Annotated in this window: 44 protein-coding genes; 22 read left to right on the forward strand and 22 right to left on the reverse strand. The window is 66.7% G+C overall.

Features of this window, described 5'->3' with window-relative positions; translation table 11 throughout:
• Nucleotides 1-190: 190 nt before the first annotated feature.
• Nucleotides 191-1,312 carry an alpha/beta fold hydrolase gene (locus Q0Q02_RS15745; protein ID WP_293810732.1) on the forward strand — a complete coding sequence of 374 codons (1,122 nt, stop codon included), beginning with the start codon at nt 191-193 and terminating at the stop codon, nt 1,310-1,312.
• 378 nt (nt 1,313-1,690) lie between these two features.
• Here Q0Q02_RS15745 and Q0Q02_RS15750 read toward each other — a convergent pair whose 3' ends face one another.
• Both Q0Q02_RS15750 and Q0Q02_RS15755 read right to left on the reverse strand, forming a co-directional pair.
• A complete protein-coding gene (locus Q0Q02_RS15750) occupies nt 1,691-4,825 on the reverse strand; it encodes an efflux RND transporter permease subunit (protein WP_293810694.1) in 3,135 nt (1,044 codons plus the stop codon).
• Nucleotides 4,826-4,829: 4 nt separating this feature from the next.
• The gene (locus Q0Q02_RS15755) at nt 4,830-5,912 is read right to left on the reverse strand and encodes an efflux RND transporter periplasmic adaptor subunit (RefSeq protein WP_293810733.1); all 1,083 of its coding nucleotides are present in this window, start codon (nt 5,910-5,912) and stop codon (nt 4,830-4,832) included.
• A 704-nt stretch (nt 5,913-6,616) separates the two neighbouring features.
• Here Q0Q02_RS15755 and Q0Q02_RS15760 point away from each other — a divergent pair.
• Both Q0Q02_RS15760 and Q0Q02_RS15765 read left to right on the forward strand, forming a co-directional pair.
• Nucleotides 6,617-6,859 (forward strand): hypothetical protein, encoded by a 243-nt coding sequence (locus Q0Q02_RS15760; RefSeq protein ID WP_293810695.1) that lies wholly within the window; start codon nt 6,617-6,619, stop codon nt 6,857-6,859.
• A 115-nt stretch (nt 6,860-6,974) separates the two neighbouring features.
• Nucleotides 6,975-7,493: a hypothetical protein gene (locus Q0Q02_RS15765; protein WP_293810696.1), complete on the forward strand. Its 519-nt coding sequence runs from the start codon at nt 6,975-6,977 to the stop codon at nt 7,491-7,493.
• A 30-nt stretch (nt 7,494-7,523) separates the two neighbouring features.
• On the opposite strand, the gene minE is transcribed toward Q0Q02_RS15765, so the two are convergent.
• From minE to Q0Q02_RS15810, 9 genes are all read right to left on the reverse strand, one after another.
• Complete coding sequence (gene minE, locus Q0Q02_RS15770) at nt 7,524-7,790, reverse strand: cell division topological specificity factor MinE (protein ID WP_293810734.1); 267 nt, start codon at nt 7,788-7,790, stop codon at nt 7,524-7,526.
• A gap of 2 nt (nt 7,791-7,792) precedes the next feature.
• Complete coding sequence (gene minD / locus Q0Q02_RS15775; protein ID WP_257734216.1) at nt 7,793-8,608, reverse strand: septum site-determining protein MinD; 816 nt, start codon at nt 8,606-8,608, stop codon at nt 7,793-7,795.
• A gap of 95 nt (nt 8,609-8,703) precedes the next feature.
• Complete coding sequence (gene minC / locus Q0Q02_RS15780; protein WP_293810735.1) at nt 8,704-9,438, reverse strand: septum site-determining protein MinC; 735 nt, start codon at nt 9,436-9,438, stop codon at nt 8,704-8,706.
• 274 nt (nt 9,439-9,712) lie between these two features.
• A complete protein-coding gene (locus Q0Q02_RS15785) occupies nt 9,713-10,723 on the reverse strand; it encodes a D-cysteine desulfhydrase family protein (RefSeq protein WP_293810697.1) in 1,011 nt (336 codons plus the stop codon).
• A gap of 111 nt (nt 10,724-10,834) precedes the next feature.
• Complete coding sequence (locus Q0Q02_RS15790) at nt 10,835-11,716, reverse strand: ABC transporter permease (protein WP_293810698.1); 882 nt, start codon at nt 11,714-11,716, stop codon at nt 10,835-10,837.
• Nucleotides 11,717-11,729: 13 nt separating this feature from the next.
• The gene (locus Q0Q02_RS15795; protein ID WP_293810699.1) at nt 11,730-12,671 is read right to left on the reverse strand and encodes an ABC transporter permease; all 942 of its coding nucleotides are present in this window, start codon (nt 12,669-12,671) and stop codon (nt 11,730-11,732) included.
• Nucleotides 12,672-12,847: 176 nt separating this feature from the next.
• Nucleotides 12,848-14,449 (reverse strand): ABC transporter substrate-binding protein, encoded by a 1,602-nt coding sequence (locus Q0Q02_RS15800; protein ID WP_293810700.1) that lies wholly within the window; start codon nt 14,447-14,449, stop codon nt 12,848-12,850.
• A 103-nt stretch (nt 14,450-14,552) separates the two neighbouring features.
• Nucleotides 14,553-16,022, reverse strand: coding sequence for a M81 family metallopeptidase (locus tag Q0Q02_RS15805; protein WP_293810701.1), 1,470 nt, complete (start codon nt 16,020-16,022; stop codon nt 14,553-14,555).
• A 185-nt stretch (nt 16,023-16,207) separates the two neighbouring features.
• Nucleotides 16,208-16,990, reverse strand: a complete 783-nt coding sequence (locus tag Q0Q02_RS15810) for a helix-turn-helix domain-containing protein (RefSeq protein ID WP_293810702.1) — start codon at nt 16,988-16,990, stop codon at nt 16,208-16,210.
• Between the two features lie 141 nt (nt 16,991-17,131).
• Here Q0Q02_RS15810 and Q0Q02_RS15815 point away from each other — a divergent pair, with 141 nt between their 5' ends.
• The 6 genes from Q0Q02_RS15815 (at nt 17,132) to Q0Q02_RS15840 (ending at nt 22,201) form a co-directional block, all read left to right on the forward strand.
• Nucleotides 17,132-17,794 (forward strand): amino acid ABC transporter permease, encoded by a 663-nt coding sequence (locus Q0Q02_RS15815; protein ID WP_293810703.1) that lies wholly within the window; start codon nt 17,132-17,134, stop codon nt 17,792-17,794.
• A complete protein-coding gene (locus Q0Q02_RS15820) occupies nt 17,791-18,441 on the forward strand; it encodes an amino acid ABC transporter permease (protein ID WP_293810704.1) in 651 nt (216 codons plus the stop codon). Before Q0Q02_RS15815 ends, Q0Q02_RS15820 begins: the two co-directional genes overlap by 4 nt.
• The gene (locus Q0Q02_RS15825; protein ID WP_293810705.1) at nt 18,428-19,159 is read left to right on the forward strand and encodes an amino acid ABC transporter ATP-binding protein; all 732 of its coding nucleotides are present in this window, start codon (nt 18,428-18,430) and stop codon (nt 19,157-19,159) included. The genes Q0Q02_RS15820 and Q0Q02_RS15825 overlap by 14 nt, the downstream gene beginning before the upstream one ends.
• A gap of 39 nt (nt 19,160-19,198) precedes the next feature.
• On the forward strand, nt 19,199-19,981 hold the full coding sequence (locus Q0Q02_RS15830) for a transporter substrate-binding domain-containing protein (protein WP_293810706.1): 783 nt from the start codon (nt 19,199-19,201) through the stop codon (nt 19,979-19,981).
• A 235-nt stretch (nt 19,982-20,216) separates the two neighbouring features.
• Nucleotides 20,217-21,257: a succinylglutamate desuccinylase/aspartoacylase family protein gene (locus tag Q0Q02_RS15835; RefSeq protein WP_293810707.1), complete on the forward strand. Its 1,041-nt coding sequence runs from the start codon at nt 20,217-20,219 to the stop codon at nt 21,255-21,257.
• Nucleotides 21,257-22,201 carry a threonine/serine dehydratase gene (locus Q0Q02_RS15840; protein ID WP_293810708.1) on the forward strand — a complete coding sequence of 315 codons (945 nt, stop codon included), beginning with the start codon at nt 21,257-21,259 and terminating at the stop codon, nt 22,199-22,201. The genes Q0Q02_RS15835 and Q0Q02_RS15840 overlap by 1 nt, the downstream gene beginning before the upstream one ends.
• Here the strand turns inward: Q0Q02_RS15840 and Q0Q02_RS15845 are convergent.
• The 5 genes from Q0Q02_RS15845 to Q0Q02_RS15865 all read right to left on the reverse strand — a co-directional run bounded on the left by Q0Q02_RS15845 (nt 22,198) and on the right by Q0Q02_RS15865 (nt 28,443).
• Nucleotides 22,198-23,475 (reverse strand): four-carbon acid sugar kinase family protein, encoded by a 1,278-nt coding sequence (locus Q0Q02_RS15845; protein ID WP_293810709.1) that lies wholly within the window; start codon nt 23,473-23,475, stop codon nt 22,198-22,200. The two genes, Q0Q02_RS15840 and Q0Q02_RS15845, sit on opposite strands and share 4 nt — an antisense overlap.
• A 6-nt stretch (nt 23,476-23,481) precedes the next feature.
• Nucleotides 23,482-24,756, reverse strand: a complete 1,275-nt coding sequence (locus tag Q0Q02_RS15850; RefSeq protein ID WP_293810710.1) for a ribulose-bisphosphate carboxylase large subunit family protein — start codon at nt 24,754-24,756, stop codon at nt 23,482-23,484.
• A gap of 158 nt (nt 24,757-24,914) precedes the next feature.
• Nucleotides 24,915-25,469, reverse strand: coding sequence for a VOC family protein (locus Q0Q02_RS15855; RefSeq protein WP_293810711.1), 555 nt, complete (start codon nt 25,467-25,469; stop codon nt 24,915-24,917).
• Nucleotides 25,470-25,488: 19 nt separating this feature from the next.
• Entirely contained in the window at nt 25,489-27,336 is a 1,848-nt protein-coding gene (locus tag Q0Q02_RS15860) for a TRAP transporter large permease subunit (RefSeq protein WP_293810736.1), read from the reverse strand.
• 90 nt (nt 27,337-27,426) lie between these two features.
• The gene (locus tag Q0Q02_RS15865) at nt 27,427-28,443 is read right to left on the reverse strand and encodes a TRAP transporter substrate-binding protein (RefSeq protein ID WP_293810712.1); all 1,017 of its coding nucleotides are present in this window, start codon (nt 28,441-28,443) and stop codon (nt 27,427-27,429) included.
• Between the two features lie 172 nt (nt 28,444-28,615).
• Between Q0Q02_RS15865 and Q0Q02_RS15870 the strand changes: the two genes are divergently transcribed.
• Both Q0Q02_RS15870 and Q0Q02_RS15875 read left to right on the forward strand, forming a co-directional pair.
• A complete protein-coding gene (locus tag Q0Q02_RS15870) occupies nt 28,616-29,632 on the forward strand; it encodes a LacI family DNA-binding transcriptional regulator (protein WP_293810713.1) in 1,017 nt (338 codons plus the stop codon).
• Between the two features lie 199 nt (nt 29,633-29,831).
• Entirely contained in the window at nt 29,832-30,299 is a 468-nt protein-coding gene (locus tag Q0Q02_RS15875; protein WP_293810714.1) for an MmcB family DNA repair protein, read from the forward strand.
• 10 nt (nt 30,300-30,309) lie between these two features.
• Here Q0Q02_RS15875 and Q0Q02_RS15880 read toward each other — a convergent pair whose 3' ends face one another.
• Together Q0Q02_RS15880 and Q0Q02_RS15885 are read right to left on the reverse strand one after the other, a co-directional pair.
• Nucleotides 30,310-30,876 (reverse strand): ActR/PrrA/RegA family redox response regulator transcription factor, encoded by a 567-nt coding sequence (locus Q0Q02_RS15880; RefSeq protein ID WP_293810715.1) that lies wholly within the window; start codon nt 30,874-30,876, stop codon nt 30,310-30,312.
• A gap of 84 nt (nt 30,877-30,960) precedes the next feature.
• Complete coding sequence (locus Q0Q02_RS15885) at nt 30,961-32,313, reverse strand: ActS/PrrB/RegB family redox-sensitive histidine kinase (protein ID WP_293810716.1); 1,353 nt, start codon at nt 32,311-32,313, stop codon at nt 30,961-30,963.
• Between the two features lie 181 nt (nt 32,314-32,494).
• On the opposite strand from Q0Q02_RS15885, the gene Q0Q02_RS15890 reads away from it, so the two are divergent.
• Both Q0Q02_RS15890 and Q0Q02_RS15895 read left to right on the forward strand, forming a co-directional pair.
• Nucleotides 32,495-33,799 carry a polyhydroxyalkanoate depolymerase gene (locus Q0Q02_RS15890; RefSeq protein ID WP_293810717.1) on the forward strand — a complete coding sequence of 435 codons (1,305 nt, stop codon included), beginning with the start codon at nt 32,495-32,497 and terminating at the stop codon, nt 33,797-33,799.
• A gap of 45 nt (nt 33,800-33,844) precedes the next feature.
• Nucleotides 33,845-34,585 carry a M48 family metallopeptidase gene (locus Q0Q02_RS15895; protein WP_293810718.1) on the forward strand — a complete coding sequence of 247 codons (741 nt, stop codon included), beginning with the start codon at nt 33,845-33,847 and terminating at the stop codon, nt 34,583-34,585.
• Between the two features lie 164 nt (nt 34,586-34,749).
• Here Q0Q02_RS15895 and Q0Q02_RS15900 read toward each other — a convergent pair whose 3' ends face one another.
• Nucleotides 34,750-35,148, reverse strand: coding sequence for a hypothetical protein (locus tag Q0Q02_RS15900; RefSeq protein ID WP_293810719.1), 399 nt, complete (start codon nt 35,146-35,148; stop codon nt 34,750-34,752).
• A gap of 102 nt (nt 35,149-35,250) precedes the next feature.
• On the opposite strand from Q0Q02_RS15900, the gene Q0Q02_RS15905 reads away from it, so the two are divergent.
• The 3 genes from Q0Q02_RS15905 to Q0Q02_RS15915 are packed head-to-tail and all read left to right on the forward strand — an operon-like array spanning nt 35,251 to nt 39,578.
• Nucleotides 35,251-36,411, forward strand: a complete 1,161-nt coding sequence (locus tag Q0Q02_RS15905; RefSeq protein WP_293810720.1) for an amidohydrolase — start codon at nt 35,251-35,253, stop codon at nt 36,409-36,411.
• Nucleotides 36,412-36,422: 11 nt separating this feature from the next.
• On the forward strand, nt 36,423-37,931 hold the full coding sequence (locus Q0Q02_RS15910) for a serine hydrolase (protein ID WP_293810721.1): 1,509 nt from the start codon (nt 36,423-36,425) through the stop codon (nt 37,929-37,931).
• A gap of 57 nt (nt 37,932-37,988) precedes the next feature.
• Nucleotides 37,989-39,578 carry an ABC transporter substrate-binding protein gene (locus Q0Q02_RS15915; RefSeq protein ID WP_293810722.1) on the forward strand — a complete coding sequence of 530 codons (1,590 nt, stop codon included), beginning with the start codon at nt 37,989-37,991 and terminating at the stop codon, nt 39,576-39,578.
• 274 nt (nt 39,579-39,852) lie between these two features.
• On the opposite strand, the gene Q0Q02_RS15920 is transcribed toward Q0Q02_RS15915, so the two are convergent.
• Nucleotides 39,853-40,773, reverse strand: a complete 921-nt coding sequence (locus tag Q0Q02_RS15920; RefSeq protein WP_293810723.1) for an aldose 1-epimerase family protein — start codon at nt 40,771-40,773, stop codon at nt 39,853-39,855.
• Nucleotides 40,774-40,869: 96 nt separating this feature from the next.
• Between Q0Q02_RS15920 and Q0Q02_RS15925 the strand changes: the two genes are divergently transcribed.
• The 6 genes from Q0Q02_RS15925 (at nt 40,870) to dapD (ending at nt 45,260) form a co-directional block, all read left to right on the forward strand.
• Nucleotides 40,870-41,856 (forward strand): TRAP transporter substrate-binding protein, encoded by a 987-nt coding sequence (locus tag Q0Q02_RS15925; RefSeq protein WP_293810724.1) that lies wholly within the window; start codon nt 40,870-40,872, stop codon nt 41,854-41,856.
• A gap of 23 nt (nt 41,857-41,879) precedes the next feature.
• Nucleotides 41,880-42,659, forward strand: a complete 780-nt coding sequence (locus tag Q0Q02_RS15930) for a VOC family protein (protein WP_293810725.1) — start codon at nt 41,880-41,882, stop codon at nt 42,657-42,659.
• Between the two features lie 294 nt (nt 42,660-42,953).
• Nucleotides 42,954-43,238: a hypothetical protein gene (locus Q0Q02_RS15935; protein ID WP_293810726.1), complete on the forward strand. Its 285-nt coding sequence runs from the start codon at nt 42,954-42,956 to the stop codon at nt 43,236-43,238.
• A gap of 54 nt (nt 43,239-43,292) precedes the next feature.
• Nucleotides 43,293-43,544 (forward strand): hypothetical protein, encoded by a 252-nt coding sequence (locus tag Q0Q02_RS15940; RefSeq protein WP_293810727.1) that lies wholly within the window; start codon nt 43,293-43,295, stop codon nt 43,542-43,544.
• Between the two features lie 53 nt (nt 43,545-43,597).
• A complete protein-coding gene (cobF, locus tag Q0Q02_RS15945; protein ID WP_293810728.1) occupies nt 43,598-44,356 on the forward strand; it encodes a precorrin-6A synthase (deacetylating) in 759 nt (252 codons plus the stop codon).
• A gap of 61 nt (nt 44,357-44,417) precedes the next feature.
• On the forward strand, nt 44,418-45,260 hold the full coding sequence (gene dapD / locus Q0Q02_RS15950; RefSeq protein WP_293810729.1) for a 2,3,4,5-tetrahydropyridine-2,6-dicarboxylate N-succinyltransferase: 843 nt from the start codon (nt 44,418-44,420) through the stop codon (nt 45,258-45,260).
• A gap of 114 nt (nt 45,261-45,374) precedes the next feature.
• Here the strand turns inward: dapD and Q0Q02_RS15955 are convergent, their stop codons facing one another.
• Together Q0Q02_RS15955 and Q0Q02_RS15960 are read right to left on the reverse strand one after the other, a co-directional pair.
• A complete protein-coding gene (locus Q0Q02_RS15955; RefSeq protein ID WP_293810730.1) occupies nt 45,375-46,883 on the reverse strand; it encodes an MDR family MFS transporter in 1,509 nt (502 codons plus the stop codon).
• Between the two features lie 105 nt (nt 46,884-46,988).
• Nucleotides 46,989-47,377, reverse strand: a 389-nt coding sequence (locus tag Q0Q02_RS15960; protein WP_293810731.1) for a MarR family winged helix-turn-helix transcriptional regulator, incomplete at its 5' end; no start/stop codon positions are given.

Consider the following 47,377-nt stretch of genomic DNA (forward strand, 5'->3'; position numbering starts at 1 on the left):
CTTCGCCGCAACCTTTATCTTCTGGCTCAATCAATGAGTCCTGAGCCTAGGTCAAATAACGAAATACGCGTATGCAGATGGCGACGATGTTTCCTGTGCCGAGAAGCATTCCATGCGATTTCTGTTGACTGCGTCGAGAGGTTGGTGGCGCGGAGTTGCGAGGCGTTTGCCTGGCAGGGGCGCCTGTTTGGTGGCGGCGTTCACGGCTTCGATGCAGGTGGCGGGTTGTGGATCGCGACCCGAAGCGGGCTTTCTGGCCCCGGTCGTCGAGATCGATTCTGGTTCGACGCCGCACACTCTGCTCGTGGCCACCACGCGCAAGCGAGACGACCGGCCGGGCACCTTGTTCAACGGAGAGCGCAGCACGCCGCTCGACTTCGCCAAGATCGTCGTTTCTGTGCCGGACAAGCACACCCCAGGCGAAGTCGAGTGGGCATCGCGCCCGCCGGGCGATCCGAAGACCGATTTCGTCGTCCGCCAGGCCGGCTACCTTGAGAGCGAGAAGGCTTTCATCAGCACGCTGAACGCGCAGCTCGCCGCGAAGCCGAAGGGGAAGCGCAGCATCTTCCTCTTCATCCATGGCTACAACACGATGTTCGCCGAGGGGCTCTATCGTTTCGCCCAGCTCGTGCACGATTCGCGTGCAGACGGTGTGTCCGTCCTGTTTACCTGGGCGTCGCGCGGACAACTCACCCAGTATGTCTATGATACCAACAGCGCCACGGCGGCGCGCGACGATCTCGAACGCACTCTTCGCCTCCTCTTCGCCAGCAACGCGGATCAGATCAACATCCTGGCGCATTCCATGGGCAACTGGGTGACGGTCGAGGCTCTGCGGCAGCTTCGTCTCTCCGGAGACCTGCCACCGGCGTCGAAATTCGGGCATGTGGTGCTGGCCGCGCCCGATATCGACATCGATGTTTTCAAATCGCAGATGCGCCGCTTCGGCAAGCCGGCAAAGCCGTTCTTCATCGTGCTCTCAAAGGATGACAAGGCGCTGGGGGCCTCTAATTTCCTGGCGGGAGGTCAGGGCAGGCTCGGAGCCGATTCCAATCCAGAGGAACTGGCCGCGCTAGGCGCCATCGTGATCGACATGACCGAGGTCAAGGGGCTCGATTCCAGCAATCACGGTAAATTCGCGCAACTGGCTGCCGTCGCGCCGAAGCTCGGTGCGGTACTGGAGAGCGGTGTCGCCAGGCAACACCCCTCCGCGAGCGCCCAGGAGATCGCAAGCGGATCGCTCGAAGCCATCGTCAAGCTGCCGATCACCATTATCGGCGCTCCGTTCAGGCTTCTCGCGGGTGGCGGCTGAGCCCGGCTCGTCGTTTGCAGGTGCCGGCGACGCCGCTCCACGCTTGCACGTTGTTTCTGCTGGAAGCGGGGCGCCCGATCCGCGCGGCTTCGGCAATAGGGCACTTTTGATGATGCCCGGTGACCTGAGCCCCTGATCTCCCTCCAGATTTGAGTAGAGTCTGTCATTGCGAGGAACGAAGCGAAGCAATCCAGAGGGACTGGGCTGGAGGGTTCAACCCAGTCTCCCCTGGATTGCTTCGCTGCGCTCGCAATGACGGACTGACGGTTCAATCAGCTCGAAAATTGCTGCTGCCAGGGGTTGTCGTCTCGGGTCGCGCGCTGCGACCCGGTAGACAAGGTTCCCTCAGGCTCCGTGCGCGCCGCGCGAAACGCGATTCTACGCCTGTTCCTGCTCAGGCCGGGTCGATGGCCGCAGGCGCTCGCGCAGCGCCTGGAAGACGACGTAGAGCGCCGGGATCACGAAGATGCCGATGAGGGACGCCGCCAGCATGCCGCCGAAGACCGGCGTGCCGACATGGCGCCTGGCGAGCATCGAGGGGCCTTCCGCGATCACCAGCGGCAAGAGGCCGAGGATGAAGGCGAAGGACGTCATCATCACCGGGCGGAAGCGCAGGCGGGCACCCTCGGTCGCCGCATGCAGGAGCGGGTGGCCCTTTTCCCGCAGCTCCTTGGCGAACTCGACGATCAGGATGCCGTTCTTGGCGGCGAGGCCGATCAGCACGACGATGCCGATCTGGCCATAGAGATCGAGCGTCAGCCCGGCCACGACGATCGCGACGAAGGCGCCGAGCACGCCGACCGCGACCGAGAGCAGCACGGGCACGGGGATTGTCCAGCTCTCGTAGAGCGCGACGAGGAAGAGGTAGGCGAACAGCAACGCGAAGGCGAGGATGATCGTCGTCTGTCCCTCGGCCCGCTTCTCCTGGAAGGAGACGTCGGTCCAGGCGCCGCGATAGCCTGACGACAGGGTCCTCGCCGCGACGTCCTCCATCGCCTTCAGGGCCTGGCCGGAGGAGACGCCCGGGGCGGGCGAGCCCTGGAGCGTCACCGCGAGGCGGTTGTTGTAGCGGATCAGCGCCTGCGGGCCGACCACGACCTTGGCCTCGACGAAGGAGCGCAGCGGGATCATGTCGCCGGCGCGGCTGCGGACATTGATGCGGTAGATGTCGTCGACCGAGGCGCGGTCGGCGCCATCGGCCTGGACCTGGACCTGCCAGGTGCGGCCGAACAGGTTCATGTCGTTGACGTAGTAGCCGCCGAGCGAGGCCTGTAGCGCCTGGAAGACGTCACTCAAGGCGACGCCGAGGATCTGGACCTTGTCGCGGTCGATGTCGAGATAGATCGAGGGCGCCGAATCCGAGAAGGTCGAGAACACCCGCCGCAATTGCGGCTCCTGGTTGGCCGCGACGGTGAGGCCGCGCAGCGCCTGGCCGAGCGCCTTGGGATCGGCGGAGCCCATGTCCATCAGCACATAGCTGAAGCCGCCGCCGGTGCCGAGGCCGATGATCGGCGGAGGCGCGATCGGGACGACGTTGCCGGCGCGCACGGCGCGGAATTTCTGGGCGAGGCGGGCAATGACCGCCGAAGCCGAGTCCTCCCGGCTGGTGCGTTCGGCGAAGGGCTTCAGCGTCACCACGAAGAAACCGGCATTGGGCTGGGAGTAATTGTCGATGAAGTTGAGGCCGATGACCGTGGAATAGTCCGCGATCGCACTTTCCGTCTTCAGGATGCCTTCGACCTCTGCGGCGAGCGCCGATGTCCGGGCGACCGAGGCGCCGTCGGGCAATTGCGCGACGACGAAGAAGGCGCCCTGGTCGTCCTCCGGCAGGAAGCCGGTCGGCGTGATCCGCCCCATGGCGTAGATGCCGGCGCCGAAGGCTGCGGTCACAGCGAGGCTGATGAAGGAGATGCGCACGAGACGCGCCACGCCCTCGCCATAGCGGTCGCGCGTCCAGTCGATGCCGCGCATGACATAGCCGATCGGGCCGCGCCGTGGCCCGTGATGCGGCCGGAGCAGAATGGCGCAGAGCGCCGGCGACAGGGTCAGCGCGTTGATCGCCGAGAGCACCATCGCGACCGCGACAGTGACGGCGAACTGCCGGAAGAGCTCGCCGGAAATGCCGGGGATGAAGGCGACAGGCACGAAGACCGAGAGCAGCACCAGCGTGATCGCGATGATCGGGGCGACGATCTCGCCCATGGCGCGCTTGGTCGCTTCCGCCGGCGTCAGCTCGGGATGCTCCTCCATCACGCGCTCGACGTTCTCGATCACGACGATCGCGTCGTCGACGACGATGCCGATGGCGAGCACCACCGCCAGCAGCGAGACGGTATTGGCGGAATAGCCGATGGCGTTGAGCACGATGAAGGCGCCGACCAGGCTCACCGGCACGGCGACGGTCGGGATCAGCGTCGCCCTGAAATTGCCGAGGAACAGGTAGACGACGAGGACGACGAGGACGAAGGCTTCGATCAGCGTCTTCTGGACCTCGTGGATCGTGGCGGTGACGAAGGCGGTCGGATCGTAGGTCACCTTCCAGGCGAGGCCTTCGGGGAAGGACTTCTCGAGGTCGCCGATCGTCTTCTTGACGGCCTCGAGCGCGGTGAGGGCATTGGCGCCGGGCGCCTGGTAGACGCCGATCAGAACGGCCGGGCCGCCGTTCAGGCGGGTGTCGCGGTCGAGATTGGCGGCGCCGAGCTCGAGCCGCGCCACGTCCGAGAGCCGCAGCACCGAGCCGTCGGCATTGGTGCGCAGCACGATCTTGCCGAATTCCTCGGGCGAGGTCAGGCGGCCCTTGGTCTGGATGTTGAGCTGTAGCTGCTGATCGTCGGAGATCGGACGGGCGCCGATGCGGCCGACCGCGGCCTGCGCGTTCTGACCCTGGATCGCGGCGATGATGTCGCCGGTGGTCAGGTTGAGGCCGGTCAAGGCGTCAGTGCGGACCCAGGCGCGGATGGCGTAGTCCTGCGCGCCGAAGAGCGAGGCGTCGCCGACGCCCGCCGTGGATTTGATCGCGTCGAGCAGGTTGATGGTGACGTAGTTCGAGACGAAGAGCTGGTCGTAATTGCCCTTCGGCGCATAGACGGCGATGACGCCGAGCAGGGCCGAGGACTGCTTCTTGACGGTGACGCCGCTGCGCTGGACCTCCTGCGGCAGCTTGGACAAGGCGAGCTGGACGCGGTTGTTGACGTTGACGTTGTTGATGTCGGGGTTGGTGCCGAGCTCGAAGGAGACCTGCAGCGAATAGCTGCCGTCATTGCCGCTGACGCTCTTCATGTAGAGCATCTTGTCGGTGCCGACGATCTGGGCCTCGATCGGCTGGGCGACGGTCTGCTCGACCACGGCGGCCGAAGCGCCGGGATAGGAGGCGCGCACCGAGATCTGCGGCGGCACGATGTCGGGGTACTGCGCGACCGGGATCGCGAACAGCGACAACAGACCGGCGATCGTGGTGACGAGCGCGATGACGATCGCCAGCCGCGGCCGGTCGACGAAGACGGAGCTCAGCATGGGCTCAGCTCCGGCCGGTGGTCAGGGTCACGGGCGAGGCGAGCACCGGCATGCCGGGCCTGAGGCTCTGCAGGCCCTGGATGACGATCTGCTCGTTGCCGGCGAGCCCCTGCTCGATGACGATGTAGGAACCGGCCTCGGCCCCGATCTTGACGCGCTTCACCACCGCCTTGCCGTCCTCGACGGCGAAGACATAGGCGCCCTGCTGGTCGGCGATCAGCGCCGACTGTGGAATGAGCACCTTCTCCTCGCTCTTGTCGGCCTGGACCGCGACGCGCACGAGCGTGCCGTCCAGCAACCTGCCGGCCGGGTTGGGCAGCGTGGCGCGCACCAGAACGGTATCGGTGGAACGCTCGACCGAGACGTCGACGAAGTCGACGCGGCCCTTCTGGTCATAGGTCGAGCCATCCGAGAACTTCAGGCTGACGAGCGGGGCGGCCCCATCGGCCGGGAGCCGATTGGTCTTCAGCGCCAGGAATTCGCGCTGGCTGACCGGGAAGGTGACATACATCGGATCGTCGCTGACGATCTGGGCCAGCACACCGCTGTCGGGCCCGACGACATTGCCCTTGGTCACCTTGGTGCGGCCGATCCGGCCGGCGATCGGCGCCTTGATCTCGGTGTAGCCGAGATTGATCTGTGCCGTCTTCAGATTGGCCTCGGCGGTGGTCTGGTCGCCCTGCGCGCCCTTCTCCTCGGCGACGCGCTGGTCGCGGACGGCGACCGAGCCGGCATTGGTGCGCAAGAGATCCTCGGCGCGCTGGCGCTGCACGGTGGCGTTCTGAAGAGCGCCCTGGGCCTTCTCAAGTGCGCCTTGCGCCTGCTCGACCGCCGCTTCGAACGGGCTGCGCTCGATGCGGAAGAGCGGAGCCCCCTCGGTGACGGTTGCACCGTCCTTGAACAGCACGTCCTCGAGATAGCCGGTGACGCGGGCGCGGATCTCGACGCGATTGACGGCCTCGATGCGCCCGACGAAATCGGCGGTCTGCGTGATCGCGCGCTTCTCGGCCAGGACGGTGCCGACCGGGATCGCGGTCGGTGCGGCTTGCTGGGCGATGGCGCTCGTGCCCAGCACGAGCCCCCCCATCAACGCAAGAGCGAGGAAACGTGACGTCCCGAAGTAGAAATTCACGTTTGCAGGCCGAAAAGACACAGGCATCGGACCCCCTTCGCTGTTTCAGCGTTGCCGCACGCGCCCGATGCGAAGCAGGCAGCGATCACGTCGCACGATACTGCTCGTTTTCAACCGCGAGTGCTACGGTATTGTTGCGCTTCCCCGAGGACGTCTTCTCTTTCACCTGTGGGCTGCCGGAGCGGAGTTCGGGCGCTCCCGACGAATGAGCGCGCGCCCGGGGTTTCCCCTACATGCGGGATCTACAATCCATCGCGCCGTCTCCCGGCGCTGGGCTGCCGCTCGCCCATCGGTTTCGAAAGGTTGCGCCATGAACTGGCCCGTCCCCCGATCGTCGTGAACAGTCGGCGGAAGCGGGGGGCGAATCCGAACTCGGTTCAGGGGCGGTCGCTCAGCGCGAAGGCGGCAGCCAGAAGCTGGTAGGTGCGCAGGCGCAGTCCCGGATCGTCCAGGAAATCCCGGATCATGAATTCATGGAGCCCGGTCGCTTCCGCCATGCACGACAAGGCCACCTTCATGCGCTCGGGCGCGCCGACGACATAGGCAGGCCAGTCCGCGTCTCGGCGGAAACCATTCCGCCCATCACGGGGATCGCCGCAGCTTGAACGCCGCGCGCGGGCATCGCGAGCTGCTCGGCCTCCGCCTGCGTCTCTCCAACGATGACGCGCAACGCGATGAAGGCCAGAGGCGCACCTTGCCTCCGATCTGTTGACAGGCAGAGGGCGATCCAGCTCGAAGCGCGGTTCGCGGATGTGTTTGGCGGCGCCGACAAGGTGCCGGCGGAGCTGTTGACGCCAGCTGCGCATTTTCGGCGCATTCCACGCACGGGGCAGGTGTCCACGCTGGTCATCGTGGAAAGCGACGATGGCATGGCGGATTTGATCAAGGCGCGACCGAGCTAGGCCACGCCTGCCAAGATGACGGACATGTTCGTGTCGGCGGAGGCGGTCCCTCGGGGGGAGGCTCTGCGTTCGATCGCTGTTGCGCGGCGATTGCTGTCGGTGGCACTGGGGCGGAATGCCGTTTCTCGATGACATCCCCCCGGATATCCGGCGCGCTGCCTGCGCCTTTCACGAGGCCGGCCATATCGTCGTCGGCTGGGAGCATCGGAGGTACATCACCCATGCCTGGCTGCGGCCGCCCTACGGCTTCTCGGGCGAGACCTGCTTCGAGCCCTACACGCGGGGATTCCAACCCGGCAGCCCGGTCGACCGGCAGCGCGCGGAGGTCGAGATCGCTATCCTGTCCGCCGGCTATTGCGGCGAGATGATCTACTGGAACGCGGAAGGTTTGAGATGGTATCCTGGCGCGATCGCCTCGCATGAGGACGATCTCCGGCAGATGGAGCCCTATCTCGGGCTTCTGCGGCCGATCGACGAGGCCGCGCTACGTGCGCGCTGCGCGACGGCGGCCACGGCCATCCTCTATCGTCCGTCGATGCTCGCCGCCCATGCGGCGATCGCCCGGAGGCTCTCCGATCGCCGCCGCATCGATCGCGACGAGGTCGATGAAATCATCGGGCGCGCGACGGGCTGACAGCCATCGCACGCCATCGGGTGTCCGGCGCTACGCCGCCTTCTTGCCGGCGTCGAAGGGAATTTCGATGTCGACCGCGAGCGTCGAGACCTGGGGGCCGCGCTCCATCCGGACGCTGACCTTGTCGTCGTCGATCTGCATGTGCTTGGAGATCGCGCGCAGGATTTCGTCGCGCAGCTTGCCGAGCAGGTCGGCGTCGCCGCCGGCCGCGGCACGCTCATGGGCGAGCAGGACTTGCAGCCTTTCCCGGGCCGCGGGGGCCGAGCGGGGGCGGGAGAAGAGGCGGAACAGATTCATGCTCATGCCGCCTTCCTTCCGAAGAACTTGCCGAAGAAGCCGCGCTTCTCGCCAGGCACCGTGACGGGGAGTTGCTCGCCCTTGAGCCGGCGGATGGCATCGAAATAGGCGATGGCCGGCGCGCTGCCCTGGTCAGCCAGCGTGACCGGCGAGCCGATATTGGAAGCGCGCAGCACATCCATGCTCTCGGGGATGATGCCGAGCAGCGGGATCGACAGGATCTCCAGCACGTCGTCGACCTTCAGCATGTCGCCGCGCTCGGCCCTGAGAGGATCGTAGCGGGTGAGCAGCAGGTGCTTCTCCATGCGCTCGCCGTTCTCGGCCTTGAGCGTCTTGGAGTCGAGCAGGCCAATGATCCGGTCGGAATCGCGGACCGAGGAGACTTCCGGATTGGTCACGACGATCGCGATATCGGCATGGCGCATCGCCAGCGTCGCGCCACGCTCGATGCCGGCCGGGCTGTCGCAGATCACCCAGTCGAAATTCGCCTTCAGCGCGCCGATGACGGCCGCGACGCCTTCTGCCGTCAGGTTGTCCTTGTCGCGGGTCTGCGAGGCCGGCAGCAGGTAGAGCGTCTCGACGCGCTTGTCGCGGATCAGCGCCTGGGTGAGCTTCGCCTCGCCCTGGATGACGTTGACGAGATCGTAGACCACGCGCCGCTCGGCGCCCATGACGAGGTCGAGATTGCGCAGGCCGACGTCGAAATCGACGACCACGACCTTGTCTCCACCCTGGGCGAGCGCGGCGCCGAGCGCGGCCGACGATGTCGTCTTGCCGACGCCGCCCTTGCCCGATGTGACGACGATGACCTTACCCATTGACCGCTCCTTCTGATTGTTGACGTCGCTAGCTCGTTGTTGTCGCAGCGGAATTTTCCGAGAAGTGGGGCCACTTTTCGGTCCGATGCCTTGCCTCAGGCGAGCGCTTCGACCTTGAATGTTTCGCCGTCGAGCCAGATCTGCACGGGCTTGCCGCGGAATTCCGGGCCCATGTCCTCGGCCGTCTTGTAGTAGCCGTCGATCGCGATCAGCTCGGCCTCGAGCTTGCGGCAGAAGATGCGTGCCGCCGGATTGCCCATCGCGCCGGCCAGAGCCCGCCCGCGCAGCGTGCCGTAGACATGGATCGAGCCGCCCGCGACGATCTCGGCGCCGGACGCGACCGACCCGACGATGGTGACGTCGCCTTCTAGGAAGACCAGAGACTGGCCCGAGCGAACCGGCTGCGTCACGATGATCGACGGCACGGCCTTGGGCAGGTCCGGCATCACCGGCTCGGCGACGGCAACCTCGGTCGTAGCCGCCTCTGCCGCAGCGACCGGAGGCTCGAAATCGGACGTCGGGCGCCCGTCGGCCATCGCTGGCGGCAGGTCCGAGCCGAGCAGGGAAGGCGAGGCGCCTTCGATACCCATGATCCGCACTTGGCGCGCGCCGAGCTGGCTGACGAAGGTGCGAAGCTGCGCCCGGTCGACGTCCAGCCCGGTGATGTCGAGCACCACGGGGCGCCGCAGGAAGAAGCCGGCGGAGCGCGAGGCGAGGTCGTCGAGCCGCGCCAGCCAGTCCTCGAAGGGCAGCTCCGGGGTCAGCGTCAGCGCAAGATAGGACCGCCCCTTGAGGCGGATAGGCCGGGGTTGAGTTAACACGTCGGTTATCTTGGTAAATTTTCGGTTGCTTCGGTGTATCGAGAGAATGGTTAACAGAGGGTAAACCGCGCCCCTGGACGGGCCTGCTCGATGCGGTCTGAGGGAGGCTTTCCACAGCCTCGTTGCGAGGTGTTGAACCGATAAAAAACGGCGTAGAAACCCCGCCATCATGCTCGCCCTTGTGGCGAGCATCCACGTCTTGAACACGGCTTTCGACCAGCGAAGGCGTGGATGGTCGGGACAAGCCCGACCATGACGCAAGTGGGATGCCGGGGTGATTCCGTCAGTCCGTTCTACCCTGAAACACTTCCGGATAGGCGTAGAGCCCCGGCGCCCCGCCGGTATGCCAGAACACAACGGTCTCCTCGGGGCCGATAGCGCCGCTCCTGACCAGCGCGACGAGCCCGGCCATCGCCTTTCCGGTATAGACGGGGTCTAGAAGGATGCCTTCCGTCCGCGCGACAAGCTCGACCGCTTCGATCATCGCAGGCGTGGGCTGGCCATAGCCGGGGCCGACCTGCGAATCATCGATCTCAAGCGCGGCCTGCTTGCCTCGCTGCCGGCCTTCCAGCGCGTAGATGTCATTGACCAGCCCGGAAACGATGGCGCCCGCCTGCTCGGCCGAGCGCGAGACGCTGACGCCCTGGACGCGGCAGGCGAGCCCGGCATCCTCGACGCCGGCGAGAATGCCGGCATGGGTGCCGCCGCTGCCTGTCGGCACGACGATATGGTCGATGCCGACACCTTCGGCTTTCGCCTGCTCGGCCATTTCCAACAGGGCGTCGCGATAGGCGAGGCTGCCCAGCGCGTTGGAGCCGCCGACGGGGATGAAATAGGGACGTTTCCCTTGCGCCTTCAGCCCGGCTACAGCTTCATCAGCGATGGCGGTCGCGTCCCCGCCGGGCGGGAACAGGCGAATCTCCGCCCCAAAAATCCGGTCGAGGAGCCAGTTGCCGTTGGTCCGATAGGAGTCGCTGCGATTCGCCACCGAATCGGTCAGCAACAGCACGCAGGCCAGGCCGTTGCGCGCGGCCGCGGCCGCCGTCTGGCGGGCATGGTTCGACTGGATCGCGCCCATCGTCACCAGCGTGTCAGCACCCTGTTTCAGCGCCTCCGCGACCAGGTATTCCAGTTTGCGCACCTTGTTGCCGCCCCCGGCAAAGCCGGTGCAGTCGTCGCGCTTCATCCAGATCGACGGGCCCTTGCCGTTGCGGCTGAGAGCCTGCGACAGGCGAGGCAGGGGCTCGAAAGGGGTCGGCAGCAGCGCCAGTTTGATCGTATCGCGTCGGTTCATTCCGGCAGGCTCCCAGCTTCGTGTCGCCATCGATGGCGACGGCAGCATAGCGCGGTGACGGAGATTCGCCGGGCGTGCGAACGCATGCCCGGCGTGCAGTCCAGACGCAGGCTACAGCCGCCGCGAGAGGCGCGGATCGAGCCGGTCCCGCAATCCGTCGCCGAGCAGATTCACCGCCAGCACGACCAGGGCGAGCGCGATCGCCGGGCAGAAGATCGTCCAGGGCGCGCGGGCGAGATAGAGCCGGCTCGATGCGATCATGTTGCCCCAGCTCGGCACCTCCGGCGGCACGCCCGCACCGAGGAAGGAGAGCGAGGCTTCGACCAGGATCGCCGAGGCGCAGATATAGGTCGCCTGAACGATGAGCGGTGCGATCGTGCTCGGCATGATGTGCCAGAACAGAAGGCGCGGCGTGCGGGCGCCGCAGGCGCGCGCGGCCTCGACGAAGGGCAATTCCTTCACGCTGAGCACGATCGAGCGGACGAGCCGGACGACGCGCGGCAGTTCCGGGATCGAGATCGCTGCGATGACGATGCCGATACTGCCCTGGTTGAGGGAGACCATGGCGATCGCCAGCAGGATGGCCGGGATCGCCATCAACCCGTCCATCAGGCGCATGACGATCGCGTCGAAGCGGCGATAATAGCCGGCGAAAAGGCCAATCGTAAGGCCGATGAGGATCGAGATCGTCGCGACGCTGAAACCGACGATGAGCGAGACGCGGGCGCCGTAGACGGTGCGCGCGAAGACATCCTGGCCGAGCTGGTCAGTGCCGAAACGCAATTCGGGCGAGGGCGGCTGCAACCTTCGGGTTGGAGCCTTCAGCATCGGGTCGCCGGCGATCAATGGCGCGATGATCGCGACGACGAGGAAGAAGATCAGGATGGCCGCGCCGAGCAGCATCGTCGGGTTACGGCGAACGAAGCGGCCGATCCGGGCAAGACGGTTGCCGGCGGCGGGGGCAGGGGCGGTTGGGGCATCGATGGCTGTCATCGGTCTCGCCTCCTCAATGCCGGATGCGAGGGTCGATGAGCGAATAGGAGAGATCGACCGCGAGGTTGATCAGCACATAGATGCCGGAGAAGACGAGGATCACGCCCTGGATGATCGGGTAGTCGCGCTTCGAGATGGCGTCGACGACGAGGCGGCCGACGCCGGGGATGTTGAACACGGTCTCGGTGATCACGACGCCGCCGATCAGCAGGGCGACGCCGATGCCGATCACGGTGATGATCGGCACGCCGGCATTCTTCAGAGCGTGTTTCATCAGCATCGTGCGTGCCGAGACGCCCTTGGCATTGGCGGTGCGGATATAATCCTCCTCCAGCACCTCCTGCATCGAGGCGCGCGTCATGCGCGCGATCAGCGCGACATAGGCAAGCCCGAGCGTGACCGTCGGCAGCACGAGGTGCAGGAACCACGGACCGATGCCGTCCAGGATCGGCCGATAGCCCTGCACCGGCAGCCAGCGCAATTCGATGGCGAAGACGTAGATCAGGCAGTAGCCGACCACGAAGGTCGGCATCGAGAAGCCGAGCACGGAAAAGCCCATCAGCATTCGGTCGATCGGCCTGCCGGCCTTCCAGGCGGCGAGAACGCCGAGCGTCACCGCGATCGAGACGGCGAAGATCATGGTCAGCACGGCGAGCGACAGCGTCGGCTCCAGGCGCTGCAGGATCAGTGTCGAAACCGGCGTGCTGGAGAAGATCGAGACGCCGAGATCGCCCTGGATCACGCGTAAGCCCCAGCGCCCGAACTGGACGAGCAGCGGATCGTCGAGGCCGAGCCGCTGGCGGATCGCCTCGATCTGCTGCGGCGTGGCGTAGTCGCCGGCGATGATCGCGGCGGGGTCGCCGGCCGAAAGATGGAGCAGCAGGAAGACGAAGATGCCCACCAGCGTCATCACCAGGATGGTCGATGCCAGGCGCTGTACGAGATAGCTCAGCATTACGTCGTTCGTCCTCCGTCGGCTCGTTCTTTGATGCGGGCTGCTGGAGCGCCCGCTTGGCACGGCATCGCGTGCTCGCCCTCACGCCGCCGGCGCGGTCACCTGAAGACGGTCGGACAGGCGGAGCCCGCCGAGGGGCGGACTCCGCAGATCGAGTTCGCGGTCGGGCTGGGCTCTCAGCCCTTCCTGACGTTCCAGAACGGGATCAGCTCGGGCATGCCGATCAGCCCCGTCAGGTTGCGTAGCGCGGCCGGCTGGAACCACTGGCCGAAATAGGCATGGGGCACGAAATCCCAGGCGTTCTGCTGGATGTCGCGGGCGATCTGCTTGCGCTCGGCATCGGTCGAGGCGCCGGCCCATTTGTCGCGCAATTGCTCGTGCAGCTCGTTGGTCGGCCAGCCGAACCAGCCCTTTTCGCCGCTGGCCGCATGGCCGCTGAGCGAGACCGGATTGCCGAAGGCATTGACCGAGCCGGAGGTGAAGAACACGTTCCAGCCGCCCTGGTCCGGCGCGGCCTTGACGGCGCGGCGGGTTACGACGGCGCCCCAGTCGGAAGCTTGCAGCGAGACGTTGAAGCCGGCCTGGCGCATCCACTGCGCGATCAGGTTGGCGGCGTTGTTCATATAGGCGATGTTGGTCGCCTGCAGCACCACGACCGGACGCCCGTCATAGCCGGACTCCTTCACGAGCTGCTTCGCCTTCTCGATGTTCGGCGCGCCCTTGAACCAGTCGATATTGGCGTCGTTCTCCATCGGCGTGCCCATGCCGAACAGCGAGGAGCAGCCGCGGAAATACTTCTCGTCGCCGAAGGTCGCCTTCATCACCTCGGTCGGGTGGATGAGGTGCAGCATGGCCTGCCGGGCCTTGACGTTGTTGAACGGCGGGTGGAGCCAGTTCACGCGCGCCCAGCCGAGCTGGCCCTGCTTGTTGAGGACTTCGAGTTTGATCGCCTTCTCGCCGGCGAGCGAGTCGAGCAGATCGACGTTCGGATACTCGATCATGTCGATCTCGCCGGCCCGGATCGCGGCGATCGCGGTCGCCTCGTCGGCGATGTTCTCGAACACGACGCGGTCGACATTCACGACCTTGCCGCCCGAGGTCATCACCGCAGGTTCGGAGCGCGGTACGTAGTTCGGGTTCTTGTCGTAGACATAGCGCTGGCCCTGGACGACCGCGCCCTCGTTGAAGGTGAAGGGGCCTGAGCCGAGGATCGTGCTGATCTGCTGGTTCGGGTCGGTCCCTGCCTCCTTCTCGCGCATGATGTAGCAGACATTGGTGGCCGCCTTCGCGAGCCATTCCACCACGAGCCCGTAGGGCTCCTTCATCACGATCTGGAAGGTCTTGTCGTCCTTCACCGGCGTGTCGGCGAGACGCGCCATCATGTGCTGGCCGCCGCCGTCGCGGGCGCCCCAGCGACGGATCGAGGCGACGCAGTCCCTGGCCGTGACCGGCGTGCCGTCAGTGAACCGCAACCCGTCGCGGAGTTCGAACGTATAGGTCTTGCGGTCGTCCGAGAGCGACCATTTCGAGACCATCTGCGGCTGCGGCTCGAACTTGTCGTTCACGCCGAACAGCGTGTCGTAGACCATGCCGGCGTGATACGAGGTCATGTTCGCCGTCGTCCAGATCGGATCGAAGACGCGAAGATCGCCGTGCAGGACGGCGCGGATGGTGCGGGCGGCTGTAGGCGTGGTCTGGGCGCGGATCGTGGCCGGCGCGGCGACGAGCGCGCCGGTTGCCAATCCGCCCTGAACGAAGCGTCTGCGTGTCGTGGTCATGTCGTTCTCCTCCGCGTTGCAACAGAGGGCCGCAGGCATTCGCCTCGTCTGGCCCTCATCGGGTCATGCTTCTTCTCTCCTGTTCCTTTCGGGTGCGGTGGCGTCAGACGACGAGCCGGCCCGGCGGGAGCGGATCATGCGGCCAAAGCGGCCGGTTGATCTTGCGATAGGGATATTTGCGCACGTCGAGATGCGAGGGGCCACCGCCATCGGTGTAGATCACCTCGCTGGCGATCGGGCCGTAGGCCGCATGGAAATGGTTGGTCGACTTGACGCTGACGATGCGCTTCTGCGTCGGGTCGATGCCGACGCTGGTGAAGATCTCCAGCCCCAGCGCCTGCGTCCGGTGCGAGAGCAGCGCGACATCGATGCCGTCGATGCGGATGCCGACCGCATCGCCGATCGGCACCTTGGCGGTGCCGAAGCTTTGCGTGCCGTTGCGGATGGCGCCGAGCACCGTCACCTCGCCATCGACCGGCGTGCCGGAGGTCGCGGCCGCCTTGCCGCCGAAGCGCAGCGGAATGGTCGCGCCGACGCCGGCCGTCAGGCAGAACGCGACCGCGACCGGGTCCCAGACCGGGCCGACAGCTGCATCGCCGATGCCGCGCTCGCGCAGGCGGTGGATGATGTTGGTGTTGTCGGAAGCCGCGCCGCCGCCGGCATTGTCGGTGGAATCCGCGATGACGCGCGGGCCGTTCGCGGCGCCGCCGAGCGCGCGGTCGAGAGCCTCGTCGAGCGGGGTTACGGGCGGCGCGAACTGCCCCTTGAGCGAGCGGAACTCCTCGCCGAGCTTTGCCGCCAGCGCATCGCCCTTCGCCTTGTCGTTGTCGGTGATGACGAGCACGCGGGTGCCGATCTCCGGTACGTCACCCTGCTGGAAGCCATGCGCTAGCGAGACCGAGAGAATGCCGTCCTTGCCTTCGAGCGCGCTCATCCGGTCGACGAAGGAGCGGCCGGGCTCGCGCGTCGTCGGCACCAGCTCGATCATCCGGCAGTCGTAGAGCGACATCACCGGCTTGATCTCGCCGCGGATCGTCCTGAGGATGATGTCGACCAGCTCCTCGGCCCGCTCGACGAAGTCGATATGCGGGTATTCCTTGTAGAGGATGACCGCATCGGCGAGGCGCACGCGCTTCCCGGTCAGGTGGCAATGCGGATCGAGCTCGACGCCGATCGGCACGGAGGGGCCGACGATGGCGCGGACATGCTCGAGGATGTCGCCTTCGCAATCGTCATAGCCATGCGCGACCATGGCGCCGTGCAGGCCGAGCAGCACGCCGTCGACCGGCAGCGCCGCCTTGAGCTGTGCGAGGATCTCGTCGCGCATCTCCTCGTAATCGGCCTTGGCGCAGGTCCCCGATGGTTCCGCCCAGAAGCAGGAACCCTCGATCAGCTCGAAGCCTTCGCGTTTGGCACGTTGCCGCGCGACATAGAGCGGGGCGGTGGTGTGGGTCGCCCGATCGGGATGCTGGCCCGCCGGAAAATAGGCGGAAGCCTCGAAATTGGCCCGGGATGTCGGGATGGGGGAGAAGGTATTCGTTTCGGTTGCGAGCGACGCAGCAAACAAGCGCATAAGCTACCTTTCCGAAGAATGAACCCCATGTTCGGTTGGCCGCGAAGGCCATGTCAAGCTGCAGCGCGAGCGTGGGATGTTGCAGCCGCTGCATCGATCGCAATCTATGTAATTGCAAATAAGAAGCCTTCTCATTTGCAGTTACAGGCTCATTTCCGGCGGTGGGCTCCTGCCGAAGTCCGCGGCTATAGCGACAGTTGCGAGCCGGCCTCAGTGCAGCTTGCCTTGAGCGCCCTGAGGATCGCCTCCTCATTCGTCGCGATGCCGTGCCGTTGCAGGCAGGGCACCAGGATCGCAGCTTCCGCATGCCCAGCCGGCCCGATGACCGGGCAGGCGATGTCGGTCACCGCCATGATGTCGCGGCTGGCGGCGACGCGGTGCCCGAGAGCGTGGATCTCCGCAAAAATGCGCCCGGTATCGGCCGCCTCGAGGCGCAGCTTGTCAGCTTCCGAGGCTTCCCGCATCAATTGGCGCCGGCGCGTCTCGCTCTGGAAGGCGAGGATCAGCAGGCCGGAATTGGCGTCGAGCGCCGGCCGGCCATAGCCCGGCCGGACGATGACGCTGGCATCGAGATGGCCCGAGGTCGTTGCCAGCACCACGGTCTGCGCCCGGCTCAGCACGACGAGATGGGCGACCTGGCCGCTCGCCTCGCTGAAGCGCTCCATCACCGGCAGCACGATCGAGGTGAGCTGGCGCCCGGCAGGCGTGCGGATGCCCAGGTCGAACAGACGGCGCGACAGCCCGAGCCGGTCGGTCCCGGCCTCGCGGGCGAGATAGCCGCGCTGCTGCAGCACGAAGACCATGCGGAAGATCTCGCTCTTCGAGCGGGCGAGGCGCTCGGCGATCTCGCGCGTCGAGAGCGGCTCGCCGACTTCGGCGAGGAGTTCGAGGATGTCGAGCCCCTTCTCCAGCGCCGGTGCCGCATAGCTGCCCTTGTCTCCGCTTTCGGAATCCGGCTGGTCGCTCATGTCTGCCTGTTTCATATATGAAGCTTGACATCAAATAAGAAACGAACCTAGCCTCCAGGTAAAGGGGAGGCGGATGGTACGATCGTCGGATCATATCGCAGGTTCTGGGGACGTCGCGCCGTCGTCGCGAGGCGGCAGGCGATGAAATACGGCCTGCAGTTCCGCGATGTCTTCGCCGCCTGGGAATCGATCCTCGAAGGCGTCTGGATCACGCTGCTGCTCTCGGGCCTCGCGATGGTCGGTGGCCTCGTCATCGGCATCGCCTGTGCCGCCGCCCGCGTCTATGGCCCCGCCTGGCTGCGCCGCATCGTCGGCACCTATGTCGAGGTGATCCGCAACACCCCGCTGCTCGTGCAGCTCTTCCTGATCTTCTTCGGCCTGCCGAGCTTCGGCGTCAGGCTCGACGGGCTCACAGCCGCGATCATCGCGCTGGTCATCAATCTCGGCGCCTACACCACCGAGATCGTCCGCGCCGGGCTGGAGGCCGTGCCGAAGGCGCAGGTCGAGGCCGGCCACTCGCTTGGCCTCTCCGGCCTGCAGGTCTTCCGCTATGTCGTGATGTTCCCGGCGCTGAAGGCGATGTTCCCGGCGCTCGCCAGCCAGTTCGTGCTGCTGATGCTGGCGACCAGTGTCGTCTCGCAGATCTCGGTCGAGGACCTGTTCCACGCGGCCTCGATCGTGCAGTCGCGCACCTTCCGCGATTTCGAGGTCTACACCGTCATCGGCGTGCTCTATCTCGGGCTCGCCTTCGCCTTCCGCGGCCTGTTCGCGGGCCTCTATTACTGGGCGTTCGTCAGGCGATGATCCGCGAATTCGGCCTCATCGATGTGATGTACCTGATCGCGGCGGCGCGCTGGACGCTGGCGCTGACCGCGACCGCCTTCGTTGGGGCATCGCTGATCGGCATCGTCATCGCCATCGCCCGCATCCTGCCCTTCGCGCCGCTGCGCTGGCTTGCCGCCGCCTATATCCACATCGTCCAGGGCACGCCGCTGCTGGTCTGGCTGTTCGTGATCTTCTTCGGCCTGCCGCTCGCCGGCATCTCGGTCAATCCGTGGATCGCGGCGGCCACGGCCTTCTCGGTCTATGGCAGCGCCTTCCTCGGCGAGATCTGGCGCGGCGCGCTGGTCTCGATCGCGAAAACCCAATGGGAGGCCGGTGCCTCGCTCGGCCTCTCGCTCGGAGAGCAGTTGCGCTACGTCATCGTGCCGCAATCGATCCGGGTCGCGATCCCGCCAACGGTCGGCTTCCTGGTCCAGCTCATCAAGAACACCTCGCTTGCCGCGGTGATCGGCTTCGTCGAGTTGACGCGCGAGGGCCAGCTCACGGCGGCCGGCACCTACAAGCCCTTCGCCGTCTACATCACCGTCGCCGCGATCTATTTCGCGATGTGCTTCCCCCTCTCGCAATGGAGCCGCTCGATTGAGCGGAAGCTCGATGTCGCTCGTTGAAATCCACGGGATCAACAAGAGCTACGGCTCGGTCCAGGTGCTGAAGGACGTCTCGCTCGATATCGCCAAGGGTGAGGTCGTCGCCGTGATCGGCCGCTCCGGCTCGGGCAAGAGCACGATGCTGCGCTGCATCAACGGGCTGGAGCCGGTGCAGGCTGGCGTCATCCGCGTCGACGGCACGCAGGTCAACGACCCCGCGACCAACCTGCGCAAATTGCGTCAGGAGGTCGGCATCGTCTTCCAGAGCTTCAACCTGTTCCCGCATCTCTCGGTCTGCGACAACATCACGCTCGCCCCGCGCGTCGTGAAGAAGCAGGCGCCGCAGGCTGCCCGCGAGGTGGCCCGCGAGGTGCTCGCCCGCGTCGGCCTCGAGGACAAGCTCGACGCCTATCCCTCGCAGCTCTCCGGCGGCCAGCAGCAGCGCGTTGCCATCGCCCGCTCGCTCGCCATGCGGCCGAAGCTGATGCTGTTCGACGAGGTCACCTCGGCGCTCGATCCGGAACTGACCGGCGAGGTGCTCAAGGTTCTCGAATCCGTCGCGAAGGAAGGCATGACCATGATCCTGGTGACGCATGAGATGGGTTTCGCCCGCCGCTTCGGCTCGCGCGTTGTCTTCATGCATGAGGGCCGCATCCACGAGCAGGGGCCGGCCGCAGCCGTGCTGGCCGAGCCGAAGACGCCGGAACTCCAGACCTTCCTCAGCGCGGTGCTGCACTGAGGCTGAATGCCAACAACATCAACGAGGGGAGAAAAGACGATGCGTTCACTGTTCGCAGGTTTAGCCGCCCTGGCCATCGCTGCCTTCGGCACCGCCGAGGCCAAGGCCGACAAGCTTCAGGATATCCTGTCCAAGGGCGTCGTCCGCATCGGCGTGCCGCTCGATGCACCGCCCTTCGGCTCGCAGGACAAGGATCGCAAGGCGATCGGCTTCGATATCGAGATGGCCGAGATGGTCGCCAAGGGCCTCGGCGTGAAGCTGGAGATGCAGCAGATCACCGGTGCTAACCGCATCCCGTTCCTGATGACCGACAAGGTCGACATCGTCATCTCGGTGATGGGCCTGACGCCCGAACGCGCCAAGCAGATCCAGTTCACCGCGCCCTATGCCAACACCTTCCTCGCGGTTTACGGCGCGAAGAGCTCGACGGTGTCGAGCCCGGAGACGATCGGCTCGGCCCGCGTCGCCGCCGCCAAGGGCACGACGCAGGAGCTTGCGATCTCGGCCGCCGCGCCGAAGGCGAGCCTGATGCGCACCGAGGACGATGCGACGGCGGCAGCGGCCTACATCACCGGCCAGGCCGATCTCCTCGCCACCAACTCGATCGTGGCGCAGGCGCTCGCCAAGCAGAACCCGAGCAAGGAATTCGAGCGCAAGTTCGTCATCCGTCGCAGCCCGGCCCATATGGGCGTGCAGATGGACCAGCATAACCTCGTGCGCTGGCTCGACGGCTTCATCTTCTTCAATTCCATGAACGGCGAGCTCGACCGGCTGCACCGCAAGTACCTGGACATGCCGATGGACCCGCTGCCGACGCTGTGAGGCGACGGCACGCACTAGCCTTCCCGAACGAAACGCGGGGAACCCCTCTCCTGTAAGGAGAGGGGCAGGGGTGAGGTGTCGGCCCCCGGACCAGTTCGCCATGTCCTCACCGCAGCAACGGTCAGGTCACCGCTACAGTGTCCAACGGCCGACCCCTCACCCTGCCCTCTCCCTCCGGGAGAGGGTTCCCCGCGGTTCGTCCTGCAACCAAGCGCCTGACGTTACCGAGCCCGCCATGACCACCACCACTCGCCCCAAGCCGACTCCGCGTCCGTCCAGCGCCTTCCTCACCGTCGATCTCGACCGCGAGGGCAAGCAGACCGGCTTCCTGATGATCCCGCATTCGCCGCATGACGATGCCTGGGGCGCGACCCGCGTGCCGATCGCCGTGATCAAGAACGGCACCGGCCCGACCGTGATCCTGGAAGGCGGCAACCATGGCGACGAATACGAGGGGCCGATCACGATCTGCGACCTGATCCGCGATCTCGATCCTGGTCGCGTTCAGGGCCGGCTCATCCTGATGCCGGCGAACAATGTTCATGCCGTCATGGCCGGTCAGCGCACCTCGCCGGTTGATGGGCTGAACTTCAACCGCACCTTTCCGGGCGATCCGCGCGGCACCATCACCCAGCAGATCTCGGCCTTCGTCAGCGACCATATCCTGCCGGTCGGCGACGCCTTCCTCGACCTGCATTCCGGCGGCTCCTCGCTCGACATCATCCCGAGCGCCATCGTCGAGCCGACCGATGATCCAGCCCTGCACAAGCGCAATGTCGCCGCCGTCCAGGCCTTCGATGCGCCGATGACCGTGGTCATCAGCAATCTCGGCGAGCCGCGCACCGCCACCGCCGCCGCCTGCCGGGCCGGACTCGTCACGGTCGGCACGGAGATGGCCGGAGCCGGCACGGTCTCGCTCGAGGCGCTCTCGGTCTGCCGGCGCGGCGTCGCCAACGTGCTCGACCATCTCGGCGTCGTCGTCCGCGAGAAACCCGAGCCCAGGCGTGGCGAGGGCCAGATCCTCGAACTGCCCGGCATCTCGGCTTATGTCTATGCGACGGCGGACGGCATCTTCGAGCCCTTCCATGCCAACGGCACCAAGGTCAGCGCCGGCGAGCCGGCTGGTCGCATCCATTGCACCTGGGACCCGACGCGCCCGCCCGAGACGCTGCATTATGCCGCCGACGGCATCCTCTATGGCCGGCGCCAGCCGGGCCGGGTGAAGCCGGGCAATTGCTGCCTGATCGTGGCGGCGCCCTATCGCGGAACCCTGTGATGATCGCGCTCGATGATATCCGTGCCGCGCGCCAGCGGATCGCGCCCTATATCCGGAAAACCCCGACGCTGCCCTATGCGAAGACGCGCGGCAGCGATTTCGGCGGCAACGTCACGCTGAAGCTGGAACTGCTGCAGGCGGCCGGCTCCTTCAAGGCGCGCGGCGCGATGAACCGCCTCCTGACTCTGTCCAAGGACGAACTCGCACGCGGCGTCGTCACGGCGTCGGGCGGCAATCACGGCCTCGCCATCGCCCGCTCGGCCCATGTGCTGGGCGTGCCTGCGACGATTTTCCTGCCGTCCAACGCGGCGCCGGACAAGATCGCCAAGCTGCGTGACTGGGGTGCGGACGTGCATATCGTCGGCGCGATCTGGGATGATGCCAATGCCGCCGCGCTCGCTCGTTCCCGCGAAACCGGTGCGACCTATGCCCATCCCTTCAGCGATCCCGTTGTGGTGGCCGGGCAGGGCACGCTCGGCCTCGATATCCTCGACGACATGCCTGATGTCGACATCATCCTCGTCGCCATTGGCGGCGGCGGATTGATCACCGGCCTCTCGACGGCGGTGAAGGCGCTGCGTCCGCAGACGCGGATCATCGGCATCGAGCCTGTAGGCTCGCCGACCCTGCACGCCTGCCTCGCGGCCGGGCGCCTCGTCGCGCTCGACAAGTTGGAAACCCGCGTCGCCACCATGTCCTGCCGCCAGACCGATCAGGCGATCTACGAGGCGACGGCGCGCAATGTCGACGAGATCGTACTGATCACCGATGCCGAGATGGAAGCCGCGGCGAAGGCGCTCTGGTTCGAGTTCGGTATCGCGGCTGATCTGTCGGGCGCTGCGGCGTTGGCGGCGCTCCAGTCCGGGCGCGTGCCGCTATCCGGCGGCGAGAAAATCTGCGCGCTGGTCTGCGGCGCCGGCACCGATGGCTGCCTGCCGGTTTAGGCCCGCGCCGCGTCGTTGAAGAAGCCGGGTGGTCCCATCTGCCCGCCTTTCAGCACGATATCGAGCCCATCGAGACGCTCGTCATCGGAATGGGCGCGGCAGAGCGGCGCGCCCGGCACGCAAGGCCCACGATAGGACAGGCCCCAGAGCGGCAGCGACCGGACCGCCATGGTCGAGGTATCGCCACCCGCGACGACGAGCCGGCCGAGGCGGGCCTCGGCGATGATCGCTGCCAGCAAGCCCCCGGTCGCTTCGGCGACGGCGCCTGAATCGGTCGGAGCGCCTTCCGGCTTCTCCGTCACCAGCATCACGTCGCCTCGAGCTAGACGAGACAGGGCAGCCGAGCGCAACTCCGCCGCAAAGCCCGCATTTGCCAATAACCGCCCGGCATCCACCGACAGCATTGCGTAGCCTTGCGCCGCTTCGACCTGCGCGCGCGTCACCGGCGAGAGGCTGCCGACGAGAGCCAGGACGGGGCCGGTCTCGCGAGGTGTTGCATCTGCGGCAGGCGCCGCAACGACCGCCTTGCCGTGCCCGGCCGCGAAAGCGCGGGCGACTGAGCTTGCTCCCACCGCGAGAATCGACCCGTTTTCCGACGAAGTCGCAAGCAACTCGCCAATCGCTGCGAGATCGGCTTCGGCCGCAACATCGAACAGGGCGGCAGCGCTTCCGCCCGGCAACGCGGCCCGTGCGACCGAGCCACCGGCATAGGCGCGATAATCGACCAGCCCGATATCCGCGAGTCCCTGCGCGGCGAGATGCCGGCGCAGATCGGCCTCGGCCATCGGCGTTACCGGGTGCCGGCTCATCGTCGGGTGGCGGTCGATGCGGTGGATCGTGCCGTCGCCGCCGGCCGCGAACAGGTTCCCGAAGAGGCAGAAACGCCCGAGATTGGGCTGGCCCCCGAGGATCGGCAGGAGCGGATTCGGAAAGAACGGCTTCAGCGCCGCAACCGCCGCGCCGATGCTGCCGATATGGGGAGCGCTGTCGAACGTCGAGCAGCACTTATAGTGCATCAGCCCGACGCCTTGCCCGGCGAAGAAGCGCCCGATCCCTGCCAGCTCCGTCGCGACCGCCTTCGGCGCCATGGCCCGGCTCGCACCGGCGATGCCGATCGCGTCGAGCGGGCCGGCTGCCGCAAGCTGCGCTTCGCTCGGCTCACGCAGAAAGAGCAGGGCGCGAAAACCGCGCTCCGCCAGCGTCGCCAGCGTATCGGTCGAGCCGGTGAAATCGTCGCCGTACCAGCCATAGAGGGGCATGCGTTTCGCGGTCACGGCGCGCTAACCCGCCTTGCCGCCGAAGGTGTCGAGCGCCTGCTGCAATTCGGGATGCGCGCGTGCTGCCTCGGCGATGGGCGTCCCCTCGGCCACGGCCGCCCATGCCTGCCGGATGCTGGCGATGCCGGCCTTCGGCCCGCCGGGATGGGCAAGGATGCCGCCGCCGGCCATGAACAGCAGATCGTCATGGCCGATCGCGTCCCAGGTCGCCTGCGCCGTGCCGGCCCATTGCCCGGAGGAGAAGGCCGGCATCACCCGGTCGTCGGCCCCCTCCGTCAGCGGAGTGACGCAATCCCTGGCAGAGGTCACGACCTCCTCGTCCTCCTGCGCGAATTTCCCCTGCAGGCCATGGACATGCATATGATCGACGCCGGCCAGCCGCCACAGCACCTGATAGGCCTGGAAGCCGATGCCGAGCAGTGGATGGCGCGAAAAGGCGCCATAGCCGTTGCGGTGCCCGTGCAGGGCGAGATCGGTCGAGCGGCGTAAGGTTTCGACCGCGGAGAAACCGCACCAGTTCAGGCTCGCCATCACGCAGGAGCCACCTTCGCGCTGGACGAGATCGGCATGGCGGCGCATCGCGTCGGTCTCGTCGGTGATGTTGAAGGCGACCATGACGTGCTTGCCGGTCTTGTCCTGATGCCGGCGCACCGCCGCCATCACCGCCGGAATGCGCTCGGCCAGGGGCGCATGCACCGGATCGGCCGAGATCTCGTCATCCTTGATGAAGTCTAGTCCGGCCTCGCACAGGCTCGCGACGAGCTCGGCCGTCTGCGTGGCGCTCAAGCCCACATTCGGCTTGATGATCGAGCCGACGAGCGGGCCCTTCGCGGCTCCCGTCAGGCGCCGCGTGCCTGCGATGCCTTGCGCCGGCATCGGGAAATGCTGGCGATAGGACCAGGGCAGCGAAATGCTTTCGAGCCGCAAGCCCGTGACCTCGCCGAGATCGTAGAGATTGCCGGCGACGACGGCCGCCAGCGTCGCGAGATTGGCGCCGACATTGTCGACCGGGAAGGAGATCGTGATTCGCGCCCGCCGCCATGGCCCGCCGACGCCCTTCCGCGCCAGCCAGGCATTCGGCAGGCTGGGTTCGGTGACGGAACCCAGTTCCTCGATCCGTGTGACGACAGCCCGCGCCCGCTCGCGCAATTCGTCGGTCTCGCCGGCGACGCGCGCGAAGGTGCCGCAGGACTGCTCGCCCGCCATCACCTCCGCGACCTTGGCCGGGTCTAGCGGCGTTTCGATGAGGTACGTCGCTTCGAAGTGGTTATCGGTCATGCTCTTCGATCCATGGTCGTCATTGCGAGAAGCGAAGCGACGAAGCAATCCAGGGGGACGTAGAGCTCTGCCGCCCCTGGATTGCTTCGCGGAGCCTGTCCTTGGGCTTACCGAAGGCAAGACCCGAGGGCTCGCAATGACGGAGGTGTCCTGCAGATTCAGGCCGCTGCGGCAGCAAGCTTGCTCAAATCCGGGAAGGGCCGCACCGGGTCCTTGCCGTCCCAGGTCTCGGAGGCCTCGCGGATCAGGCGGAACATCTCGCCCTTGGGACCGGCGACCTCCGAGAGTTCGATCACCGTGCCCGGATGGTAATGCGTGTCGAAATAGACGAAGCGGCCGCGCTCGCCGACCTCGCCTGACATCACCGGCTTGAAGCCCTCGGCGACGAGCCGCTCCAGATCGGCGTCATAGTCCGAGGTCCAGTAGGCGACATGCTGCAGGCCGGTCAGCCCCGCATCGGTGAAGTCCTTGTACATGGACGGCACGGCATTGCGGCACTGGATCAGCTCGATCTGGAGCGGGCCGGAATTGGCCAGTGCCACCGAGTTGTGCGGCTCGTAGGCTTCGCCCTTGTAGCGGTAGTTCTTGATCGGAACTTTCGGGTTGTAGAAGAACGGCCCGACGCCCAGCACGCGGCTCCAGTAGTCCATCGCCGCCTCGATATCCGGGACGACATAGCCGGCCTGACGGATCTGGCCAAAGAAGCGGCTCATGGGCGTTGCTTTCTGAAAATCAGGTTCTGAGGAAGCCGATGGAGATCCACGGCACGGCAGCGACGACGATGAGGCCGATGAGCAGGGCGAGGATGTAGCCCCAGATGTATTTCAGGCCTTCGTCGGGATTGATCTTGCTGATCGCGCAGGCGCCGTAATAGCCGACGCCGAAGGGCGGGGCGAAAAGCCCGATGCCCATCGCGAAGATCACGACCATCGAATAATGGACCTCGTGGACACCGACCTGCTTGGCGATCGGGAACACCAGCGGCCCGAACAGCACGATCGCCGGGATGCCCTCGAGCACGCTGCCGAGAATGGTGAAGGCGACGATCGAGATGGCGAGGAAGCCCCAGGCGCCGCCGGGCACCGCCGCCATCGCCTGCGCCAGATCGCGCGAGAAGCCGGATTGCGTCAGGCCCCAGGCCATGGCGGTGGCGCAGCCGATGATGAAGATGATCGCGCCGGTGAGCGACGCCGTCTCGACCAGCATCTTGGGCAGGCGGCGCCAGTCGAACTGCCGATAGAGCAGGATGCCGGCAAGCACCGCATAAGCGATGCCGATGGTCGAGACTTCCGTCGCCGTCGCGACACCCTCGACCACCGCCGCGCGGATGACGAAGGGCAGGGCGATGGCGGGTGCTGCGACCAGCGCGAGCTTGGCGATCTCGCGCTTGGGATAGCGCGTGACATTGCTGAGGTCCTCGCCGCGGCAACGCCACCAGACGACGAAGCAGAGCGCCGCGCCCAGCACCACCGCCGGCAGCATTCCGCCGGTGAACAGCGCGGCGATCGAGACACCGGTGACCGAGCCGATGGTGATCAGCACGATCGAGGGTGGGATCGTCTCGGTCTGCGCGCCGGTGGCCGAGAGCAGGGCGACGAGATCGCCGGGCTTGGCGCCGCGCTTCTGCATCTCGGGGAAGAGCACCGGCGCGATCGCGGCCATGTCGGCGATCTTCGAGCCGGAGATGCCGGAGACCAGATACATCGCGCCGACCAGCACATAGGACAGGCCGCCGCGGACATGGCCGAGCAGGCTCGCCAGGAACTGGATCATGGCGCGCGCCATGCCGGTCATCTCGATCAGCGCGCCCAGGAAGATGAAGAGCGGCACAGCGAGCAGGATGAGATGGCTCATGCCCTCGTCGAGCCGCCCGACCATGACCAGCATCGGCGTCGAAGTGGTGCAGGCGAGATATCCGAAGGTGGCGAGCGCGAAGGAGAAGGCGATCGGCACGCCCGAGAAGACGTTGAGCGCGACGACGCCGACGAAGAAGACGATCAGGTTGAGCTTGCCGAGCGGCTTCAGCGCCGGGCCGGCGAGCCAGAACAGCAGCACGAACAGCGCGGTGAGCCCGATCGCGAGCAGGGCGGGCTTCAGCGAGGAGAAGCGCAGCAGGCGGCAGCAGGCCGCGATCAGCATCAGGCCGACGCCGACCGGAATTGCCGCGGCGCGCCAGGCATTGGTGATCTCCAGCGCCGGGGTGACGATGAAGCTCTCTTCCTCGGCGTATTCGATCGCATGCGGAATGATCAGCAGCAGGAAGGCGATCGAGGCGGTGATCGCGACCGCCTCCAGCAGCGCCCGCATCTGCGGCGAGACGCGGCTGACGAGGCCGGTCATCCGCATATGCTCGCCGCGCCGGAGCGCGACGACCGCACCGAGCATCGAGAGCCAGAGGAACAGGATCGAGGCGAGTTCGTCAGACCAGACCAGCGGGGCGTGGAAGACGTAGCGCGCCATGACGCCGGCCCCGAGAATGATGATCTCGATGAGCACCAGCACCGCCGCCACCGTCTCGACCAGCCCGCCCAGCGCACGGTCGAGATGGCCTGCGGCGCGGCCAAGCCCGTTTGCGGGCATGGCGGCAGCGGGAAGGGGCGCGCTATGGGCATCCATCGGGGGCGTTTCCTGTCTTGTGCTTTGGGGGCCTTATAGGCCCGCCTGCACCCCTCAGGCCAGCTTGCCGACGGCGTCTTCGAGCAGGCTCCAGGCATCCTTGCCGAAGCGCTCCTGCCACTCCTTGTAGAAGCCTCCCTCGCGCAGCTTGGCTCGGAAGGAATCCGGGTCGGTCTTGTTGAATCCCAGGCCCTTGGATTGCAGGTCCGCCTGCACGGTTTCGTTGAACTTCTTGATGTCGCCGCGCTGGGCGACGCCGGCATCGTTGATCGCGCCCGCCACGATTGTCTGGACATCGGGCGGCAGGCCGCGCCAGGCGCGTCCATTGGCGATGAACCAGAACCCGTCCCAGATATGGTTGGAGATGGCGCAGCTCTTCTGCACCTCGTAGAGCTTGGCGACCTGGATGATCGGCAGCGGGTTCTCCTGCGCATCGACCACCTTGGTCTGCAGCGCCGAATAGACCTCCGAGAATTGCAGGCTCGCCGGCGCGGCATCGAGCGCCTTGAACATCGAGATCGAGAGCGGGCTCACCGGCACGCGAATCTTGAGGCCGGCCATCTCCTTGGCGGTCTCGATCGCCTTGCCCGAGGTGGTCATCTGGCGGAAGCCGTTGTCCCACATTTTCTCGAAGGCGTAGAGATTGACCTTCGAGATGGCATCGCGGACATGGGCGCCGAGCTTGCCGTCCATCGCTTTCCAGACCTGATCGTAATCGGCGAAGGCGAAGCCGACCGCATTGATCGCCGCGACCGGCACCAGCGTCGCGATGACCAGCGCGGACGGCGTGAAGAAGGTGATGCCGCCGTTGCGGACCTGGCTCAGCATGTCGGTATCGCCGCCGAGCTGGTTGTTCGGGAAGATCTTGATCTCGACCCGGCCGTTGGTCTCCTTCGCGACGCGCTCCGCCGCCTCCTGGGCGCGGATGTTGAGCGGATGGCTGAGCGGCAGGTTATTGCCGTATTTCAGCTCGATTTCGGCCGCCCGCGCGATGTGGGGCATGGCGATAAGCGAGGCGGCAGGCGCCGCGGCGAGCGTGCGCAGCACCGTGCGGCGCGTGAAGTTCGTCATGGTGATCCTCCCGGTATCGCTGGTGCGATTTGATTGATTGCGGTCTTCTTGCCCTGAGATTAGGAAGCTGGAATGATGGTGGTCAAACTCAATTACTGATGGTTTTTGATGTGATTCCATGACGGATGCGTCGGAGAGAAACGGGAGCGGGGAGAGCCCCCAGCGTCGGCGCATGGCCCGCATCGCCGATGTCGCGGCGCTGTCGGGTGCCTCGACCGCGACGGTCGACCGGGTGCTGAACCAGCGTCCGGGCGTGCGCGCCGCGACCGTCCAGCGCGTCCTCAAGGCCGCGAGTGAACTGGGCTATGTCCTCGATCCCACCTTGCCGGCGCAGGCCTTCACGCCGATGCGGCTCGCCTTCCTGCTGCCCGCCGGCAGTAACCGCTTCCTCGCCATGCTCGGGCGCCATATCGCCGAGGCGCAGGAGCAACTCGCCTCCTTCAACATGCGCGCCCGCGTCGAGTTCATCGAGAGCTTCAAGCCGGAGCTCCTCGCCCAGCAGCTCCGGCAGGTCGGGCGCGATGTCGACGGCATCGCCTTCATGGCACTGGAGCATCCGGCGGTGCGCGAAGCCGTGAACGGCCTCGCCGAGCGCGGCGTGCCGGCCGTGACCCTGATCTCCGACATCGCCAATGCCCGCCGCGCCGCCTATGTCGGGCTCGACAACCGCTCGACCGGGCGCACAGCCGGCTATCTCGTCGCCCGCTTCATCGGCAAACGCCCGGCCAAGGTCGCGATGATCGCCGGCAGCCTGAGCTACCGCGCCCATGAGGAGCGCGAGATGGGCTTCCTGCATCTGTTCGAGGAGATGTTTCCGCAGATCGAGGTGGTCGGCCTGCGTGAGGGGCACGATGAGGAGGCGCGCAACTATCGCCAGACCAAGATGCTGCTCGCCCAGCATCCGGACCTCGCCGGCATCTACAATATCGGCGGCGGGCCGGAAGGCATCGCAAGAGCGCTGAAGGAGGCGGGCCGCCAGCAGGAGGTCGTCTTTGTCGGCCATGGCCTGACGCCTGCAACCCGCGCGCTCCTGCTCGACGGCACGATGGACGCGGTCATCACCCAGCATCCCCATGCGGCGCTGATGAGTTGCATCGCGATCTTCGCCAATCTGCGCGCCGGCCGCCCGGCCCTGGAGGGCACGGCGCCGCCGAGCATCGAGATCATCCTGCGCGAGAATTTGCCGTGAGGCTCTGATTCCTCCACGCGTCATTCCGGACAAGCCGCGAAGCGGCGCCGATCCGGAATCCATCGTAGGACTGGGCGCTCTATGATGGATTCCGGGTCTCCGCTGCGCTTCGCCCGGAATGACGGTTGCGGTTGCTGGAAGGTCGAGCCTCATGACAGGCAGGCTTGCATTCCCAGAAACAAAGAGGGAACATGTCGCCATGTCCCTCCCGGATTCCGTCCTGAACCCGCCGCCGGCGCGGCCCGATATCACGCGCATGGTCTGCCGCGGCGCCGCTCGTCACCTGCGCGAGCGCGGCTATGCCATCGTCAAGGAGATGACCTTCGCCAATGGGCGGCGCGGCGACATCGTCGCGCTCTCGCCGTCGGGCGAGCTTTGGGTCGTCGAGGTCAAGTCCGGCATCGCGGATTACCGCGTCGATGGCAAATGGCCGGATTACCGCGACTATTGCGACGGCTTCCTCTTCGCCGTCGCGCCCGAGTTCCCGCGCGAGATCCTGCCCGACGATGTCGGGCTGATCGTCGCCGATGGCTATGGTGGCGAATTGCTGCGCGCGCCGCCGCGCCATCCCTTGAGCGCGGCGCGGCGCAAGATGCTGACGATCGCGCTGGCGCGGCTGGCCTCAGGCCGGCTCTCGCTGATCGAGGATCCCGAAGGAGCGGCTTGAGGTTGGCCCGTCAGCGCGGGGCGCGCTTGGCGAGAATGCGTTGCAGCGTTCGGCGATGCATGCCGAGGCGGCGCGCCGTCTCCGAGACATTGCGGCTGCACAGCTCGTAGACGCGCTGGATATGCTCCCAGCGCACCCGGTCTGCCGACATCGGATTTTCCGGCGGCTGGGGGCGGGCATCGCGCTGTGCGGCGAGCGCGGCATGGATCTCGTCGGCATCGGCCGGCTTGGCGAGGAAGTCGAAGGCGCCGAGCTTCACGGCGCTGACGGCGGTCGCGATATTGCCGTAGCCGGTCAGCACCACGCCGCGCGCATCGGGGCGGCGCTCCTTCAGGCGGGCGATCACATCGAGCCCGTTGCCGTCGCCGAGGCGCAGGTCGATCACGGCGAAGGCGGGCGCGGCTTCCTCGACGGCGGCGATGCCGGCGGCGACGCTGTCGGCGATACGGACCGCATAGCCCCGGCCTTCCATGGCGCGGGCGAGGCGGGTGAGAAACGGCTTGTCGTCGTCCACCAGCAGAAGGGACATGTCGGCGGCCGGGCCGGGCCTGTCGGTTTCGCTCGCTGCGTCCTGCATCGTCTTCTCCTTGCCGCTTCTCGGCGCGCTGCGGCCGCGCGCATTAGGGTTTCGCTTTGCCGAACAGGTCCGTATTGGGCCTGCTCAGCCAGGCTCATGTAAAGCCGATGCGCCTGCCTGGGTACCCCCCTCGGTTGGCAGATCGGCTTCGAAATCGTCGCGGGACCAGGTGATTCGGATCGAAGCGCCACTGGAGGGCGCCGGCCGGTTCGAGAATTCCAGCGTGGCGCCGCCCCGCTCCAGCAGGGTCTTGGCGATGAAGAGCCCGAGCCCGAGGCCCCCGCCGGCGCGCCCTTCGCCGGAGCCGCGCGAAAGATAGGGATCGCCGGCTCGCATCAGCACGTCCGGCGGGAAGCCCGGACCGTCATCGGCGATTACCAGCACGACCTGATTGTGATTCCACTCCCCGGCGATCGTCACGGTCGAGCGCGCGAAATCGACGGCGTTGTCGACGATATTGCCGAGGCCGTAGATCATGCCGGGATTGCGGCGGCAGACCGGCTCCGGCTTCTCGCCGGTCATCGTGATCTCGAAGGGCGTGCCGAAGGGGCGCTGCGGCCCGGCCGCTTCCTCGATCAGCAGGCGCAGGGTGAGTTGGCCGAGCGGCCCGGCATCTTCATCCTGCAGGCTGGAGAGCTTGCCGAGGATGCCGCGGCAGCGCTCGACCTGCTCGCGCAGCAGGGCGATATCCTCCGCCATCTCGCCATCGGGCGGGGCGAGCCGGGTCAGTTCGCGCGCGACGAGCGCGATGGTGCCGAGCGGCGTGCCGAGTTCATGCGCGGCGGCGGCAGCGAGCCCGTCGAGCTGGGACAGGTGCTGCTCGCGGGCCAGTACGAGCTCCGTCGCGGCGAGCGCGTCGGAGAGGTCGCGCGCCTCCTTGGCGACGCGCCAGGCATAGATGCCGGTGAAGGCGAGGCCGAGCACGAGCGCAACCCAGTTGCCGAGCTGGTAGAAGGCCGGCAGCACCGGCCGGTCGTCGCCGGTCCAGGGCAAGGGTAGGTGATAGCGGCTGAGCAGGGTCGCGAGCCCCATCGCCATCAGCCCGAGCACCAGCGTGCGCTGCGGCGGCAGGGCGGTGGCCGAGATCATCACCGGCGCCAGGAAGAGGATCGCGAACGGGTTCTGCAGGCCTCCGGTCATGAAGAGCAGGGCTGCGAGCTGGGCGATGTCGAAGCCGAGCAGGGCCGTCGCGGCCCTGTCGTTGAGGCGGTGGCTCAGCGGAAAGCGGATGCGCAGCGCGATATTGAGCCAGGCGGAGACCGCAATGACGCTGAAGCACCAGCCGAACGGCAAGGGAAAGCCAAGCCCGAAATGCACGCCGGTGACGGCGAGGCTCTGGCCGGCGATGGCGAGCCAGCGCAGCCGGACCAGCGTATCCAGGCGCAGATGGCGGCTGGAACGCGCCAGGGCCGGGGCGGAAAGGTCCGGAAAGCTCACGTTTCGAGGGTCTCCTGCGCGGCGCCTGCCGACGGTTTTGCCTGTTTCATCCACATCGCAGGAAAATCTTAGCCTTTAGCCGGGTTGAATGAGAACAAAATCAACGTAAGGTGCGATGCTGCGTCGCATCATCGTATGTTGCGCCGCCGGAAGGACGTTTGATCGTATGTACGGGGCTGCCATGTCGTTTGCCTACCATGCCTACGAAGCGGTTCACATGATGGTGAGCCCGGTGCGCGGGGTTTCGGATGCGATGCATCTGGCCTTCAAGAACCCGGCCAATCCGCTGACCTATACGCCATTCGGCCGCAGCGTCGCGGCCTCCTGCGAATTGTTCGAGCGCATGACGCGCCGCTACGGCAAGCCCGCCTTCGGCCTCGACGAGACCACGGTCAACGGCGTCAAGGTCGCCGTCGAGGAGCGTGTCGTCTGGGAGCGCCCCTTCTGCAAGCTGGTCTATTTCGACCGCAAGATTCAAAGCAGTCGCCGCAAGCCGCAGCCGAAAGTGCTGCTGGTCGCGCCGATGTCCGGCCATTACGCCACGCTGCTGCGCGGCACGGTCGAGGCCTTCCTGCCGGGCCATGAGGTTTACATCACCGATTGGGTCGATGCCCGCCTCGTGCCGCTTTCAGAGGGACGCTTCGACCTCGACGATTACATCGACTACGTCATCGGCATGCTGCAGATGCTGGGACCGGACACTCATGTCATGGCGATCTGCCAGCCGTCCGTGCCGGTCATCGCCGCGATTGCTCGCATGGAGGCCGAATCCGACCCCTGCGCGCCGCGCTCGATGACGCTGATGGGCGGCCCGATCGATACCCGGCGCTCGCCGACCGCCGTGAACCAGCTGGCGATGGAGCGCGGCACGGACTGGTTCCGCCGCAACTGCATCACCGTCGTGCCTTTCCCGAGCCTCGGTGCATTCAGGCAGGTCTATCCCGGCTTCATGCAGCTCTCGGGCTTCATGGCGATGAATATCGACCGCCACGTCACCGCCCATTATGACATGTTCAAGCATCTCGTCAGCGGCGACGGCGACTCCGCCGAGAAGCACCGCGACTTCTACGACGAGTACCTGGCGGTGATGGACCTGACCGCCGAGTTCTATCTCCAGACCGTCGACACCGTCTTCGTGAAGCATTCCCTGCCCAAGGGCGAGATGATGCATCGCGACAAGCCGGTCGATCTCACCGCCATCCGCCGCGTCGCGCTGATGACGGTCGAGGGCGAGATGGACGACATCTCCGGCGTCGGCCAGACCCAGGCCGCGCATGACCTCTGCGTCAACATTCCCGACGACAAGCGCGTGCATTACCTCCAGCCGAAGGTCGGCCATTACGGCGTCTTCAACGGCTCGCGCTTCCGTGCTGAGATCCAGCCGCGCATTTCCGACTTCATGGTCAGTCTCGACATGGAGGCGGCCAAGGAGCGCCGGAACGACAGCGCCGGCGAGCAGCGCAAGGCGCTCAAGGTCGTCCGCTAAGACCTCCCTTTCCCATCGCCCGCGAATCCCGCACAATCGCGGGCGATGCGCATCTCCCTGTTCAGGCGCCAGCCGGACCCCGACCGGATCGAGGTCGTGCATGCCGGCACGCGCTATGCCGTTCTGGTCAAGCGCCGCGCCGCCGCGCGGCGGATGACGCTGCGCGTCTCGCAGGCGACCGGCGAGATTACGCTGACCTTGCCCGAGCGCGCCGATTTCGCGGCCGGCCGCACCTTCGCCGAGAACCATGGCGGCTGGATCGCGGCGCGCTTGGCCAAGCGCCCGCGCCCGGTGCCCTTCGAGCCCGGCCAGAGCATACCGCTCCGCGGCGTGCCGCATCGTATCGTCCACTGGTCGAAAGCGCGCGGGCTGACGCAGGCGACGCGCGACACCGATGGCGCGCCCGTCATCGCAGTGGCCGGCGATGCCGCCCATGTCGCGCGCCGGGTCAAGGATTTCCTGCGGAAGCTCGCGCTCGAGGATATCGAGAAGGCGGTGCGCCGCCACACCGCGACGCTCGGCATCTCCGCCCGCAAAATCACCATCCGCGACACGACGAGCCGTTGGGGCTCCTGCTCCTCTCAAAGGGACCTCAGTTTCTCATGGCGGTTGATCCTGGCGCCGTCCCCGGTGCTCGATTATCTCGCGGCCCATGAAGTGGCGCATCTCAAGGAGATGAACCACTCGCATCGCTTCTGGGCGTTGACCCACAAGCTCTGCCCCCATACCGAGGAGGCGGAGGTCTGGCTGAAGCGCCATGGCGCCAGCCTGCACGGCTATGGCTGATACCGGCGGCCGTAATCTGCCGTCATTGCGAGCGAAGCGAAGCAATCCACGGGGACGTAGCGCTCTGCCGCCCCTGGATTGCTTCGTCGCTTCGCTCCTCGCAATGACGGTGGGAACGTAGGCGGCGATAGCCGACGGCTTGAGCGGCTGCCGCAATTCCGCCGTTAACCACTTTCTGAAACCTGCCACCGCACACTGAAGGCCGATTCGCTTTCAGCGTGAGTATGCCTATGGGTCAGGTCATTGCGTTCCGCCTTCCGCAACAGCCGGCAGCCGCTCCCGAGCCGGTGCTCGGCCTGATGTCCGCCGTTGATTTCGCCCTGCGCGATCTCGCCGAGATTCTCCCCCATATCGCGCTGGATTCGGTGCGCCAGCAGGCCGAAGCCTGCCGTGCGATGCTGGCGCAGGCCTTCGATGCCGAGATCGAGGCAGAGCTCGGCAACTGAAGCATTTTCGAGCGAAGTGGGCACCGGTTCGCGTGAAGAAAATGCGATAAACAAGAATTCAGGGCCTTTCCCGATGTCAGAGAAATCGGGAAAGGCCCTGATCTCGCGCTCGCGCATGCCGCCCCGGCGATGACGCGGGTTGCCGAAGCGGCTGAAGTGTCGAACCTTTCCGGAAAGAGCCGGTGATCCGCCGGCGAAACAGCCTGGGAGGCTTCATCCGTGTTCCTGACCAACAGCGATATGGTCGATCTCGTCGATCTCCGGCATCGGCTGCATCGCAGGCATGAAGTCTCGGGCGAGGAGCGCGAGACCGCCGCGACCATCGTCGAATTCCTGAAGCCGACCGGCCCGGACCGCATCGTCACCGAACTCGGCGGCCATGGCGTCGCCGCGATCTACGAGGGCGCCGAACCCGGCCCGACCGTCCTGATCCGCGCCGAGCTCGACGCGCTGCCGATCGAAGAGCTTTCAGACAGCGACCACCGCTCCGAAATCCCCGGCAAGGGCCATCTCTGCGGCCATGACGGCCATATGACCATCCTCGCCGGCCTCGCGCGTGGCCTGCAGCGCAACCCGCCGAAGAAGGGCCGCGCGATCCTGCTGTTCCAGCCGGCGGAAGAGACCGGCGCGGGCGCCGCCGCCGTCATGGCCGATCCGAAATTCGAGGAGATCGTGCCGGACTATGCCTTCTCCCTGCATAATCGCCCCGGCGTTCCGGTCGGCCATGCCCGCATTTCGGAAGGCGCCGCCAATTGTGCCTCGCGCGGCATCAAGATCATCCTGACCGGCGAGACCTCGCATGCCTCGACACCGGAGCATGGCCGTTCGCCGGCCCCAGCCATCGCGTCGCTGATCCCGGCCCTGACCGCGCTGGGACCGGGCGGCTCGCTCGACGCCAATTTCCGGCTGGTCACCGTGACCCATGTCGAGATCGGCGAGCAGGCTTTCGGCATCGCGCCGGGCCATGGCGAGCTCTGGGCGACGCTGCGTACCGTCAACGACGCGCAGATGGGCGCGCTCTGCGAAGCCGCCGAAAAGCTGGCGCGCGAGGCGGCCGAGGCCGGCCGGCTGACCGTCGAGATCAGCTATCACGACATCTTCCACCATTGCGAGAACGAGCCGGAAGCCGTCGCGATGCTGCGCCGGGCGATGGACGAGGAGAAGGTGCCGCATGGCCCGACGCCGCCCTCGCGCGGCTCGGAGGATTTCGGCTTGTTCGGGCGCCGCTCCAAATCGGCGATGTTCCTGCTCGGCTCCGGCGAGACGGCGCATCTGCACAATCCGGATTTCGATTTTCCGGATGACGCGATCGGCCCCGGCGCGCGCGTCTTCATGCGAGCCTTGCGCAATCTGCTCGGCGAAGCCCGGCCGCAGGGCTGAGGAAGCAAGACATGGCTCTGGACTGGACCCGCGCCGCGACCCGCGCGCAGGAGATCGTCGCGAATTGGCAGCGCGAGGCGGGGCCGGGCGGTGCCGTCGTGCTCTTCGATCGCGACGGGGTGCGCGAGGCTTTTGCCGGCGGCCTCGCCAGCATCGACTATGGCGTGGCCTTCACGCCGCAGACGCCGAACCGCTTCGCCTCGATCAGCAAGCATGTGCTGGCGGTCGCATTGTTGCGCGCCGGCGTGCCGCTCGATGCCCCGCTCGGGCATTGGCTGAAGGACTTGCCGGCGCCGCTCGCCGAGGTCGAGTTCGGCCGCGCCCTCGACATGACCGGCGCCCTGCCGGACATGATGGAGTCTCTCTGGCAGCAGGGCGTGCCCTTCACCGCGACATTGAGCGCCGACGAGGTTTTCGCGCTGGCATGCCGCTTCCCCTCGCTCAGTGCCGAGCCCGGCACGGAGATGGCCTATTCCAATACCGGCTGGCGGCTCGGCCAGCGCATCCTGGAGCAGGTCACAGGCAAACCCTACAGCCGGATCGTCGCCGAATTGTCCGGCGAGCTCGGTCTCTCCTTCCGCTTGCCTTATGATTCCTCGGAGATCGTTCCCGGCCTCGCCACCGGCTATTGGGCTGACGGCACGGCCTGGCGGCGTGGCCATTACGGCTTCCATTTCTCCGCCTCCGGCGGCATCGCCGGCTCCGCCAATGATCTCGCCGGCTGGGCCTCGGCCCTGCTGGCGGGCCGTGGCCCGCTCGCCGGCATGCTGGAACGCCTGACGGCGCCGCGTCATTTCACTGACGGCAGCGAGAGTGTCTATCGTTTGGGCCTCGTCTGCAGCCGGCTCGGCGAGACGGCTATCGTCGGCCATGGCGGTTCGTTGACGGGCTATCGCAACCATTTCTGGATGTCGCCCGCTCATGGCGTCGGCGTCGTCGTGCTGACCAATCGCGAGGAAGAGGCACTCTGGCCGGCCCTGAGCGTGCTCGCGGCCCTGCTCGGGCAGGAGCTTCCGACGATCGCGGATGCGCCGGTCGGCCTGTTCGCCAGCGACGAAGGGCCGTTCTGGGCTGAACTCGCCGCGGATTCGATCAGCTTCATGGGCGGTTACGAGCACCTCGTCACCGATGGCGATGGCGGCCTGCGCAGCCTGCCGGCCTATCTCGATATCCGGCTCAAGCGTGACGGCGAGGAACGCCTCGCCGGCATGATCGGCGGCATCAAGCGTTCGCTTCGGCGCGTGCCGGCCGATACGCCGCTCGATCAGCGGCTGGTCGGGCGCTGGCGTGAGCCGTTGTTCGGCACGGAGATCGAAATCCGTGCCGATGGTACGGCCCTGATGCCGTGGCCTTCCGGCGGGACCGTGTCGCAATTGACGCCGCTGCCGAACGGTCGTGCGCTCGCCGATCTCCTGCACGGTCCCTGGCGGGCACGGCCCTGCCTTTGGCTCGATGCGGAAGGTGGCTTGCGGGTTGCCGGCCACCGGGCAAGAATTTTGCAAATGAAACGCGCCGGCTGAGGCGGTTCCGCAGAGGGGCGGTGCCGCAGGGCCGGTGACGAAGGAGGAGAACGCCTGATGCAACTGTCCCGTTTCACCGCCGCGCTGCTGCTGTCGGCGGCCGCGCTCCTGCCGTTTCCGGCATCGGCGCAGTCGCAGCCGGCTTCGAATCGCGTCCTGCGCGTCGCGCCGCATGCGGATCTCAAGACGCTCGATCCCGTAGCGGCCTCGATCGTCATCACCCGCATGCATGGGCTGATGATCTACGAGACGCTCTTCGCCTGGGATTCGAACCTCCAGCCCAAGCCGCAGATGGTCGAGAGCTTCGAGACCTCGCCGGACAAGCTGACCTGGACCTTCAAGCTCCGTCCCGGCCTGAAATTCCACGATGGCCAGCCGGTGACGACCAAGGACGTCATCGCCTCGCTCGGCCGCTGGATGAAGCGCGACACCATCGGCGGCAAGCTCGCGGAATATACCGACGGGATGGAGGTGGTGGACGATGCCACCTTCCGCCTCAAGCTGAAGCGACCGATGGCGCTGGTGCCCTTCGCGCTGGGTTCCGCCGTCGGCCAGATCCCGGTGATCATGCGCGAGTCCGACGCCAAGTCCGACCCGATGAAGCCGATCACCGAGACGATCGGCTCCGGCCCGTTCAAGTTCAATCGCGAGGATTGGCGCAGCGGCTCGAAGGTCGTCTACGACCGCAATCCCGATTACGTCCCGCGCTCCGAGCCAGCCGATGGCCTTGCCGGCGGGCGCGTCGTCAAGGTCGATCGCGTCGAATGGCAGATCATGCCGGACGCGGCGACCGCCGCCGCCGCGCTCCAGACCGGCGAGATCGACATCTGGGAACAGCCGAGCCAGGACCTGATCCCGGTCATCTCGACCAACAAGCAGGTCAAGGTCGACCGCTATTCCAATCTCGCCAACCAGGTGATGCTGCGGCCGAACCATCTCCACCCGCCCTTTGACAATCCGAAGGCCAGACTTGCTTTGGCCTATGCGACCGAGCAGGCCGATTTCCTCGCGGCCGGCTTCGGCGACGAGGAATGGTGGAAGCGCTGCAACGCCTATTTCGTCTGCGGCGGTCCAAACGGCACGGAAGTCGGGACCGAAGGCTATGCCAAGCCCAATCTCGACAAGGCGCGCGAACTGCTGAAGGAGAGCGGCTACAAGGGCGAGAAGCTCGTCCTGACCACCAGTAACGACATCGCCCCGATCGGCCGCATGGCCGAGGTTGCCGCTTCCCAGCTCAAGGCCGTCGGCTTCAATGTCGATGTGCAGTTCTCCGATTGGGGCGCCGTCACCACCCGCCAGCAGAACAAGAGCGCGCCGGATCAGGGCGGCTGGAACCTCTTCGTCACCTATGCCTCGGGCGCGACCATGCAATCGCCCCTGACCAATATCGGCACGAACATGGCCTGCGAGCGGGCCTGGGCCGGCTGGCCCTGCGATGCCGAGGCCGAGAAGCTGCGCGGCGCCTTCGTCGATGCCCCCGACGATGCCAGCCGCAAGGTCGCGCTGGAGGCCTTGCACAAGCGCCTGGCCGAAATGCAGCCCTATCGCGTGCTCGGCCAGTTCGACCAGCCCTATGCCCGGCGCACCAATGTCGTCGGCGTGCTGGCAGCCCCCGTCATGCTGTTCTGGAACGTCGAGAAGAAGTGAGGGGCGAAGGGACACAGCCCGTCATTGCGAGCGCAGCGAAGCAATCCAGGGGGGCGTAGAGCTCTGCCGCCCCTGGATTGCTTCGTCGCTTCGCTCCTCGCAATGACGATTCAGCCAGGTCGGAAACGGTCCTGGCCCTTTGAATGGTCGTCCCGGACAAGCGGCGTCAGCCGCGCCGATCCGGGATCCATGCCTGAGCCTCTATTGGATGCGCTCCGGCATGGATTCCGGGTCTTCGCTGCGCTCCGCCCGGGATGACGGCACGGTTGAAACGCTACAGCGTCGCCCGCCAGACGAAATCGCGGCTCTCGCCCGGCGCCAGCGTGAGGATGCCGGGCTTTTCCGCGATTTCGCCCTGCCAGCCGGCGGGGCTCGCCATGCTGTACCAGGGCTCGATGCACAGGAACGGGGCGCCTGACGGCTTCGACCAGATGCCGAGATCTTTGTAGCCCTCCCAGCTCACGGTCAGGGCGCGGCTCTCCCGCCCTGACGCGTCGAGCGCGGCGAAGCGCACCGAGCGATTGGCCGTATCGGGAATCACGATCGCGTCGTTGATGAAGAGGCGCTCGTCGAGAGCGAGTTCCTTGCCGGTAAAGGGCAAGGGAATTGGCGCGGTCAGCAGGCCTGCCTCGACGCCAAGTCCCTGACCCGGCTCGGCCTGCGGGAACGTCAGGCGATGCGCCTGTTTCGCGATGCCCTCGGTTAGCGGCCAGAGGAAGGCCGGATGCGCGCCGACGCCGCAGATCAAGGGTACCTCGGCCGGATTGCTCACGCGCGAGGTCACGGTCAACGTATCGCCCGCAACCGCGTAGATCATCTGCAGCACGAAGCGGAACGGGTAGATCGCCAGCGTCTCCGGGCTCTCCCGCAATTCCAGAACGGCCCGGTCCGCACCGCGTTCGGCCCAGCTGAACAGGCTGTCGCGGGCGAAGCCGTGCTGGGTCAGCCGATAGGAGCGACCCTCATGGATGAGCGTGTCATCGGTGAGGCGCCCGACGACCGGGAACAGCACCGGCGCATGGCGCGGCCATTCCGGCCCGCCGTTCCAGAGCGCCGGTCCCTTGGCATCGGCGAGCGCGATCAACTCGCCGCCCTGCACCCGCACCGTCGCGCGCAGCCGGTCGGAAGCAATCTCGTGGGTCTCGCTCATCATCATCTCCGTCGGCGTACTCTCTTCCCGATAGCCGATCGACATCGATGAAATCCACTGGGGTTCCACCTGGACGCGCTCGCCTCTTGCGGCGGAGCGCGTTTCGCGCGATCCCGCTGCATGCGCCGAAGGAGGCACGCCTTGCTGATCACCCGCCGCCAGTTCGCCGCAGGCTCGCTCGCCGCGCCCGCCATCCTGAGGAGCGGGCAGGCTTTCGCTGCTGGCCGGCCCGTGACCGTGGCGTCGCTGATGGGCGAGGACAAGCCGGAGACGAAAATCTGGCGGCACATCGCCGAGATTCTCAACCGCACGGCGCCCGGCCGTTTCGACCTGCGGATCGTGCCCAATGCAGCCCTCGGCGGCGAGAAGGAGGTCGCGGAGGGCCTGCGCCTCGGCTCGATCCAGGCGGCGCTCTCGACCGTGTCCTCGCTCTCCGGCTGGGTGCCCGCGGGCCAGATCCTCGACCTCCCGTTCCTTTTCCGCGATCGCGGCCATCTCGCGCGCGTGCTGTCCGGGCCATTGGGGATCGAGCTCAGGAAGCTCTACGAGGCGCAGGGTTTCGTCGTGCCCGGCTTCATCAATTATGGCGCCCGCCATCTCCTCGCCAAGGAGCCGCTGACCACCCCCGCCTCGGTCAAGGGCAAGCGCATCCGCGTGATCCAGAGCCCCTTGCATACGGCGCTCTGGTCGGGCTTCGGCGCCTATCCGACGCCGATCCCGATCCCCGAGGCCTATAATGCGCTGAAAAGTGGCGTGGTCGATTGCATGGACCTGACCAAGTCCGCCTATGTCGGTTTCCGCCTTTATGAGGTCGTGCCCGTCGTGACCGAGACCGGCCATATCTGGGCGAGCGGCGTCGTGATGTTCGCCGCGCCCTTCTGGAAGGCGCTGGCGCCGCAGGATCGCGAAGCGCTGACGGCCGCAGTGACCGAAGGCATCGCCTATTTCGATGAGTTGATGCTGGCCGACGAGGAGGCCTCGATGGCGCGCGCGACGGCGGAGGGCGCCAGGACCGTGCCGGCCGAGGACCGACCCGGCTGGCAGAACGGCGCGCGCAAGGTCTGGGAGAGTTTCGCGCCGCAGCTCGGCGGCATGGCGGGAATCGAAGCCATCGCGCAGAGCCCTTGAGACCAGCATCGGGACTGAGAACCATGCCGCTATCGATCGATCATATCGTCATCGCCGTCACCGATCTGGACGCGGCTATCCGCGACTATACGGCGCTCGGCTTCACCGTCCTGCCCGGCGGCGAGCATCCGCGCGGCTCGCGCAACGCGCTGGTCGTGTTCGCGGACGGTGCCTATCTCGAAATCATCGCCTTCCCGCGCCCGCTGCCCGAATATCGCTGGTGGCAGGTGCTGGATCGGGCCGGCCCCGGCCTCGTCGACTATGCCCTGCTGCCGGATGATCTTGACGCCGATCTCGCCCGTGCGCGGGCTGCCGGCATCGTCATGGACGGCCCGCTCGACGGCGGCCGGCTCCAGCCCGACGGCACGCGCATCGCCTGGCGCTCGGCCCGCCCGCCGGAGCCCGATATCCCCTTCCTCTGCACCGATGTCACGGCCCGCAGCCTGCGCGTTCCCGAAGGAGCTGCCCGCCGCCATGCCAATGGCGTGACCGGGGTCGCCGGCGTCACCGTGGCGGTGCAGGACCTTGCAACCTCGGTCACGCGCTATCGCGCCCTGCTCGGGCAGGAGCCGGTTGCGCTGGGCGGCGTCCCGGGGCTGGGCTTCGGGCTCGCGCAGTTCCGCATCGCCCGGCAGACCCTGTCCCTGGCGGAGCCGCGCGGCCCGGCCGCGGCCAGCCTCGGGGAGCACCTTCTCCGTCGCGGGCAGGGGGCTTACGCCGTCTCTTTCTACGGCTCCGACGATGCCCGTCTCGACGGCGGGTTGGCCCATGGCGCCCGCCTGGAGATCGTGCGCGACCTCTGAGAGGCGAATTGAGGTGCGAGCCGTCATTGCGAGCGCAGCGAAGCAATCCAGGGGACGTAGAGCTCTGCCGCCCCTGGATTGCTTCGTCGCTTCGCTCCTCGCAATGACGGAGCAGGCAGACCGCAACCGGCTGGGCGTTCATCGCGCTGTCACGATGCGGTCATGCTTGCGGGCGAGAGTGGCCCGTTACCTTAAAATAATTCTATTTATGTAGTAATAACAAATACTTGCATCGAATCATCGACGCGCCTATCTCTCCCTCGCGATCAGTGAATCAGCCGACGGAGGGACCGAATGGGTGGAGTCACCGAGGTCGATGTCGCGGCCGCGATCGGCCGCATCGACGAGATCATCATCCGCGAGATCGTCCGCACCGGCGCGAGCCGGCCGGAGCTGCGCCGGGCGCTCGCGCTGGCCAAGGGACCGGGCGATCTCGACGCCGATGCGGCGCTGCCGCCGCACATGCAGCGCCTCGTGGAGCTGCTCGCGGTCACCTTGCCCGAGCAGGGGCCGAAGCCCATCCAGGGGCCGCAGCGCCGCCTCCATGCGGCCATCAAGGGCATCGAACGTGCAGCCTGATCAGGGGGCGCCGAATCGCTGAAGACTACCCCGGCCGAGATCCGGGAAGCGGTCATGACAGCTTTTTGCGCCGCGCTCCGCGATACTCGCCTGCTGCCGCTCACCCTGATCGAGCTGGCGGCGGCAGCGGTCGGTTCTGTCTACAGAGAGGTGGCGGATGCTCATTGCGGTGACCAGCCATGCCCTTGCGGCTGGCATCCGCGCCTCCAGGCGGATCTGGAGGCGCTTCAGGCGGCGATCGCGCTGAGCGCGACGCCGATCCTGCAGGGCGATCTTGTCCGCATGCCCGTGCTCGGCCGGGCCTGATCTCGCATCCTGAACGCAGGACGTGCTAAGCCGCCGCAAACCGGCGGAGCGGCATGCGCAACATCCTCATCATCGGCATCGGGGCCGGCAATCCCGACCACATGACGGTCGAGGCGATCGAGGCGCTGAACCGCGCCGACATCCTGTTCATTCCCGACAAGGGCGAGGAGAAGGTCGCTCTGCGCACCTTGCGTGAGGCGATCTGCGCGCGGTTCATCCGCAAGCCGGGCTACCGCTCCGTCCCCGTCGCGATCCCGCGCCGGGCCGAGGCCGGCAATGACTATCACGGCGTCGTCGACGACTGGCACGAGCGCATCGCCGATCGCTATCGCGCCCTGTTCGAAGCCGAGCTGCAGGAAGGGCAGACTGGCGCGCTGCTCGTCTGGGGCGATCCGGCGCTCTACGATTCAACCTTGCGCATCATGGAGCGCGTCGCCGCCTCCGGCCTCGGCCTCGATTGGCAGGTCTACCCCGGTATCAGCAGCGTTCAGGTACTGGCCGCGCGTCATCGCATCCCGCTCAACACGATCGGCGCGCCGATCCTGATCACCACCGGGCGCCGGCTGACGGCGGGCTTCCCTGCCGACCAGGACAGCGTCGTCGTCATGCTCGACGGCGAGCAGACCTTCGGCAAGATCGATCCCGCCGGGCTCGACATCTGGTGGGGCGCCTATCTCGGCACGTCGGATGAAATCCTGCGTGCCGGCCCGCTGAGCGAACTCTCGGCCGAGATCACCGAGGTCAGGGCCAAGGCCCGCGCGCGGCATGGCTGGATCATGGATACATATCTGCTGCGGCGTCGTCCTGCTTGACGCGAGAGGCCGCATCCGCCATCGCTCGCGCCGATCTTTCTGGAAGCGCCGGAGCCACCCGATGTCCCTCGCCGATCTTAGCCAGACCATCGACGCCGCCTGGGAAAACCGGGCCGAGATCGGCGTCCAGACCAAGGGCGCCGTCCGCGAGGCCGTCGAGCAGGCGATCGAGATGCTCGATGCCGGCCAGGCGCGCGTAGCGGAAAAGCAGGGCGCCGACTGGGTCGTCCATCAATGGCTGAAGAAGGCGGTGCTGCTCTCCTTCCGCCTCACCGACAACGTCATCATGGCCAATGGTCCGGGCGAGGGCGTGTTCTGGGACAAGGTGCCTTCGAAGTTCGAGGGCTGGGGCGAGAACCGCTTCCGCGCCGCCGGCTTCCGCGTCGTGCCGCCGGCTGCTGCGCGCAAGGGCTCCTTCATCGCGTCCGGCGTCGTGCTGATGCCGTCCTTCGTCAATATCGGCGCCTATGTCGATTCCGGCACCATGGTTGATACCTGGGCGACGGTCGGCTCCTGCGCCCAGATCGGCAAGAACGTGCATCTCTCGGGCGGCGTCGGCATCGGCGGCGTGCTCGAGCCGCTGCAGGCCAACCCGACCATCATCGAGGACAATTGCTTCATCGGCGCCCGCTCCGAGGTGGTCGAGGGCGTGATCGTCGGCGAGGGTTCGGTGCTCTCGATGGGCGTCTTCATCTCGGCCTCGACCAAGATCGTCGACCGCGCCACCGGCCAGGTCCATGTCGGCAAGGTGCCGCCCTATTCGGTGGTGGTGCCGGGTTCGCTGCCCGGAAAACCCTTCCCGGACGGCACGCCGGGCCCGTCGCTCTCCTGCGCCGTCATCGTCAAGACGGTCGACGCTCAGACGCGCTCCAAGACCGGCATCAACGAGCTGCTGCGCGACTGAGGTTTCGGCCGCGTCACGTCATGCCCGGGCTTGGCCCGGGCATCTCGAAAACCAGTCTTCTCTCGTCCTGAGCTTCCCGGGCTTCGCTTTGCCCGGGAATGACGGCGTTTCCGCTTACTCGCCGCCGATGGCCTTGGCCGCCTCGACGGCGCGTCCGCGCAGCGGCAGCTCCTGCATCCGCGCCAGGGACAGCCAGGCAAGCGCGAAGCCGAGGCTCGCGGCGCCGAAGACATAGCGGAACAGCACGACCATCGTCTCGCGATCGACGGTGCCGAGCTTGAGCGCTTCGGGCGAAAGCTTCGCAGCCGCCCCGCCGACGCCGCCGAGCACGATCGCGCCGAAGACCGCGACAATCAGCGCGCCGCCGATCTGGCGGAAGAAATTGGCGACCGCCGTCACCGTGCCAAGCTGATGCGCCTGCACGGCGTTCTGGATCGCGACGGTCGCGACGGGCAGCAGCGTGCCGAAGCCGATGCTGACGATCGCCAGGATCACGCAGAAGGGCAGCAGCGGGATCTGGCCGGAGAAGGCGGCGAGAACAGCCGTTCCCGTCATCGCGACGAGCAGCCCGGCCAGCGGCACGCGCTTGTAATGCGTGAGATGCGACATCGCCCGGCCGGAGCTGGTCGCGCCGACGACGGTGCCGCAGGTCAGCGGCAGCAGGCCGAGGCCGGAATGGGTGGCGCTCATCCCCATCACCGTCTCGAAATAGAGCGGCAGATAGATGGTGAGGCCGATGAAGGTGCCCATGCCGAAGCCGGCCGCCACCGTGCCGCGCCTTACGACGCCATTGCCGAAGACGTCGAGCGGGATCAGGGGCTCGGCCGCCCGGCGCAGGCGCCAGGCGAACAGGGCCCAGAAGACGAGCGAGGCGCCGACGAGGCCGGCGATCTCGGGCGAGCGCCAGGGATAGGTGGTGCCGCCCCAGGACAGGGCGAGCAGCAGCGACACCGTCGCCAGCGTCATCAGCACGGCGCCGAGCACGTCGAGCGAATGGGGCCGCTCATGACGCGGCAGGCGTTTCAAGGCTTCGCTCGACATCCAGTAGGCGCCGAGTCCGAGCGGGAGGTTGATCCAGAAGATCACCGACCAGTGCAGCTTTTCCGAGAGAAAGCCACCCAATACAGGGCCGAGCAGCGAGGAGGACATGAAGACACTGGCGAAATAGACCTGATAGCGCCCGCGCTCCTTGGGCGGCACCATGTCGCCGACGATGGTCTGCGCGAGCGCGATCAGCCCGCCGCCGCCGAGCCCCTGCACGAAGCGCGCGATGACGAGCAGCCAGAGCGAAGGCGCCAGCGCGCAGGCGATCGAGCCGATCATGAAGACGATGATGCCGGCGAGCAGCGTCACCCGCCGACCATGGATGTCGGCGAGCTTGCCGTAGAGCGGCGTGACCGCGGTCGAGGCGAGCAGGTAGATCGTGACGATCCAGGAGAGATGCGTGACGTCGTTGAGCTCGCGCCCCATCGTCGGCAACGCGGTCGCGACGATGGTCTGGTCGAGCGCGGCGAGGAACATTGCCAGCATGACGCCGATCAGGACCGAGCGGATATCCGCTTGCGTCATGGCTGCGGCTGAGGCGGGAGTGTCGAGCCGCTTGTCCATCGAGTTCGCGATCATGCTTGCGTCTGGGGAATGGTGGGAAGGTAGTCGCAGTGGTCTCCATGCGCCAGAGGCGCATTGTCAAAACGGCCCTGCGGCCTGGGCGGAACAAGCTGGGGCGGTTCAACCCAGGCTGCGCAGCGTCTCGCGCAAGGTTTCCGGCATGGCGTCGGGCATGGTGGCCTCGATCGCTTCGTGCGTTTGCTGCCAGATTGGTACGGCCGAGGCGAGCAGGGCCAGGCCGTCGGGTGTCAGGCTCAGCAAGCGGCCGCGGCGGTCGGCAGGGTCGACCGCGATGGCGACGAGACCGCGCCGCTCCAGCGGCTTCAGCGCGGCGGTGAGCGTCGTGCGGTCCATCGCCAGCAATTCCGCCACGGGGCCGAAGGAGGCGGGCACCGGCCGGTTCAGGGCCATCATCAGGGAGAACTGGCCATTCGTCAGCCCCACCGGGCGCAATGCCTCGTCGAAACGGCGCGCCAGCGTCCGCGCCGCGCGCTGCACATGCAGGCACA

The organism is uncultured Allobosea sp., assembly GCF_945956895.1.
Classification (GTDB): Bacteria; Pseudomonadota; Alphaproteobacteria; order Rhizobiales; family Beijerinckiaceae; genus Allobosea.

Excerpts from the sequence above, each read along its gene's own strand:
- dapD (WP_293810729.1), top strand. The coding sequence starts at position 44,418 with ATGTCCCTCGCCGATCTTAGCCAGACCATCGACGCCGCCTGGGAAAAC.
- Q0Q02_RS15810 (WP_293810702.1), bottom strand. The coding sequence starts at position 16,990 with ATGAGCGACCAGCCGGATTCCGAAAGCGGAGACAAGGGCAGCTATGCG.
- Q0Q02_RS15955 (WP_293810730.1), bottom strand. The coding sequence starts at position 46,883 with ATGATCGCGAACTCGATGGACAAGCGGCTCGACACTCCCGCCTCAGCC.
- minD (WP_257734216.1), bottom strand. The coding sequence starts at position 8,608 with ATGGGTAAGGTCATCGTCGTCACATCGGGCAAGGGCGGCGTCGGCAAG.
- Q0Q02_RS15765 (WP_293810696.1), top strand. The coding sequence starts at position 6,975 with ATGCCGTTTCTCGATGACATCCCCCCGGATATCCGGCGCGCTGCCTGC.
- Q0Q02_RS15815 (WP_293810703.1), top strand. The coding sequence starts at position 17,132 with ATGAAATACGGCCTGCAGTTCCGCGATGTCTTCGCCGCCTGGGAATCG.
- Q0Q02_RS15805 (WP_293810701.1), bottom strand. The coding sequence starts at position 16,022 with ATGCGCTTGTTTGCTGCGTCGCTCGCAACCGAAACGAATACCTTCTCC.
- Q0Q02_RS15920 (WP_293810723.1), bottom strand. The coding sequence starts at position 40,773 with ATGTCGATCGGCTATCGGGAAGAGAGTACGCCGACGGAGATGATGATG.
- Q0Q02_RS15870 (WP_293810713.1), top strand. The coding sequence starts at position 28,616 with ATGGCCCGCATCGCCGATGTCGCGGCGCTGTCGGGTGCCTCGACCGCG.
- Q0Q02_RS15855 (WP_293810711.1), bottom strand. The coding sequence starts at position 25,469 with ATGAGCCGCTTCTTTGGCCAGATCCGTCAGGCCGGCTATGTCGTCCCG.
- Q0Q02_RS15840 (WP_293810708.1), top strand. The coding sequence starts at position 21,257 with ATGATCGCGCTCGATGATATCCGTGCCGCGCGCCAGCGGATCGCGCCC.
- Q0Q02_RS15930 (WP_293810725.1), top strand. The coding sequence starts at position 41,880 with ATGCCGCTATCGATCGATCATATCGTCATCGCCGTCACCGATCTGGAC.
- Q0Q02_RS15875 (WP_293810714.1), top strand. The coding sequence starts at position 29,832 with ATGTCCCTCCCGGATTCCGTCCTGAACCCGCCGCCGGCGCGGCCCGAT.
- Q0Q02_RS15910 (WP_293810721.1), top strand. The coding sequence starts at position 36,423 with ATGGCTCTGGACTGGACCCGCGCCGCGACCCGCGCGCAGGAGATCGTC.
- Q0Q02_RS15935 (WP_293810726.1), top strand. The coding sequence starts at position 42,954 with ATGGGTGGAGTCACCGAGGTCGATGTCGCGGCCGCGATCGGCCGCATC.
- cobF (WP_293810728.1), top strand. The coding sequence starts at position 43,598 with ATGCGCAACATCCTCATCATCGGCATCGGGGCCGGCAATCCCGACCAC.
- Q0Q02_RS15820 (WP_293810704.1), top strand. The coding sequence starts at position 17,791 with ATGATCCGCGAATTCGGCCTCATCGATGTGATGTACCTGATCGCGGCG.
- Q0Q02_RS15880 (WP_293810715.1), bottom strand. The coding sequence starts at position 30,876 with ATGCAGGACGCAGCGAGCGAAACCGACAGGCCCGGCCCGGCCGCCGAC.
- Q0Q02_RS15790 (WP_293810698.1), bottom strand. The coding sequence starts at position 11,716 with ATGACAGCCATCGATGCCCCAACCGCCCCTGCCCCCGCCGCCGGCAAC.
- Q0Q02_RS15860 (WP_293810736.1), bottom strand. The coding sequence starts at position 27,336 with ATGCCCGCAAACGGGCTTGGCCGCGCCGCAGGCCATCTCGACCGTGCG.
- Q0Q02_RS15865 (WP_293810712.1), bottom strand. The coding sequence starts at position 28,443 with ATGACGAACTTCACGCGCCGCACGGTGCTGCGCACGCTCGCCGCGGCG.
- Q0Q02_RS15940 (WP_293810727.1), top strand. The coding sequence starts at position 43,293 with ATGACAGCTTTTTGCGCCGCGCTCCGCGATACTCGCCTGCTGCCGCTC.
- Q0Q02_RS15915 (WP_293810722.1), top strand. The coding sequence starts at position 37,989 with ATGCAACTGTCCCGTTTCACCGCCGCGCTGCTGCTGTCGGCGGCCGCG.
- Q0Q02_RS15760 (WP_293810695.1), top strand. The coding sequence starts at position 6,617 with ATGACGCGCAACGCGATGAAGGCCAGAGGCGCACCTTGCCTCCGATCT.
- Q0Q02_RS15895 (WP_293810718.1), top strand. The coding sequence starts at position 33,845 with ATGCGCATCTCCCTGTTCAGGCGCCAGCCGGACCCCGACCGGATCGAG.
- minE (WP_293810734.1), bottom strand. The coding sequence starts at position 7,790 with ATGAATCTGTTCCGCCTCTTCTCCCGCCCCCGCTCGGCCCCCGCGGCC.
- Q0Q02_RS15900 (WP_293810719.1), bottom strand. The coding sequence starts at position 35,148 with ATGCGCGAGCGCGAGATCAGGGCCTTTCCCGATTTCTCTGACATCGGG.
- Q0Q02_RS15850 (WP_293810710.1), bottom strand. The coding sequence starts at position 24,756 with ATGACCGATAACCACTTCGAAGCGACGTACCTCATCGAAACGCCGCTA.
- Q0Q02_RS15795 (WP_293810699.1), bottom strand. The coding sequence starts at position 12,671 with ATGCTGAGCTATCTCGTACAGCGCCTGGCATCGACCATCCTGGTGATG.
- Q0Q02_RS15825 (WP_293810705.1), top strand. The coding sequence starts at position 18,428 with ATGTCGCTCGTTGAAATCCACGGGATCAACAAGAGCTACGGCTCGGTC.
- Q0Q02_RS15750 (WP_293810694.1), bottom strand. The coding sequence starts at position 4,825 with ATGCTGAGCTCCGTCTTCGTCGACCGGCCGCGGCTGGCGATCGTCATC.
- Q0Q02_RS15785 (WP_293810697.1), bottom strand. The coding sequence starts at position 10,723 with ATGAACCGACGCGATACGATCAAACTGGCGCTGCTGCCGACCCCTTTC.
- Q0Q02_RS15890 (WP_293810717.1), top strand. The coding sequence starts at position 32,495 with ATGTCGTTTGCCTACCATGCCTACGAAGCGGTTCACATGATGGTGAGC.
- Q0Q02_RS15830 (WP_293810706.1), top strand. The coding sequence starts at position 19,199 with ATGCGTTCACTGTTCGCAGGTTTAGCCGCCCTGGCCATCGCTGCCTTC.
- Q0Q02_RS15800 (WP_293810700.1), bottom strand. The coding sequence starts at position 14,449 with ATGACCACGACACGCAGACGCTTCGTTCAGGGCGGATTGGCAACCGGC.
- Q0Q02_RS15835 (WP_293810707.1), top strand. The coding sequence starts at position 20,217 with ATGACCACCACCACTCGCCCCAAGCCGACTCCGCGTCCGTCCAGCGCC.
- Q0Q02_RS15755 (WP_293810733.1), bottom strand. The coding sequence starts at position 5,912 with ATGGGGGGGCTCGTGCTGGGCACGAGCGCCATCGCCCAGCAAGCCGCA.